General features: G+C 47.1%; 55 protein-coding genes and 1 pseudogene (1 of these 56 running past the window's edge). 44 read left to right on the top strand and 12 right to left on the bottom strand.

Features of this window, described 5'->3' with window-relative positions; all coding sequences use genetic code 11:
- The 13 genes from EGV91_RS06985 to EGV91_RS06930 form a co-directional block, all read left to right on the top strand.
- On the top strand, positions 1–203 hold the 3' portion of the coding sequence (locus EGV91_RS06985; RefSeq protein WP_135502050.1) for an ABC transporter ATP-binding protein. 754 nt of this gene lie to the left of the window's left edge; the window shows 203 of its 957 coding nt (coding positions 755–957); its start codon lies off the left edge, out of view; its stop codon occupies positions 201–203.
- A 94-nt stretch (positions 204–297) separates the two neighbouring features.
- A complete protein-coding gene (locus EGV91_RS06980) occupies positions 298–1,311 on the top strand; it encodes an ABC transporter permease (protein WP_135502048.1) in 1,014 nt (337 codons plus the stop codon).
- Between the two features lie 17 nt (positions 1,312–1,328).
- A complete protein-coding gene (gene nikC, locus EGV91_RS06975; RefSeq protein WP_241666135.1) occupies positions 1,329–2,144 on the top strand; it encodes a nickel transporter permease in 816 nt (271 codons plus the stop codon).
- A 91-nt stretch (positions 2,145–2,235) separates the two neighbouring features.
- Positions 2,236–3,867 carry an ABC transporter substrate-binding protein gene (locus tag EGV91_RS06970; RefSeq protein WP_135502044.1) on the top strand — a complete coding sequence of 544 codons (1,632 nt, stop codon included), beginning with the start codon at positions 2,236–2,238 and terminating at the stop codon, positions 3,865–3,867.
- Positions 3,868–3,973: 106 nt separating this feature from the next.
- Positions 3,974–4,924 (top strand): succinylglutamate desuccinylase/aspartoacylase family protein, encoded by a 951-nt coding sequence (locus EGV91_RS06965; RefSeq protein ID WP_135502042.1) that lies wholly within the window; start codon positions 3,974–3,976, stop codon positions 4,922–4,924.
- A 3-nt stretch (positions 4,925–4,927) separates the two neighbouring features.
- A complete protein-coding gene (locus tag EGV91_RS06960; RefSeq protein ID WP_135502040.1) occupies positions 4,928–6,298 on the top strand; it encodes an amidase in 1,371 nt (456 codons plus the stop codon).
- 42 nt (positions 6,299–6,340) lie between these two features.
- Positions 6,341–7,078, top strand: coding sequence for a creatininase family protein (locus EGV91_RS06955; protein ID WP_158290584.1), 738 nt, complete (start codon positions 6,341–6,343; stop codon positions 7,076–7,078).
- On the top strand, positions 7,075–8,343 hold the full coding sequence (locus EGV91_RS06950) for a hypothetical protein (RefSeq protein ID WP_135502036.1): 1,269 nt from the start codon (positions 7,075–7,077) through the stop codon (positions 8,341–8,343). The genes EGV91_RS06955 and EGV91_RS06950 overlap by 4 nt, the downstream gene beginning before the upstream one ends.
- A 39-nt stretch (positions 8,344–8,382) precedes the next feature.
- A complete protein-coding gene (locus tag EGV91_RS06945; protein ID WP_241666130.1) occupies positions 8,383–9,648 on the top strand; it encodes a M28 family peptidase in 1,266 nt (421 codons plus the stop codon).
- The gene (locus EGV91_RS17360; RefSeq protein WP_241666129.1) at positions 9,567–10,112 is read left to right on the top strand and encodes a hypothetical protein; all 546 of its coding nucleotides are present in this window, start codon (positions 9,567–9,569) and stop codon (positions 10,110–10,112) included. Before EGV91_RS06945 ends, EGV91_RS17360 begins: the two co-directional genes overlap by 82 nt.
- A 219-nt stretch (positions 10,113–10,331) precedes the next feature.
- Complete coding sequence (locus EGV91_RS06940; protein ID WP_135502034.1) at positions 10,332–10,988, top strand: potassium channel family protein; 657 nt, start codon at positions 10,332–10,334, stop codon at positions 10,986–10,988.
- Between the two features lie 140 nt (positions 10,989–11,128).
- Entirely contained in the window at positions 11,129–11,785 is a 657-nt protein-coding gene (locus EGV91_RS06935; RefSeq protein ID WP_135502033.1) for a GntR family transcriptional regulator, read from the top strand.
- Between the two features lie 2 nt (positions 11,786–11,787).
- Positions 11,788–13,134, top strand: a complete 1,347-nt coding sequence (locus EGV91_RS06930; RefSeq protein WP_135502030.1) for an MmgE/PrpD family protein — start codon at positions 11,788–11,790, stop codon at positions 13,132–13,134.
- A gap of 48 nt (positions 13,135–13,182) precedes the next feature.
- On the opposite strand, the gene EGV91_RS06925 is transcribed toward EGV91_RS06930, so the two are convergent.
- Positions 13,183–13,515, bottom strand: a complete 333-nt coding sequence (locus EGV91_RS06925; protein WP_135502028.1) for a hypothetical protein — start codon at positions 13,513–13,515, stop codon at positions 13,183–13,185.
- 122 nt (positions 13,516–13,637) lie between these two features.
- Complete coding sequence (locus EGV91_RS06920; protein ID WP_135502026.1) at positions 13,638–13,994, bottom strand: hypothetical protein; 357 nt, start codon at positions 13,992–13,994, stop codon at positions 13,638–13,640.
- A 142-nt stretch (positions 13,995–14,136) separates the two neighbouring features.
- On the opposite strand from EGV91_RS06920, the gene EGV91_RS06915 reads away from it, so the two are divergent.
- The 10 genes from EGV91_RS06915 (at position 14,137) to EGV91_RS06875 (ending at position 24,153) form a co-directional block, all read left to right on the top strand.
- Entirely contained in the window at positions 14,137–14,373 is a 237-nt protein-coding gene (locus tag EGV91_RS06915; protein WP_135502024.1) for a hypothetical protein, read from the top strand.
- Positions 14,374–14,486: 113 nt separating this feature from the next.
- Positions 14,487–15,983 carry an amidase family protein gene (locus EGV91_RS06910; protein ID WP_135502022.1) on the top strand — a complete coding sequence of 499 codons (1,497 nt, stop codon included), beginning with the start codon at positions 14,487–14,489 and terminating at the stop codon, positions 15,981–15,983.
- 407 nt (positions 15,984–16,390) lie between these two features.
- Positions 16,391–16,837 (top strand): MFS transporter, encoded by a 447-nt coding sequence (locus EGV91_RS17470; RefSeq protein ID WP_277751540.1) that lies wholly within the window; start codon positions 16,391–16,393, stop codon positions 16,835–16,837.
- Complete coding sequence (locus tag EGV91_RS06905) at positions 16,813–17,643, top strand: MFS transporter (protein WP_277751539.1); 831 nt, start codon at positions 16,813–16,815, stop codon at positions 17,641–17,643. Before EGV91_RS17470 ends, EGV91_RS06905 begins: the two co-directional genes overlap by 25 nt.
- Before the next feature lie 52 nt (positions 17,644–17,695).
- A complete protein-coding gene (locus EGV91_RS06900; RefSeq protein WP_135502020.1) occupies positions 17,696–18,664 on the top strand; it encodes an aldo/keto reductase in 969 nt (322 codons plus the stop codon).
- 149 nt (positions 18,665–18,813) lie between these two features.
- Positions 18,814–19,563 (top strand): GntR family transcriptional regulator, encoded by a 750-nt coding sequence (locus EGV91_RS06895; protein ID WP_241666128.1) that lies wholly within the window; start codon positions 18,814–18,816, stop codon positions 19,561–19,563.
- A 217-nt stretch (positions 19,564–19,780) separates the two neighbouring features.
- Positions 19,781–20,881: a tartrate dehydrogenase gene (locus tag EGV91_RS06890; protein WP_135502018.1), complete on the top strand. Its 1,101-nt coding sequence runs from the start codon at positions 19,781–19,783 to the stop codon at positions 20,879–20,881.
- A gap of 168 nt (positions 20,882–21,049) precedes the next feature.
- Entirely contained in the window at positions 21,050–22,252 is a 1,203-nt protein-coding gene (locus EGV91_RS06885; RefSeq protein ID WP_135502016.1) for a CaiB/BaiF CoA transferase family protein, read from the top strand.
- 15 nt (positions 22,253–22,267) lie between these two features.
- Complete coding sequence (locus tag EGV91_RS06880; protein ID WP_135502014.1) at positions 22,268–23,116, top strand: HpcH/HpaI aldolase/citrate lyase family protein; 849 nt, start codon at positions 22,268–22,270, stop codon at positions 23,114–23,116.
- On the top strand, positions 23,113–24,153 hold the full coding sequence (locus EGV91_RS06875; RefSeq protein ID WP_135502012.1) for a LacI family DNA-binding transcriptional regulator: 1,041 nt from the start codon (positions 23,113–23,115) through the stop codon (positions 24,151–24,153). Before EGV91_RS06880 ends, EGV91_RS06875 begins: the two co-directional genes overlap by 4 nt.
- 48 nt (positions 24,154–24,201) lie before the next feature.
- Here EGV91_RS06875 and EGV91_RS06870 read toward each other — a convergent pair whose 3' ends face one another.
- The 3 genes from EGV91_RS06870 to EGV91_RS06860 form a co-directional block, all read right to left on the bottom strand.
- Positions 24,202–24,420, bottom strand: a complete 219-nt coding sequence (locus EGV91_RS06870) for a helix-turn-helix domain-containing protein (RefSeq protein ID WP_135502010.1) — start codon at positions 24,418–24,420, stop codon at positions 24,202–24,204.
- Between the two features lies 1 nt (position 24,421).
- A complete protein-coding gene (locus EGV91_RS06865) occupies positions 24,422–24,901 on the bottom strand; it encodes a DUF2975 domain-containing protein (RefSeq protein WP_135502008.1) in 480 nt (159 codons plus the stop codon).
- Between the two features lie 214 nt (positions 24,902–25,115).
- Positions 25,116–25,643 (bottom strand): DUF6241 domain-containing protein, encoded by a 528-nt coding sequence (locus tag EGV91_RS06860; protein WP_135502006.1) that lies wholly within the window; start codon positions 25,641–25,643, stop codon positions 25,116–25,118.
- Between the two features lie 203 nt (positions 25,644–25,846).
- On the opposite strand from EGV91_RS06860, the gene EGV91_RS06855 reads away from it, so the two are divergent.
- Entirely contained in the window at positions 25,847–26,533 is a 687-nt protein-coding gene (locus EGV91_RS06855; protein ID WP_135502004.1) for a FusB/FusC family EF-G-binding protein, read from the top strand.
- 43 nt (positions 26,534–26,576) lie between these two features.
- On the opposite strand, the gene EGV91_RS06850 is transcribed toward EGV91_RS06855, so the two are convergent.
- Positions 26,577–27,674 (bottom strand): CdaR family transcriptional regulator, encoded by a 1,098-nt coding sequence (locus EGV91_RS06850; protein WP_135502002.1) that lies wholly within the window; start codon positions 27,672–27,674, stop codon positions 26,577–26,579.
- Between the two features lie 143 nt (positions 27,675–27,817).
- On the opposite strand from EGV91_RS06850, the gene EGV91_RS06845 reads away from it, so the two are divergent.
- The 9 genes from EGV91_RS06845 (at position 27,818) to EGV91_RS06805 (ending at position 37,143) form a co-directional block, all read left to right on the top strand.
- Entirely contained in the window at positions 27,818–28,978 is a 1,161-nt protein-coding gene (locus tag EGV91_RS06845; protein ID WP_135502001.1) for a glycerate kinase, read from the top strand.
- Entirely contained in the window at positions 28,975–30,099 is a 1,125-nt protein-coding gene (locus EGV91_RS06840; protein ID WP_135501999.1) for a 2-keto-3-deoxygluconate permease, read from the top strand. Before EGV91_RS06845 ends, EGV91_RS06840 begins: the two co-directional genes overlap by 4 nt.
- A gap of 86 nt (positions 30,100–30,185) precedes the next feature.
- Positions 30,186–31,466 (top strand): nickel-dependent lactate racemase, encoded by a 1,281-nt coding sequence (gene larA / locus EGV91_RS06835; RefSeq protein WP_135501997.1) that lies wholly within the window; start codon positions 30,186–30,188, stop codon positions 31,464–31,466.
- Between the two features lie 22 nt (positions 31,467–31,488).
- Complete coding sequence (gene larE, locus EGV91_RS06830) at positions 31,489–32,322, top strand: ATP-dependent sacrificial sulfur transferase LarE (protein WP_135501995.1); 834 nt, start codon at positions 31,489–31,491, stop codon at positions 32,320–32,322.
- 120 nt (positions 32,323–32,442) lie between these two features.
- Positions 32,443–33,138 carry a nickel pincer cofactor biosynthesis protein LarB gene (larB, locus tag EGV91_RS06825; RefSeq protein ID WP_135501993.1) on the top strand — a complete coding sequence of 232 codons (696 nt, stop codon included), beginning with the start codon at positions 32,443–32,445 and terminating at the stop codon, positions 33,136–33,138.
- A complete protein-coding gene (gene larC, locus EGV91_RS06820) occupies positions 33,119–34,510 on the top strand; it encodes a nickel pincer cofactor biosynthesis protein LarC (RefSeq protein WP_135501991.1) in 1,392 nt (463 codons plus the stop codon). The genes larB and larC overlap by 20 nt, the downstream gene beginning before the upstream one ends.
- Positions 34,511–34,531: 21 nt before the next feature.
- Positions 34,532–35,191 (top strand): HoxN/HupN/NixA family nickel/cobalt transporter, encoded by a 660-nt coding sequence (locus EGV91_RS06815; RefSeq protein ID WP_135501989.1) that lies wholly within the window; start codon positions 34,532–34,534, stop codon positions 35,189–35,191.
- Positions 35,192–35,443: 252 nt separating this feature from the next.
- Positions 35,444–36,352, top strand: a complete 909-nt coding sequence (locus EGV91_RS06810; protein ID WP_135501987.1) for a fumarylacetoacetate hydrolase family protein — start codon at positions 35,444–35,446, stop codon at positions 36,350–36,352.
- On the top strand, positions 36,352–37,143 hold the full coding sequence (locus EGV91_RS06805; protein WP_135501986.1) for an SDR family oxidoreductase: 792 nt from the start codon (positions 36,352–36,354) through the stop codon (positions 37,141–37,143). The genes EGV91_RS06810 and EGV91_RS06805 overlap by 1 nt, the downstream gene beginning before the upstream one ends.
- 106 nt (positions 37,144–37,249) lie before the next feature.
- On the opposite strand, the gene EGV91_RS06800 is transcribed toward EGV91_RS06805, so the two are convergent.
- Entirely contained in the window at positions 37,250–37,678 is a 429-nt protein-coding gene (locus EGV91_RS06800) for a hypothetical protein (protein WP_135501983.1), read from the bottom strand.
- 218 nt (positions 37,679–37,896) lie between these two features.
- On the opposite strand from EGV91_RS06800, the gene EGV91_RS06795 reads away from it, so the two are divergent.
- The 6 genes from EGV91_RS06795 (at position 37,897) to EGV91_RS06770 (ending at position 44,636) form a co-directional block, all read left to right on the top strand.
- Positions 37,897–38,457 carry an HU family DNA-binding protein gene (locus EGV91_RS06795; RefSeq protein WP_135501982.1) on the top strand — a complete coding sequence of 187 codons (561 nt, stop codon included), beginning with the start codon at positions 37,897–37,899 and terminating at the stop codon, positions 38,455–38,457.
- 24 nt (positions 38,458–38,481) lie between these two features.
- Positions 38,482–38,886 carry a (deoxy)nucleoside triphosphate pyrophosphohydrolase gene (locus tag EGV91_RS06790; RefSeq protein ID WP_135501980.1) on the top strand — a complete coding sequence of 135 codons (405 nt, stop codon included), beginning with the start codon at positions 38,482–38,484 and terminating at the stop codon, positions 38,884–38,886.
- 7 nt (positions 38,887–38,893) lie between these two features.
- Complete coding sequence (locus EGV91_RS06785) at positions 38,894–41,785, top strand: DEAD/DEAH box helicase (RefSeq protein WP_135501978.1); 2,892 nt, start codon at positions 38,894–38,896, stop codon at positions 41,783–41,785.
- Between the two features lie 40 nt (positions 41,786–41,825).
- Complete coding sequence (locus EGV91_RS06780) at positions 41,826–42,149, top strand: nucleoside triphosphate pyrophosphohydrolase (protein ID WP_135501976.1); 324 nt, start codon at positions 41,826–41,828, stop codon at positions 42,147–42,149.
- A gap of 34 nt (positions 42,150–42,183) precedes the next feature.
- On the top strand, positions 42,184–43,167 hold the full coding sequence (locus EGV91_RS06775; protein WP_135501975.1) for an HNH endonuclease domain-containing protein: 984 nt from the start codon (positions 42,184–42,186) through the stop codon (positions 43,165–43,167).
- Positions 43,168–43,308: 141 nt separating this feature from the next.
- Positions 43,309–44,636 (top strand): IS3 family transposase gene (locus EGV91_RS06770; protein WP_135501973.1). Its coding sequence is split into 2 segments (ribosomal slippage): positions 43,309–43,687 and positions 43,687–44,636, totalling 1,329 coding nucleotides; the frame shifts between segments, so codons are not numbered across the junction.
- A 76-nt stretch (positions 44,637–44,712) separates the two neighbouring features.
- Here EGV91_RS06770 and EGV91_RS06765 read toward each other — a convergent pair.
- The 5 genes from EGV91_RS06765 to dndB are packed head-to-tail and all read right to left on the bottom strand — an operon-like array spanning position 44,713 to position 50,907.
- Entirely contained in the window at positions 44,713–45,831 is a 1,119-nt protein-coding gene (locus EGV91_RS06765; RefSeq protein WP_135501971.1) for a cysteine desulfurase family protein, read from the bottom strand.
- A 6-nt stretch (positions 45,832–45,837) separates the two neighbouring features.
- Positions 45,838–46,209: a DNA sulfur modification protein DndE gene (gene dndE / locus EGV91_RS06760; RefSeq protein ID WP_135501969.1), complete on the bottom strand. Its 372-nt coding sequence runs from the start codon at positions 46,207–46,209 to the stop codon at positions 45,838–45,840.
- Positions 46,206–48,191: a DNA sulfur modification protein DndD gene (gene dndD, locus EGV91_RS06755; protein ID WP_135501966.1), complete on the bottom strand. Its 1,986-nt coding sequence runs from the start codon at positions 48,189–48,191 to the stop codon at positions 46,206–46,208. The genes dndE and dndD overlap by 4 nt, the downstream gene beginning before the upstream one ends.
- A 23-nt stretch (positions 48,192–48,214) precedes the next feature.
- A complete protein-coding gene (gene dndC / locus EGV91_RS06750) occupies positions 48,215–49,807 on the bottom strand; it encodes a DNA phosphorothioation system sulfurtransferase DndC (protein ID WP_135501964.1) in 1,593 nt (530 codons plus the stop codon).
- The gene (gene dndB / locus EGV91_RS06745) at positions 49,804–50,907 is read right to left on the bottom strand and encodes a DNA sulfur modification protein DndB (RefSeq protein ID WP_135501962.1); all 1,104 of its coding nucleotides are present in this window, start codon (positions 50,905–50,907) and stop codon (positions 49,804–49,806) included. The genes dndC and dndB overlap by 4 nt, the downstream gene beginning before the upstream one ends.
- Before the next feature lie 182 nt (positions 50,908–51,089).
- Between dndB and dptF the strand changes: the two genes are divergently transcribed.
- From dptF to EGV91_RS06720, 5 genes and pseudogenes are all read left to right on the top strand, one after another.
- Positions 51,090–53,459, top strand: coding sequence for a DNA phosphorothioation-dependent restriction protein DptF (gene dptF / locus EGV91_RS06740; RefSeq protein ID WP_135501960.1), 2,370 nt, complete (start codon positions 51,090–51,092; stop codon positions 53,457–53,459).
- Between the two features lie 6 nt (positions 53,460–53,465).
- Positions 53,466–54,884: a DNA phosphorothioation-dependent restriction protein DptG gene (gene dptG / locus EGV91_RS06735; protein ID WP_135501958.1), complete on the top strand. Its 1,419-nt coding sequence runs from the start codon at positions 53,466–53,468 to the stop codon at positions 54,882–54,884.
- A complete protein-coding gene (locus tag EGV91_RS06730; protein ID WP_135501956.1) occupies positions 54,865–55,215 on the top strand; it encodes a hypothetical protein in 351 nt (116 codons plus the stop codon). Before dptG ends, EGV91_RS06730 begins: the two co-directional genes overlap by 20 nt.
- 41 nt (positions 55,216–55,256) lie before the next feature.
- Positions 55,257–55,631, top strand: coding sequence for a hypothetical protein (locus EGV91_RS06725; protein WP_135501954.1), 375 nt, complete (start codon positions 55,257–55,259; stop codon positions 55,629–55,631).
- 35 nt (positions 55,632–55,666) lie between these two features.
- A pseudogene (locus tag EGV91_RS06720) lies at positions 55,667–57,671 on the top strand (DNA phosphorothioation-dependent restriction protein DptH); the annotation flags it as partial.

Here is a 57,671-nt window from a genome sequence, read left to right as displayed (position 1 = left end):
TGCTTTCTGCACTGCCGGTTCCGGATCCGACCCGTATAAGAAGCCGCATCATCCTTCAAGGCGATTTGCCAAGCCCGTCCAATCCGCCGAGTGGCTGTACATTCCACACAAGATGCCCGATGGCGACGAAGGAATGCGCAGAAATTGTGCCGCCGCTGGAAGAAAAAGCACCAGGCCATTTTGCGGCATGCATCCACGTGTAAATCTCTAGCTCTTTTCTGGACAAGGAATGACAGTTTCATCAATTTGCTCGAGGAAATGGTAACAGCTTGAATGGAAATGGAGGGGGACAGCTTAATGGACGCCTTGCGCTTTATCGGTAAACGCTTGCTGCTGATGATTCCGATACTGATCGGCATCAGTATTTTGACTTTCGCTATCTCAAATACCATCCCGGGAGATCCCGCTCGGTTGATCTTAGGCCCGAAAGCTACTCCGGAAGGGCTCGAAGCGCTGCGGGAAGACATGGGGCTGAACGATCCGCTTTATGTCCAGTACGGAAATTACATGGCAGGAATTTTTCAAGGAGACCTTGGGAAAAGTACTTATTCCCAGCGCCCCGTCGTGGAGGATCTGCTCAGATATTCACCTGCCACATTTGAGCTGACGATGTTCGCGATGTTCATCACGCTGGTGGTCGGGATCCCGTTTGGCGTCATCAGCGCCAGCAGGAAAGACAGGATCGCCGACCAGTTCACCCGGGTCTTCGCTTTGATCGGCGTCGCGATGCCTGCATTCTGGCTGGGCTTGCTGCTGCTGCTATTTTTCTATTTGAAACTGGGCGTGCTGCCGGGTTCAGGAAGGCTGGACGGCGGCATGTCGCCTCCGGAATATATAACCGGCATGTATACGATCGATGCGCTGTTGACCGGGAATTGGCCAGTGCTTTATGCAGCGGTCATGCACATGATTCTGCCGGGCATCACACTTGCGGCGGTGACGGTCGGGATGATCACACGGATGACGAGGTCGAGCATGCTTACTGTGCTCCAGAGCGATTATATCCGGACGGCTTTTGCAAAAGGGGCCCCGGAGAACCGGGTGCTTTATGGACATGCGCTTCGCAACGGCATTATGCCGGTCATTACGCTTCTTGGAATGGCATTCGGCCATGCGCTGGGCGGCAGTGTCCTCGTGGAAGCGGTATTTTCGTGGCCCGGCCTCGGCCAATACGCGGTCAACGCCATCAACTACTTGGATTTTCCCGCTGTCATGGGCGTCACTTTGCTTATAGCGGTCATGTTCATCATCGTCAATTTGATTGTTGATACCTTGTATTTTTTCATCGATCCGCGTTTGAAGCATAACTAAGGAGAGTGATCGAGTTGGTGCGAAGAGTAACAAGCAGCCCGTTGACAATGCTCGGGCTCTTCATAGTAGTGATCATCCTGATAGCGGCATTATTTGCGCCGGCCATTGCAACGCACAGCCCGACCGAGGTGGATCTCGTAAGCAAATTGGAGGCGCCGAGTGCAGAGCATTATTTCGGCACCGATGAAGTAGGGAGGGATATTTTCAGCCGCATCATCTACGGCACACGAATTTCGCTTCGCATCGGCCTATTGGTGGTGCTGATCGCGTTCCCAATCGGCACGATTCTCGGTGCGATTGCCGGTTATGCAGGCGGCCGCATCGACCAAGTCATCATGCGGATTACCGATGTCTTTCTATCATTTCCCGGCATTATTTTGGCGATGTCCATTGCGGCCGCACTTGGGCCGTCAATTGAAAACGTTATGCTCGCACTCGCTGCCACCTGGTGGCCGTGGTATACGCGGATTGTCAGGTCATCGGTGATGTCAATCAAGCATTCAGAATTCATCGAGGCTTCCCGGGCGCTCGGGGCGAATCCTTTCCGGATTCTGTTCAAGGAAGTAATCCCGAACTCGATTGCTCCGGCAACCATCCAGGCTTCCCTTGACCTGGGATTTGTCATCTTGTCTGCAGCGGGCCTCAGTTTCATCGGTCTCGGTGCACAGCCGCCTTCCCCTGAATGGGGCGCGATGCTGGCGAATAGCCGCGAAATATTGCGGGAAGCTTGGTGGGCGGCAACTTTCCCGGGCTTGGCAATCTTATTTACCGTACTCGGATTCAACCTGCTCGGCGATGGTCTGAATGACGTCATGGATCCTAAGCAGCGCTAAGCCGCACGTGAATTTATTGAAAGGGGGATAGAGGTTGTCTGCTCATTTCTGTGTACGTAAATCAATCACACTAACTAAAGGGGGAAATACAGTGGAGTTTAAAACTCGATGGCCAAAATTTTTCTTATTCCTTATTATTGCTGTGTTAGTGCTTGCAGGCTGCCAAAATTACAATGAAGAAACAGAAGGAGAAGGTGCAGCATCGCCTGAAGGGACACCCGCCGAATCGAACGAAAACTTTGACGCCGAAGTCTTCAATTTTGCGACCAACCAGGACATACCAGGATTGGATCCGCATGGTTCAGCTGCGAACACTACGTTCCGCGTGATTTACATGACGTACGACCGTTTGGTGACGTATGACGGAACGTCGACAGAGCCTCAGCCGCAGCTCGCAGAAAGCTGGGAAGTGTCAGATGACGGCAAGGAGTATACGTTCAAATTGGTGGAAAATGCGAAATTCCATGACGGTTCGCCGGTGACGGCGGAAGCGGTCCAGTATTCATTCACTCGGGCGATCAATGTCGGAAAATCCGCAGCCGGAATTTTCAGCAAAGTCATTGATGAAAACAGCTTCGAAGTGATTGATGACTATACGATCAAGATTACGTTGAAAGAGCCTTTTGCTCCATTTGTCAGCACATTGGGAACGGCGTTCGGCAATATCATCAACCCGGCCCTGGAAGAAAACCACGGCGATGATTTGGGCGAAAGCTTCCTGTCAGAAGAAGTGATGGGGTCAGGCCCTTACATGCTGGACAGCTGGGATCGCGGCGAAACACTGGTCTTGAAAGCGAATCCGGATTATTGGGGAGAAGCTCCGACGATGGAAACGGTGAATATCCGCTTCATCACGGAAGCATCCACTGCACGTTTGATGCTTGAAAAAGGAGAAATCGACATGATCGACAATACCGTCATTTCTCCTGAAGTTTTGGGGCAGATGGAAGGCACTGAAGGCGTGGAAATTTTGGAAGCGGATGGCTACCAAATTGATTACATGCCGATGAATACGGAAAAAGGCGCGCTTGCCGATGTCCGTGTACGCCAGGCGATAGCTCACAGCATCAATTACGATGCATTGCTGGAAAGCGTCTATCTGGGCAAAGCGGAGCGCATCGTCGGGGCTGTTCCGAAAGGCATGTTCGGCTTTAATTCCGATGCCAAGCTTTACGACTACGATTTGGACAAAGCGAAAGAATTGCTGAAAGAGGCCGGCCATGAAAGCGGGCTGGAACTTGAAATTGCCATTTCCGAAGACAATGAAGTGCGCAGCAACACGGCATTGCTGCTGCAATCCGATTTAGAGAAAGTCGGCGTTACGCTGAACATCAAAACGTACGCTTGGCCGACATTCCTGGATCTCGTCACCACAGGCAAACATGATTTCGGCCTGGTTTCCTGGACGCCGGATTATCCGGATCCGGACTACAATCTATGGTATTTCGCCCATTCATCCAGCAAAGGGCCAGGATTTAACTTGGCGTTCTATGAAAACAGTGAAATCGATGCGCTGCTTGAAGAAGGAAGAACTTCTACAGACGAAGCGCTGCGTGAAAACAACTACATGGAAATCCAGAATCTCATGGCAGAGGAAGTTCCATATATCTTTGTTGCCCAGCCTAAATTGCAGGCTCCTTTAAGAAGCTGGGTCAAAGGCTATGAATTGAATCCGATGAATTCCTGGTATGTACCATTCCACAAGATCACGAAAGAAGAATAGGGCATGAGGGTGGGAGCGGCTGTCGCACAACAGCTGCCTCCCTCTTTTTTAGAAAAATGGCAGGTCCGGAGGGTTCAGAAAATCACATAAGGTGGGGAGTACGGACATGGAGAAAGAATGGAAGGTATTGAATGTATCTGCTGCGAAAGGGGAAAAAGTGAAATCTTACCTTGAATTGCCCTCTATAGAAGAAAAGCTGCCGGTCTTTCTGGTCAACGGTTCTCAGGAAGGCCCGACAGTTCTGGTTATGGGTGGCATCCATGGCTGTGAATATACATCAATCGACGCGGCTCAAAAGATTGGTGCGGCGCTTGACCCTGAAGAGATGAAAGGAAAGGCAATCGTTTTGCCGATTGCAAATCCTGCTGCATTTTATGCCCGCAGCATTTATGTCCACCCAAAAGACCATAAAAACCTGAACCGCATGTTTCCTGGAAATCAACATGGAAGCGATGCGGAAAGGCTCGCTTATTGGCTCAATGAAGCGGTGATGAAGAAGGTCGATTACGTCATTGACCTCCACGGGGGCGATATGATCGAAGCGCTGGTGCCGTTCACTATTTACCACGCAGCTGAAGATCGGAAAGTGCAAGAAACTTCAAAAGGCATGGCATCGTTATTTGAAATCAGCTATGTGATCGGCAGCAGCGGCCAAGTGCCGGGATCCACTTATGGCTGCGCCGCTGAACAGGGCATCCCAGCCATCATTGCAGAGGCCGGGCAACAAGGGATTATGAGTGGACAGGACTCGGAAATGCTGCAGCGGGGCGTCAGCAATGTTTTGGCGTCTTTGGGAATCCTGGCTGATGAAGTTCAGAAAGCTGACTCGGTTTATATCTCTGTTTTTGACTGGTACCGGTCCGATAGACGCGGGCTTTGGTATCCGGTCATCAACGTGGGCGACGAAGTCGCCAAAGGCCAGCTATTGGGAACGCTGGCAGATGAATTCGGCGATACCCTTCAGGAAATCCGCTCGCATACGGATGGCGTCGTGTTATTTTTGGTCAGTTCCCTTGCCATAAATGACGGCGATCCTTTGCTGGCAATAGGAGCGTGAACGATGGAGAATGTGCTGAACCTTTCAATTACCGAGCTTGCCGCTTTGTATCGCCAGAAACAAGTGTCTCCGGTGGAAGTGGTGAAACTGTCCTTTGAACGCCAGGAAAAAATCGGAAAGGCATTGAATGCGTTTATAACGGTGGCTGAAGACTCTGCGCTGCGGCAGGCAAAAAAAGCGGAAGAGGCATTTTTGGCGAACAAGCCAAGCCACCTGCTTGCAGGGATTCCGTATTCCGCAAAAGATTTATTTTATACGGAGGGAATCCGTACTACGTGCGCTTCCCCGATCCTGAAAGATTTTGTGCCGGATTACAGTGCGACTGCGGTCAGTAAGCTGGACGCGGCGGGTGCCATCATGCTTGGAAAAACCAATATGCTTGAATTCGCATATGGAATCGTCCATCCGGATTTCGGCAAGACGAACAATCCGTGGGACCTGTCGAAAACGTCCGGCGGTTCGTCCGGCGGGTCGGCGGCTGCTGTTGCAAGCGGCATCGGCTATTTTTCACTCGGCTCGGACACCGGCGGCTCGATCCGCATTCCCGCCTCCTATTGCGGAGTCGCCGGACTCAAGCCGACACGCGGACTTGTGAGCTTGCACGGGGTCTTTCCGTTAAGCGGGTCGCTCGACCACGCCGGGCCGATTGCCCGCAATGCGCTTGATGCGGCGTTGGTGCTGGAGGTGATTGCGGGCTTTGACCCGCAGGATCCCCATTCATTGACGGGCGGCTCCGGTGAAGTGGACATCAGCAATTTCAGTGCGTTGGATGCTAAACACGTCGGTGTTCTGCCGGAGCGTCTTCTCCGCGGACTCACGCCTGACGTGGCCCGTGTCTACAAGGAAACGCTGCAGCATGTCCGCTCGCTTGGCTGGCATATCGATGAGGTGGAAATTGAAGGATGGGCACGCATGGAGGATATCATCATGGCGGTGCTGCTGCCGGAAGCGGCGCAGATCCATCAGCAATGGCTTGGCCGGAAAGAGGAATACGCAACAATGACGTATCGTCAGATCGAGCAGGGCATGGAGGCGAAAGCGGTTGATTACTTGAACGGCCAGCGGGACCTGAAGCGGTTCACATCAGCCGTCTCAACCCTTTTTAACACATTCGACTTGTTATTGATGCCAACGGTGTCATTTGCAGCCCTTGCGGAAGATCCGGTGATTGGCAGCGAAGAAGATGAAATGCTGTTCACGGGACCTTTCAACATCAGCGGCCATCCGGCAGTATCAGTGAATATGGGGTTTACAGCCGATGGCCTGCCGGTAGGCATGCAGCTGGCCGCGCCGCATTTTCAGGACATTGAATTGCTGCGCGCCGCGCATCAGCTTGAAACGATGCGGAGCGCTCGGATGCCCAGCTTTGATTGAGAAACAGCTCGAATGGCGCAAGAAAAAGAAAGGAAGCGGCTTATGGATATGATGACGATGAATTTGAACAATTTTAAAGAACTTCAGAAAAGCATCAATACGGTGCTGCTGCCGATCGGCATGGTCGAAGCCCATGGCCCTCATTGTGCGCTTGGCACGGATGTGCTGATTCCAAGGGAGTTCGTCAGGCGGCTCGAAGAAGAGGCAGGCGATAGGATTTTGATGGCGCCTGAAGTGGCGTATGGACATTCCTGGGGGCTTGCGCCGTTTGCCGGGACGATTGATGTTCCGGGGGAAGTTTTCGGGAATTATGTTCTTGAAATATGCAAAGGCTTTTACCAGAACGGATTCAGCAACATCATTTTGTTCAACGGCCACGGCGGCAACATTGCGAGCCTCGATCTTGTCACCGAAAAATTGGCGGACATCGGGATACGGACACTGACCATCAATTGGTATATCGATTACCGAGAAGACATCAAAAGGATCACTCCAGACCCGGGCCATGCAGGCGAAGACGAAACGTCGATGGTTTTGGCGATCGATGAGCGGTACGCCTATACGCAAGGCGTCGGCAGGCACGAAATTCCCTTGGCAAAACGCTTCCGTTTTAAAGATGGCGGGGCCACGCTGTATCCGGAAGCCTTTTCTGGCAACGCTGGGGCAGCAACGGCGGACAAAGGGGAAAAGCTCTATGCAATGATGGTGAAGTTGGTGCTCGAAGACATTCGCACATTATGGGATATTGAAATGCAGTACGAAAGGGGAATGGAAAGATGACCTTACGTTGGACTTCAGAACCGGTGGGAGAAGCGATAGTGGATATCGTTTTGAGCCTCAATGAACAAACCTTAAAACTGCACGATACGGAAACGGCGTCAGCCAGCTACAGCAGCGTCAAGCCCACGCTCCGGAACTTTGATGAAATTGGCCGCAAAATCGATGAGGTGGAAAAGGAAATCCAGGGGCTTACCGGCCATCCGGGCAGGTATTTGCGCTCGATGGTCAATGCGTACCGTTACTTTGGGCGCAGCCTTCAAGGCGACGATTTGCCTTATGCAGAGTACATTGCCAACATCCAGGAATTGCCGGCCACGCTGATTCCGGAAGAAACGATGGCTGGGCACCGCGACCTTGTGGAAAAAGGCTTGGGGGAACTCGGCTATAAAGGCAGCCTGCAGGAAAAAGCGCAAAGCTGGCTCGCTGAGACATTGATTGCGCCTGATAAAGTGGTTGAAGTGGCCCAGTCGATGAAAGACAAAGGCAAGGAAGGGACATTGAAGCGGGTCATCGAATTGCCCGAAGGAGACGGATTGGATTACATCAAGCCGATTCAAGGGGTGTTTTGGAGCGGATATTCCAAGTACACCGGCAATTTCCGCGGCAATCTGACATTCAATATTGACCGGCCTTGGACAGAACCTGTGCTGGCGCAGATCATGGCGCATGAAGGCTACCCGGGCCATCAGGCATTTTACTGCCGCTGGGATTACCTGTTTCAGCAAGGCAAGCTGCCAATCGAAGCTTCTTATTACCTGATCAACAGTCCGACGAATGCGTTGTTCGAAGGGGGGCCTGAAAGTGCGCTTCATTTCCTGGGATGGGACCGCGACGAAGAAGAAACCGAAGGCATCACCCTGCAAGCGAAGCAGCATTATAAACTGGCGCGCGATTGGATCGATATGCAGCGAATGGCCATGACCAATGCCTGTTATCTGTTCAATGAAGGGAAGATGAACAAAGAGGAAGCTGTTGCCTATATGATGGACAAAGGGATGCTGGGCCCCATCGAAGCGAATAATTGCTATCGGTTTTTCTCGCATCCCATTCAAAAAACCTATTATCCTTCCTATTATTACGGCCGTTGGATGGTCGGCAAAGGCTATGATTCGGTGGCGAAAGATCAGCGGGCGGAGTTTTTCAAAATCCTTTATGACACGCCGCATACCACCAATACGTTTATCGATGCCGTCAGTGATTTGAGCGGCAGCCGCTTTCAGCCATTTGAACAAGTTAAAACGGCCGCGAAGGATTTTGTCCTGTAACCAAACGAGGCTTATCAACGCCGGAAAAGGAGGTTTTCGATGGTTGTCGAGTTGAATAAAACACACCTGGACTTGAGCGACAAGGTATCAGCAGAGAAATTGATGGCGTTTACGGCAGAAATTGCGAAAGAAGTTCGGCTCTCCGGTTCGCCAGAAGAGCTGCGGGCGTTCCAATACGTAAAGGGGGAGCTTGACGCTCTGGGTCTTGAAACCGCCTTGAGCTTTCATGACGGCTTTATCAGTTTGCCGCTGTCGGCAGAATTGCAGGCGGGCGGCATGGAGTTTCCATGCATCACCCATTCGATGTCCACTTCGACCGGCAATGAGGGCCTCGACGGAGAGCTGCTTTATGTGAAAGAGCTCGCCTCTGGCATGGAAGCAGCCGGAAAAGTGGTGCTGACGGACGGGATAGCGACGCCGGGCGGGGTGCAAATGCTGGAGCAGGCAGGAGCGATTGCCGGAATTTTCATCAACGGATCGATCACCCACGAAATGACCGTGTCCCGGGTCTGGGGCAATCCGACACCGGAGACGAAAAAAGAGTTCCCGAAAATTCCGGTGCTTTCCATCACGGAAAAAGAAGGGGCCCAATTGCTCGGCCAATTGGCCCGATATGGCGAACCACTGAAGGTCTGGCTGAAAACGGAAGTCGATACCGGCTGGCGTAAAATCCCCACGTTACTGGCAGACATCAAAGGTGACATCGAACCGGAAAAATTCGTGTTGTTCAGCAGCCATATCGACTCCTGGCATTATGGCGCAATGGACAACGCCAGCGCCAATGCAGCATTGCTTGAAACGGCACGGATTCTGATGAGCCAGCCAATGCCTTTGCGCCGGACACTGCGCTTGGCGTTTTGGTCCGGCCATTCCCACGGCCGCTATTCAGGATCCGCCTATTATTGTGACAGCCATTGGGAAGAACTGCATGAACATTGCCTGTTGCATGTCTATGCCGATTCTTTGGGCGGGAAAGGGGCGCAAATCCTTGGCGAAAGCAATTGCATGGCCGAGACGCGCGATTACGGAGGCTCGTTCGTCGAGGCGCTGACAGGCGAGGCTTTTATCGGCAAGCGCTTTGGAAGAGGCGGCGACCAATCGTTCTGGGGACCGGGAGTTCCTGCGTTGTTCATGGGTCTTTCCGAACAGCCGCAAACGGACGATGCAGCGTCACGCACCTTAGTGAAGCTGTTCGGCGGCATAAAATCCGGTGGCTTCGGCTGGTGGTGGCACACTGTGAAGATACGCTCGACAAGCTCGACCCTGAAAACCTGCGGCGCGATTGCCAAGTTTACGTGTCACTGATCTACGATGCCTGTTCGCGCAAAGTGATGGCACTCAATCATGCTGCAGGCGCTGCTGAAATTTCTGCGGCATTGGAAGCTTATGCCCTTACGGCGGGAGAGCAGTTGGATTTGTCGAAGGCTTTGGAGCGCGCTGGAAAGCTCCAAGCACTGGGAGCACAGCTCAATAAACTCGCAGATCGGAAAGATTGGCAAGACGGCGAAGCGAAAAAATTCAACCAAGCGATGCTTGCAATCGCCCATGAACTGATTCCGCTCAGTTACGTCAGCGGCGATCTTTTCGAGCAGGATTTGGCGGTGAATCTGCCAGCCGTGCCGTTGCTAAAAGATATCTGGCGGCTGTCGGAAACAAAGCCAGGGAGCCCGGAAGCGTTTGAATGGCAGACCCTGTTGAAAAGGCGGCTCAATAAAGTCGAATTCGCGCTTTTAAAAGCGATTCGAATCGCTGAATCGCTGATCGAATAAGGCGCCCTTGGCTTCGATGCAAAGTTTCACTGGAAGGTACATAGAGAGAGAATGGTGTGCCTTTTCACACGCCATTCTCTCTTTATCTATTGTTCAGGAAAATTCTTTTCCATTCCAACAGAACCCAGCCAAGGGATGCCATTTGACAACAAGGGCTCGCGAGGGTAGATTTTAGCTATCAGAGATGATTGAAGGATAGCGCAGAAAGAGGGAATTAAAGTGAAAAAACAAGTCGTGGTAATTGGCCTTGGCCGTTTTGGCAGCAGTGTGTGCCAAGAGCTTTATAAAATGGGCCATGAAGTGCTGGCGATCGATTCGAATATGGAGAGAGTGGATGCGAACCGCGATCATTCCTCCCATGCCGTTATTGCCAACGCGACGGATGAAAGCGAATTGAAGGCGCTGGGCGTGCGGAATTTCGACAACGCCATTGTTGCCATCGGGGATGATCTTCAGGCGAGCGTGCTGTGCACGTTGATGTTGAAAGAGATTGGCGTTTCGAAGGTATGGGTGAAGGCCCGCGACCTGCAGCACCAGAAAATCCTTGAAAAAGTCGGTGCTGATCGGGTCATCCAGCCGGAGTATGAAATGGGTGTCCGCGTCGCGCACCATATGGATTCGGAAAAAATCATCGACTATATCGATTTGTCGAAGGATTACAGCATCCAGGAATTGACGGCATCGGACAAAATCGCGAACCGCACATTGGCGAAGCTTAATTTGCGGGAGCGATACAAGATTATTATTCTCGCGATCAAACGCGGAGAAGACGTCAATATTGCGCCGGTACCGAATGATGAAGTGCAGGAGAACGACGTCCTTATTGTCATGGGGCATCGGGATGACCTGAAGCGCTTTGAAGAAAAAGGAATTTAACTGAACCACGCAGCCACCGTTCCCATGAACGGTGGTTTTTTATTTGGTATACAAAATTAAGTATTTATTGCTAATAAACAGGTTTAAGTCTATAATTTTCATTAATATGGTATACCAAATGAAGGGGGCAAGAACACGCAATGATCGAAATGACTGATGTGAAGAAGAATTCCGTCTATGAATACCTGTATAACGCCATTCGGACGGGCGAGATTAAGCCGGGGCAGACGCTGACGGAACGGGGATTGGCCGAGAAAATCGGGGTCAGCCGAACACCGGTGCGGGAAGCGATCCGCAAGCTTGAAGAGCAGGGGATCGTTACGCACGAGCCGCATAAAGGCGTTAAGGTCATTACGCTGTCGGTCGGCAAAGTGGCGCAGTTGTATGATGTGCGCGAATTGCTGGAAGGGCTCGCGGCGCGGAAACTGGCAGAACGCCATACGCCGGAAGGAATCAGCGAACTGGCCAGGCTGATCGATAAAGCGGAACAGGAAGCAGTGGCCAACCATGTGCATGAACTGGCGCGCATCAATTCAGAGTTCCACCTGACATTGGCGCGCTTGTCGGGCAATGTCTATCTCGAAGCCATCATGAATATGCTGCAGACGCAGATCGGCTTGATGATGTCCGCGTCGCTGTCGACATCCGGCCGGCCGCTTCAGAATATCAGCGAACATAAGATGCTGATAGACGCGATCCGGTCTGGAGATGGTGAGTTTGCCGAAAGCATCGCCAAGCACCACGTGCGGAATGCGCGCGAACACGCAATGCAAAAATTGACAGAGGGCGGGGAATAGAAATGGTGACAAAACAATTGGTGGAAAATATCCTGAAGACGAAAATGGAAGATATCCCGGAAGAAGTCAATATCCATGGCAAAAAAAGCCTATACAATTGGATGGGCGTGGCAATCGGCGCTGCGCACCATCCATCCGTTGATATGGTGCTCGGCTTGAAAGAAGACATCCAATCGGCGGAACAAGTTTCAATTTTCGGCCGCACGGAAAAAACCGATTTGCTGCTGGCCTCTTTGATCAATGGCATGTCTTCCCATATTTTCGATTACGACGATACCCATCTCGACACGATCCACCATCCGAGCGGACCCGTGGCACCTGTCGTTTTGGCGCTTGCTGAAAAAATGAATTTGTCCGGCAAGCAGGTGCTGCACGCGTTCATCTTGGGATGCGAAGCGGAATTGCGCATTGCCAATGCCGTGTACCCGAGCCATTACCACCTCGGTTACCACATCACCAGTTCGACAGGCGTCTTTGGGGCTGCAACCGCTGCGGGCATTTTGCTGGAGTTGAATGAAGAGCAAATGGCTTGGGCACTTGGCATCGCCGGCACCCAATCGTTTGGCTTGCGCGAAATGTTCGGCACAATGACCAAGCCGTTCCATCCCGGCAAGGCTGCGCAGAATGGGTTGATGGCAGCATTGCTCGCCAAGAAGAACTTTACCAGCTCAACAGAAGTGCTGGAAGCGAAGCGTGGGTTTGCCAATGTCTTGGCGCCCGAACATGATTTAGCGAAAGTGAATGTGGCATGGGGCACCGAATGGGAATTGCTGAAGAACGCGTTCAAGCCATATGCATGCGGCATCGTGCTTCACCCTTCAATCGATGCCTGCATCGCACTCGGCAAACAAGTGAAAGCGGAAGAAGTCGAACGCATCGAGCTGACCGTCAATCCGTATGTTTTGGAGCTGACAGGGAAACCGACGCCGCCGACAGGGCTCGCCGGCAAATTCAGCATTTACCACACCGCCGCGGTGGCTTTCTTAGAAGGCGATGCCGGGGAAGCACAATATTCGGATGCCAGCGTCCACAATCCGGAAGTCGTGGCGTTCCGCAGCAAAATCCATCCGCAGGTTGATGCCACTGTGAAAGAAGAGGAAGTGCAGGCGGTGGCTTACCTGAAGGATGGCAGCACCATCGCGCATACTGTGAAAAACGCCACCGGCAGCATCGAAAACCCGATGGACGACAATGCATTGGAGCGCAAATTCAATCGATTGGTCCACGCCATCATTGGCGGAGGAGCAGCGGAATCTTTGCGGGAACAGATGTACAAACTGGACGAGCTGGAAAATTTGGACGGCTTGATCGCATTGACGAAAGGAAATGCGGAGAGAATATTGAATTGAATCAGCAAAGCCGGTTCTCTGGATGGAGAACCGGCTTTTTAAAGATTGTTAGAAATCGAAACTTGCATAAACAAAATATTCATTAATCACGACGCCTTCTTCATAAAGCGGCAATGTAATTTCTTCGCTCTCTCTATGGAACGTTAATGTTCCGACAGGTTCCGGGAGTTCCTGTGTAATAGTTTCTTCGCGTTTCGACCTATTGATCATATCAACAAGCTCTTTGGTTTCGCGTACGTCGTTTGTTTTATACACAAGTTCACCGTGCTTGATGATTTCCATTCCGCTGTAATCGCCCTTGAGCAAAGGAGGTCCATTGCAGCCAGCTAAAAGAGGAAGAAGGAACAATAGCATTAAAGTATACAAAAACGTCTTTTTCACCCAATCGCTCCCTTATTCTTGTTATCCCCATCATATTCCAATAGAGATCCACAAACAAATGACATTTTCACTTTTACGGACAAAATAAAAAAGGGCTTCCCTTATTCGGAAAACCCTTTTGTTTAAAATGCATATTGGAATAAGCCGTAATACAGAGGACCTAAGAAAAGAGCAGTCGACAGCGCGACGAAAAACGTGCCTGTCGGACCCGCGACTTCTTCGCGCTCATGCTCAAACTGTTTTTTCAGTTTGAAGGCAAAAATGATATCCCAGGCGAGGCCGCCGAAAAAGACGAACTTCCAGACGATCGGTTCGAAAATCTGGTTTTGGGTGACAAAGCCGAACAAGCCGATCCAGGTGATGACAGAAACCACGAGGTCAAACTTGACCGGAAAATTCAACGGCCCGCTGTGGAGGATGAAGCCGACAGTCGCAGTGCCGAGAAAAGCTGCATAGATAAACCAAAAAATTTGTTCCATTCATTAAAACCTACTTTTTTCAGACTCTCCCCATTATAGAAGAGTAACCATGAGATGAAAAGTTTTTTGAGATAACCATTCTTCCGAAAGTTTCCGCAAAGAGGCCGTTATGGGCTATAATCCAAGAAAAGGGGGGAGAGCCATGGGCAACAAGAGCCACGGCCTGAAACATGGCTGGACTTTGATCGCGCATAAATCTTTCACGCTGTTTACGAACGCTAATGCCTATATCGTCGTCGATAGCGATCACGACACTGTCATGCATTTCAAGGTCACAGACTCCGAGCTGGATATGATTTCAGTCAATTGGGGCTTGAATTTCAAGGTGATCCTCGGCTTTAAGACGATCAAGATCATGGAACTCCCGGATGATGAGTAACCTATTGCCTGCTGGAAAGCTTTCCGTTCATGCGGAAGGCTTTTTTTACTCATGGTATGATTTTTACAGAGATTGATAAAAATGCGGCCCAAAGAGCCGGAACGGGGGAAACGATGGATTTACAGACCTATTTAACATTGGATGGCACCGCAATGGCGCAATTGGTGCGCAGCAAGGAAGTGACGCCGGCAGAATTGCTGGCACTTTCCTTTGAACGCCTTGAGCAGCTGGAACCGGAATTGAATGCTTTCACTTCGGTGCGCCAAGAACAAGCTTTTGCAGCATTGGCAAAAAGCCAAGACGGCCTTTTTGGTGGCGTTCCAATGGCGCTTAAAAATATTTCGCAGTCGCTGGCAGGAGAACCGTTGACGGCTGGCTCGAAATTATTGGGGGGATCTGTTGCGCAGCGCGATTCCCATTTCGTTTCCCGGTTGGGAGCAGCGGGGCTATCATTCATCGGCCATACGAATACGCCGGAATTCGGCTTGAAGAATATCAGCGAACCGGAGCTTTACGGTCCATCGCGCAATCCGTGGAACCCGGATTATTCGCCAGGCGGTTCAAGCGGCGGTGCGGCTGCAGCTGTGGCGTCGGGCATTGTGCCGATGGCAGGTGCCAGCGATGGAGGCGGTTCGATCCGCATCCCAGCTTCGTTCACCGGGCTCTTTGGCTTGAAGCCGACACGCGGTCGGACGCCGGTCGGACCGGGGACTGGCCGGCAATGGCAAGGCGCTTCCATCGATTTTGCATTAACACGAACGGTACGTGATAGTTGCGCGCTGCTGGATGTGCTGCAGACGGTTCAACCGGAAGCTGCATTCCAGACGCCTTTATTTCCCGGGAAATACAGCGGACTTTTCAAGCAGCAGCCGGAACGCAAATTGCGAATCGCCGTTGCCGCCGACTCGCCAGTCGGCACGCCCGTTTCGCAGGACGCAAAAGATGCGCTTCAGAAAACGGTCCAATGGCTGCTGCAGCAAGGGCATGAAGTGGAAGAGGCATCCAATGGCATCGACGGCATCCGCTTGATGCAGGATTATTATTTGATGAACAGCGGGGAGATGGCGCTGCTCGCACGCAATCTTGGCCGCATGTCCGGACGCGCATTGGAGGCTGGAGATATGGAAATCGAGTCGTGGCTCCTGAGTGAAGCGGGCAAAAGGGTATCGGCTGCTGATTATTCGGCCAGCCTGGCTTCTTGGGATACGGCCGCTGCTAAAATGGCCGAGCTCCATCAGCGCTACGACTTTTATTTGACGCCTGCCACCGCTTATACCGCACCGAAAATCGGCGAGCTGACGCATACCACTGCGTCGCGAACGGATCTCCTGGCACGTTTTTCGGCGGCGCAGACGATGGATGCGCAGCAGGGCTTGATCTATGAAATGTTTTTGCCGAGCCTCACTTATACGCCGTATACCCAACTCGCGAACTTGACGGGACAGCCGGCAATGTCGGTGCCGGTCCATGTTTCTGATGGCGGCTTGCCGATCGGCGTGCAGTTTATGGCTGCAAAAGGCGAGGACCATCGACTGCTTGCTCTGGCATTGCAGATGGAACAGACAGCTTTGTGGGTCGGACAAAAAGGGAACCCGGTGTTTTCCCGCTAGAGTAGAATGGAGGGTGAGCCGGAAACGTTGTTCTCTTCAATTATGGAAAAGAACAAGGGAAATGTTCGTATTGCAATTCATATCTTAAGCTTTGGAAAAAGTTAAAATTAATATCGATAAAAGTTCTTTCATTTTCAGTTGAAGCAGCCCTAGAGGCTGCTTTTTTTTGCCTTAAAACCGAAAAGGTGAAACGATTAATCAGAATAATTAAACAACTGAATTGACTCCGATTGGGATGTCCGCAATAATGGACGTACACTGACGAAAAGGTGGCTTCGAAAATCTATGGCGCTGTTGAAGCCCGAATGTCCACGCCGGAATACGGCCGTCCAGTGGAGCCAGTCCAAAATAACCGCCGACGAAATAGTGGGATTTCTGCCAGAGCCGGCAAAAAGAGATGAGTCTAAATGAACAAAACCATTCGCGAAGATGCATTATTCGCCATCAATCCGTGGCGCATGCTAACGTGGCTGCTGATTGCCCAGATCATGGTGGCATTTATCGGGAGAAGCCTAGCTCCTCTTGGTGTGCTAATCGGAGAGGATTTGTCGCTGACAAAAGCGCAGATTGGCATGCTTCCTGCAGCCTTGTTCTTGGGGCAATCGGCAATTGCGATTCCCGCAGGGTTCTTAGTGGACCGAATCGGTTCGAAAAAGCTGTTGTTCCTGTTATCGCTATGCCTGGGTGTGTCCTTTATCCTGATGACGCTGACTTCCCTCTATGCGGTGGTCCTGTTCCTGGTGGTGCTGGGCGGTGTCGGCTATGGCGCTATGCATCCGACATCGAATAAAGGCATCATCACTGGTTTTCTGAAAAGCGGGGAACCGCTATGGGCATCAAACAGATGGGCGTGACGCTGGGATCTGCCCTGGCAGCGCTTTTGCTGCTTCCGGCCGCGACTGTTTGGGGATGGCGTCCGGTGCTTTTTGGGGCCTGCCTGCTGCTGATCCTCACGGGTATCCTTGCTTACCGGTTTTATTCCGACCCGCCGGAAGACGATTCGAAAGTGGAATCTGCAGAGGCGCCGGCGCGTTTGCTGGCTTCGATTCTGCAGATGTTCAAGGAAAAGCCGCTGGTGCTGGTCAGCATCGCCGCTATGGGGCTGAGCGGGAGCCAATTGATCTTGAATACATACTTGGTGCTGTTCGCTTATGAATACATCGGCATCGGTCTCGTGTCAGCGGGCATGCTGCTGGTGATTTCAGAAGTGAGCGGCTCGTTCGGCCGCATCGCATGGGGGATGATCAGCGACCATGTTTTTCAAGGAAAGCGGATCATCGTCATGGCCATCATTGCGGCTTTGTCGATAGTCATCTCGCTCGGGATCAGCCAGCTTCCGCCGGGAACGGTGTTTTGGGTGATGGTGCCCATCACCATCGCTTTCGGTTTCTGCATTTCGGGTTTCAACGGAGTCTGGATGAACGCCGCCACCGAGCTGGTTCCAGTGAAGCAGGCTGGAATCGCCAGCGGCTTCAGCCTGATGCTCGGCTCCTGGGGCGTCATTCTTGGGCCGCCGCTGTTCGGTTACATTGTGGATGTGACCGGTTCGTTCACGTTCGGCTGGCTGTTTCTCGCTGCTGTCCTTGCAGTAGTCATTGTCCTGTTGCTGTGGGCGATGGCGATTGTGAAAAGAGAAGGAAAGGCATATACGAAAGGGTAAACCAGTATCGAAATAGAATTCGATTTGATTAATTTAAAATGGAGGAATGTCTATGGAATACCGGACGCTTGGAAAAACGGGCATTAAAGTATCGAGCCTTTGTTTTGGGACGATGTCATTTGGCGGCAACGCCGATGAAGAAACTTCACGGGCGATGTTCAATCGCTGCCGGGAAGCCGGCATCAATTTTTTTGACTCTGCGAATGTCTACAATAAAGGCGCAGCGGAAGAAATCCTGGGAAGGTGCATCGCAGACAGCCGGGATGACTTGGTGTTGACGACGAAAGTGAATGGACCGACTGGCCAAGGCGTCAATGACCGCGGATTGTCGCGCCGCCACATCGTCAAGGAAGTCGAGAAGAGCCTGAAGCGGCTGAATACGGACCGCATTGAATTTTATTTTGTGCATGCGTTCGATCAGGAGACGCCGATCGAGGAGACGCTGCGGGCGATGGATGATCTCCAGCGCCAAGGGAAAATTCTGTATCCGGCTGTCAGCAATTGGGCGGCCTGGCAAATCGCCACGGCACTCGGCATTTCCTATAAAGAAAGCCTGGCGCGCTTTGAATGCGTCCAGCCGATGTACAATCTGGTGAAGCGCCAGGCAGAAGTGGAAATCCTGCCGCTCGCCGCCGCTGAAAACATGGGCGTCATCACATACAGCCCACTTGGCGGCGGTTTGCTTACCGGCAAATACGGCAGCGGCAAAAAGCCGGAGCAGGGTAGGCTCGTTGAACAGAAAAACTACGAAAAGCGCTATGCCGAAGAAGCCTATTACCGCATCGCTGACCGTTTTACGCAGCATGCGGACGAAAAGGGCCACCATCCGGCATCACTCGCTGTGGCCTGGACGATGGCGAATCCGGCGGTCACCGCGCCGATTATCGGCGCACGCAATTTGGAGCAGCTGGAACCATCGCTTGCGGCGCTCGACATCGATATGACACCGGAATGGCGCAAGGAAATTTCCAATCTTTCCATCACTCCGCCGCCGGCAACGGACCGGCTGGAAGAGGTATAAGTTTTGGATTCTGCAAAGAGACGCTCCTGGTTTGTTGGCCGGGAGTTTTTTCTGCGTCCAATCGCCCGGAGCATTCACACTTGCCGTTGTCACAAAATTTCATTGTCGTTATAATAGATGGACATTGCTAATGCCAAGATGGCTTAAAGGTGAATCTGGAATGGTTTGGAGTGAAGCAGCGCATGAATATGGAAGAAGAACTTCAGCTATTCATTCGGAATTTAAACGGAATGGATGAATACCGCCTTCCCCAACGGGCCTACCACACGATTCGGCTCGCCATTCGGGATTTGATCCTGCCGCCGGGCACAGCCCTGCTGGAACGCGAAATCAGTGAAGCCCTGCAGATGAGCCGCACGCCTGTCCGGGAAGCGCTGGTGAGATTGGAACTCGAAGGCGTTTTGCGTCTGGTTCCGCGGAGAGGTTTTATTGTAGCGCCAATCGAGCAGAAAGATTTGAAAGAAGTCTATGAAATCATCACGACGCTGGACAGTTTGGCTATCGAAACAGCAACCGAAAACGCCACTGACGCTGAGCTGGACCATCTGGATGCCATCATCGAGGAACAGCAAGTGGCTTTGCTGAATGAAGATTTGAAACAATGGTCGCTGCTGGATGATTTGTTTCACACGGCGATTATTGACTATGCCCATAATAAACGCCTGAAAGCTGTCATCGACAGCTTTGCGGATCAATCTTACCGGGCAAGGCTGTTTACAATCGAGAAGCGGCCAATTCTGCTGCAATCGATTACTGAACATAAAGCGATTGTTTTCTGCATGCGGGCAAAAGACGGCAAAGCTGCAAGCATGCTGATCGAATCCCACCGAAAACGCGCACAGAAGGAAATTCTCGAAGTGCTTGATGAAATCAATAATACCGAAATCGTCAATAAATAACGGCCTGCCTTTTATAGGAGCAGGCCGTTATTTTATTTCAACAGTCATTTGCGTATACGTTAATTTTAAATTTATTAAAAAATATAAATTTAACAACAATAAATACTTTATTTTTATAAAATTTAAAATATTATTGACATTAACGTATGCATTAAACTAATATACTCTGTAACACATATCAAACGGCCAGCGATGGCGACGACAGGGGGAATTGAAAATGGGCGAAGCGAAAACATTTAGGCTAGCGGTTATTCCGGGCGATGGCATTGGGAAAGAAGTTGTGCGGGAAGGCATGCGCGTACTGGAGCATATGGCGGAAGAATCCGAAGGCAAATTTTCTTTTGAAAGCGATTATTTTCCATGGGGCTGCGAATATTATTTGGAGAACGGCAAAATGATGGACGAAGACGGTTTGGAGCAGATCCGCAATCACGATGCCATTTACTTTGGCGCTGTCGGCTTCCCGGGAGTGCCGGACCACATCAGTTTATGGGGCCTGCGCCTGGCGATCTGCCAAGGATTCGACCAATGGGCGAATATCCGGCCGGTTGAATTTTTGCCGGGGGTGCCGAGAAGGCTGAATCATCCGGATGTCGACAATTTGAATTGGGTGCTGGTGCGCGAGAATTCAGAAGGGGAATATTCCGGGATCGGCGGACGCAATTTTGCCGGGCGGGGCACGGGCAATGAAGTCGCTGTCCAATCGGCGTTGTTCACGGAAAAAGGCTGCGAGCGGATTATCCGTTTTGCATTCGATTTGGCGCGGACGCGCGACCGGAAAAAAGTGACGAGCGTCACGAAGAGCAATGCCCAGCAATACGGCATGGTGCTGTGGGACGAAGTGTTTGCACGCGTCAGCAAAGATTACCCGGATGTCGAAACAGATCAGCGGCTCGTTGATGCGATGGCTGCAGAGTTTGTCTTGCATCCGGAAGAGCTCGAAGTGGTCGTCGCTTCTAATCTGTTTGCTGACATTTTGTCGGATCTCGGCAGCGCGCTCGCCGGAAGCCTTGGCGTCGCTGCAAGCGCCAACTTGAATCCGGAACGGCGGACGCCGAGCATGTTTGAATCGGTCCACGGCTCTGCTCCGGACATCGCTGGGAAAGGCGTCGCCAACCCGATCGGCACGATTGGCAGTGCGGCGCTGATGCTGGACCACCTGGGTTTGGCAGAAGAAGCGGCCCGCTTGAACAACGCCATTGCAGAAACGACAAGGCAAGGCATCCTGACACGCGACCTTGGCGGGACCTATGATACGGTCGAAGTGACAGACGCAATCATTCAGAACTTGGCAAAAGTGAAAGAACAAGCACACTGACTTTTATAAGGAAGAAATGATAATAGCGCAGCCGGTTGAAAGTCAGCCGGCTGCGCTATTTTTAATGGATTTTGAAAGTATTTACATTTTTCTGAATAAAATATATGATAGACGAAAGCTTCTGAAAACGTTTTCAGAAATCACGGCAAAAAATAAGGGGATGGAAAAATGGAGGACAAGAAAAAATTGCCGCTCGAAGGGCTGCGCGTCATTGATGCATCGACGGTGCTGGCAGGTCCGATGCTGGCGACTTACCTCGGCGATTTTGGCGCCGAAGTGATCAAAGTGGAACATCCGGCCGGCGATCCGCTGCGCAATGCCGGCAGCCACAAAGACGGCGAGTCGCTTGAATGGAAGCTGGTTTCGCGCAATAAAAAGCCGATTACGCTGAACTTCAGCACCCCAAAAGGGCAGGAGCTGTTCCACCAATTGGCAGAGACGGCAGATATCGTGATCACCAATTTTAGGCCGCAGACACTTGCGAAATGGAACATCACCTATGAATCGCTAGCAAAAAACAATCCCGGCCTGATTTTGGTGAAAGTGTCGGGCTTCGGCGAAGATGGACCGTATAAAGAGCGTCCGGGATTCGGCACCTTAGCCGAAGCGATGTCGGGTTTTGCGCAGGTCAACGGCTTTCCGGACCGCGGGCCGGTGCTGCCGAGCTTCGCACTCGCCGATTACGCGACGGCGATGATGGGGGCATATGCCACGATGGTGGCCGTCTACGAACGGGATCATTCGGAAGACGGCAAAGGGCAGTCGATCGACTTGCCGATCTACGAGGCGTTGATGGGCATGCTCGGCAACCAGGTGATGGAATACGATCAATTGGGCGTCATTCCGGGAAGAAAAGGCAACCGCACCGGCTGGACAGCGCCGCGGAATTTATACGAAACACAGGACGGTAAATGGCTCGCCATTTCGGGTACGTCGCCGGCGATTGTCGAACGGATTTTCAAAGCGATCGGCCGCGAAGAGCTGCTCGCTGATCCGAAGTTCGCTACGAACCAGGCGCGGCTGCAGCATGCCGATGAACTTGAAGCAATCATTGCGGATTGGATGAAACAGTTTCCGCAGGAAGAAATCCTGGAGCGCTTTATCCGTTTTGAAGCGACGATCGCGCCGGTTTACAACGTAAAGGAAATCATGGAAGATCCGCATTTCATCCATCGCAATAATATTGTCGAAGTGCCCGATGCGCATTTCGGCAAAGTGAAAATGCTCAACGCAGCGCCGAAGCTTTCCCGGACACCGGGGGAAATCCGCCATGCGGGATTGGAACTGGGCTCGTCGAACGAGGCGGTTTATGAAGAATTGGGGTTGACGCCGGCGGAAATCGAAGAGCTGCGCAATGGCGGAATCATTTGATGAGGAGGATGAAAGATGATTTATAGAAGTTTATTGTTTACGCCGGGAACGAAGAAAGAGCGTTTATTGAAATCGATCAATAGCGGGGCCGACGCGCTGCTATGGGATTTGGAAGACGCCGTGCATCCGGACGAAAAAGCCAGCGCGCGCAACACCATCGCGGAGGCGCTCGACGAACTGGCTGAAAAGCCGGCGACGCCGATTTTCTTGCGGATCAATCAATTCGGTACGGAATGGTACCGCGAAGACGCCGCGCTTGCGCAGCATAAATACGTCACAGGCATTATGCTGCCGAAAACGGAAAGTGCCGAACAAGCGGCTGAAACGTGGCAGCGCATGGGCAGCGAAGGCGAGCTGATCGTGCTGATTGAGACTGCGGTGGGCATCGTCCGGCTTGAAGACATCTTCAGCAGCCCTTACATCAGCGGTGTCGCGTTCGGTGCCATCGATTATGCGGTGGATTTGGATTTGACGCTGACCGAACCGGGTTTAGAAGCGCTGTATGCACGCTCACGTATCGTCACCCATGCAAAAGCGGCAGGCATACAGGGCGTCTATGATACGGTTTTTCCGGATGTCCACAACGCCAAAAGCCTGCAGAAACGGGCGGCATCGGTGCGTGCGCTCGGCTTTAATGGCCAGATGGCAATCCATCCGAAGCAGCTCGAAACGATTCACGGAGTCTACAGCCCGTCCCAGGAACAAATCGACTGGGCGGTGAAGGTCTTGTGGCATGCCGACAACGAAGCGAAAGGCGCCGGCGTCTTTATGCTCGACGGCAAAATGGTCGATCGTCCGGTAATCGAGAAAGCCAAACAGATTTACGCAGCTGCCGAGCGGTACGGATTGGTGGCTGGGGCATGACGGACATTCCGGCAAAGCGCAAGCTGACGATCGAAGATGTCGCCAGGCAGGCGGGGGTGTCGATTTCCACCGTTTCCCGCGTGATGAACAACACCGATTACATTGCCGATGCCACGAGGCGGAAGGTGCAGGATGCCATCGATGCGCTCGATTACCGCCCCAATGCACTGGCGCGCGGATTGAAGCAAATGAAGACCGATTCCATCGGGCTGATTTTGTCCGATCTGCAAAATCCGTTTTGGCTGATGGTGCTGGAAGGAATCGAGGATGCCTGCCAGGAAGCGGGCTATAGCTTGCTGATCTTGAATTCACGGGACGATCCGGAGAAAGAAGGCAAGAACATCAAGGAATTTTTGATGCGGCAGCTCGATGGCATCATCATCAATCCGGCATCCGAGGACAATCCGTTATTTGCTGCGCTCGCTGCAGAAGCGTTCCCGCTCGTCTTTTTGAACAGGCGGGTGAAGGGCGTCGAAGTCGACACGGTCGTTGCTGATAATTTCAAAGGGACGATGCTTGCTGTTTCCCACCTCGCGGCGCTCGGGAAAAACCGCATCGCCATTTTCCTGTATCCGGCAAACGGCATCAGCCCCCGGCAAGAGCGGCTCGAAGGCTATAAGCAGGCGTTAGCGGCGCATGGGCTCGAAACAGATCCGGCACTGATCAAAATCGTCGAAACCAAAGAAGATTGCCTGGCCGCGATGAAGCAATTGCTGTCAGGGAGCGGCAAGCCGGATGCCATCCTGTCGACCAATAATCGGCTGACGCTCGAGATCCTTGACGCCCTCGGTACATTGAACATCGCCGTGCCGCAGGATATTGCATTGCTCGGCTACGATGAAACCGAATGGTCGAAGCATTTGAATCCTCCGCTTACCACCATCCGGCAGCCGGCCTATGAAATGGGACGGGAAGCGGCGGAGCGGCTCATCCTGGCAATTGCTGCGAAACGCCGGGGCGAAACCATGCAGCCCGTAACGGTTCAGCTCGAGCCGACGCTCGTCATCCGTGAGTCGTGCGGCGAAATCCTTCAATAAATGGCATCAAAAAGGCCCAACCTCTGCCGGTCGGGCCTTTTCCTGTGTTCATTCGCTTTCTTTGTATTCCAAAATATCGCCGGGCTGGCAATCCAATGCCTTGCAAATGGCTTCCAGCGTGGAAAAGCGTATCGCTTTCGCTTTGCCGTTTTTCAGAATGGAAAGGTTGGCCATCGTGATTCCGACCCGCTCAGACAGCTCGGTTACACTCATTTTTCTCTTGGCCAGCATTACGTCAATATTGATAATTATCGCCATATCATTCACCTCAGACCGTCAAATCATTTTCAGATTTTAACTCGATGGCATTCTGCAGCAGTTTCTGGAGCACCGCTGCGAAAACCGCGATGACCAATGCGCCGAATGTGATGACGAGGCCAAGCCCGCCGAGGCCCGGAGCGTCATCAACTTGTGCCACATACAGAATAATCGGCAGGCACAATACATACAAGCCAGTAATGGCCAGTGCGCAGCGTTTGATGTTCTTCAGGGCTTTGACCGACAGCTCTGAGAAAGCGATATTGCGGTCGATATAGCCGAGCAGCTTCAAGGTCTGGTATAGCGCCACGAAATACGCAACGGCCGTCGCGTAAAGCGCCGCCATGAAGAAGTATTGCACAAAAGGCACCCCATCGATCAATTCGCCGGCGAACTCCGATATCGGAGGCACGACGAATATGCACACCGCCAGAACCGGCAGCGCCATCAAGACGAGTACCGCCTTCAAAAAAAGTGTTTCCCGTTTCATGTAAAGCACCTCGTTTCAAATCATAGTTAAGCGGGGGAACAGCTGCCAGCACATCATCTGCGCGACTGGCCGAATTTCCCCTGCCCTGTCTTTGATTAAATCATACCCCAAAATATATCGTTTATCAATAAATAAATGTTGTTTATAAACAAAATATATTTTTTCACTCAAATAAAAAGCATTTCCTCTCTTTCGGGAAATGCTTCACCTGCGCTTAGTGGCGCATATTGGCGTATTCCTGTTCTTCCTGGTCTGTCATCAGCCGCGTGGCTTTGCCGATGGTTCCGCCGTGCCAGCTCCAGATCGTGTTGTGGACGTCGACCGCATTGGAGAAATTGCCTTCCTGCCAGGCGTTGAGCGTCTCCAGGTAGAATTTCTCGTCCTGGTAGCTGTTGGCCTGCACAATCTCGATCAGCTTCGCCACACTGTCCGCCGTCAAAGGCCGGGAGCCGAATTTAACATCGGCGTAGACTTTATTATGCGTCATTTCGTGAAGGTATAATTGCATTTCGTAATCGCTCATATCGCTGGAAAGCTGGACAGGGCTCTTTGAACTGCCGGTGAACTCTTCCTGCGAAGCAGGGGCAGCTGCCGGCTGCGGTGCAGAATTTCCAGTAGTCCGAATTGGTGCTGGTGCTTCGTCTTCATTGGAAGAGCCGTTCTGAATCAGCAGGAACCCGCCGACAGCGAGCAATGCCAAGACGCCGAGGCTGATGAAAGCCGCTGCTGCTGTTTGTTTCATCGAATCGCTCCTTTAACTGGTGTGTATGCTGTTAATTATGGCCTGTAAATTACTGGATGGCAATAATCTTCCATAAAAAGGACAAGGTTTGCGCAAATGGAAATTGACAGTCAATTCGAGTATGATGAAATGAAAAGGGAGAGCTCCGTCCGATCCTTTGCTTCCTTACAAACTTCATCTTACGCGATAAGGAGTGGCTAATTATGATACATGTCAAAGAAACGACCGATAAAACCGGCGGCGGCTCGGAACGTCCGGAAGCGTTCATCCGCAACGACCAATTCAATTTCATCAAAGACCAGGCCGCAATCCTGGTCACGGGACAGGCGACGGGCAACGACGCCGAGGTATTGAGCGTGCTGCGGCATCTGGCGCACGAGAAAGTCTTCAAGCTATTCCCTGCGCTGACCGAAGAACAGAAGACGGTGCTGGGACCGCTGGCAGCAGTGAAGGAATCGGCGGACGCCGAAGCGTTCCTCGAAGCGCTCGTGCCGTATATCATTCCATTCCCTGCAGCCGCCAGCGAAGCCCTTGCGAAACTGTTCCCGAAAGCGAAAAAGCTCAAAGGGCCGAAGCCTGAAACCGTCGACTTCAGCAAAATGTCGTATTTGGCGTGGACCGAAAGTTCGAACTTGATGTACCTCGTGACCCAGAAAGACGGCCGGCTCGAAGGCGTCTCCGGGACGCTGTCGCGCAGCGGGAAAAAAGGCGTCTGCGCCATCTGCAACCGCCACAGTGAAGTGGGCTTGTTCACCGCCCGCACGAAAAGCTCCGGACAGGACCAATTCGTCAAACGGGGAAATTACATCTGCATGGACAACGCGGTATGCAACCGCAACATCAACACGCTCGAGCGCCTGTCGGATTTCACGGCGCGCCTGCAAAAATAAAGGCGAAAAAAGCTTTCCGAAAAACGGAAAGCTTTTTTGCATTTCAGGACATGGATTTGCGTTCCCATTTCTGGAAAATCCACAGCGCCGCCTGCAAGATCAGCGCGTCTTTGAAATTCTTCGGGTCGTAGCCGGTCTCGTCGACAATTTTTTTCAGGCGGTAGATGAGCGTATTGCGGTGCAGGAACAAATCATCCGCCGTCTTTTGGATGTTGAGATTATTGGCGAAGAACGATTCCAGTGTTTCGGCTTTCGTCTTGTCCAAGTTTTTCAGGACGCGGTGCGCAAAGCGTTCGGCGACCGTTTCGTCCACTTGGTAGAACAGCGATTTCAGCTCGATGTAGGCGAACGACGTCAGCTCTTTGCCTGAACCGCTGATTTCGAGCGTGATTTCGCAGTCTTCGTAGGACTGGCTGAATTTGCGCAGATGGTGATAGGGCAGGCTATACGACATCCGGAACTGGAGGTCGAGTTTTTTCAGCAGCGCATGAAGCGCTTGGACTTGGCCATCGACAGCTTCTGGTTCGACGCCGCTGAGGATGACGACGAGGCGGTTGACGTTGATAAAACTGGCGATTCCGGTGCCGATGGCTTTTTCCACTTGCTGGATCAGGATGCGGTTGGCAGTCTCGCGTTCGGTGAACTGGATGATGACGGACGTAAACGGCGGTTCAAGGCGCAGGCCCAATAGTTCCAGGTTTTCTTCGACGGTAGTGACCGACGGATCTTTTCTCAGCAATTGGTCGATGATCATTTCTTTGGTGCGCTGCTGCCATTCCATCTGGGAGTCGAGGAAAGCTTGGCGGATCATCAGCTCGGTCGTCATCTTCACCAATTCGCCGATGTCTTCGAGCTCTTCCGGGGCTCCGGTGATGCCGATGACGCCGATCAGCTCGCCCATAAAGATGAGCGGCAAGTTGACGCCGGGCTGTGCGCCTTCCCATTCCTGGCCTTCGGCGATTGCCAGCGACTGCCCGGTAGCGAGCACTTGGCGTGCGCCTTCGTGGACCGCGCCGATGCGTGATTTGTCCAGAGCGGCGATGATGCGGCCTTCCGTATTCATAATGTTGACGTTGCGGTGCAGGCGCAGGGAAGTCTCTCGAACAATGTCGTTTGCCATTTTCTGGTTGAGCATTTGCATAATTTATCCACCTTTTGTTTGGTTCGTACAATTTAACGGAATGAAACCGCTTTATCTTTATATGTTATAACCATAGACGAAAGGAGTCAATATTCATATAATTTAGACTAAGTTAGTGGAAGCGCTTTCGGAAGGGGGATTTGATGAAGATCATAATAGCTCCGGATTCATTTAAAGGGAGTTTGACGGCGGTCGAAGCGGCACAGGCAATCGACAAAGGCATCAAGAAAGCCTTTGCGGGTGCCGAAACCGTGCTGCTGCCGATCGGAGACGGCGGTGAAGGGACCATGGAAACATTGGTCGCGGCAACCGGCGGCAGGATACAGAAAGTGACCGTGACCGGGCCGCTGCAAAATCAGGTCGAAGCGGCGTATGGCGTATTGGGCGACGGCAAGACCTGTGTTGTCGAAATGGCTTCGGCGTCAGGCCTTCACCTCGTGCCGGAAGGGCAATTGTCGCCGCTGACAGCGACGACATACGGCACCGGCGAATTGATTCGCAGCGCTCTTGATGCCGGCTTCACGTCATTCATCATCGGACTTGGGGGTTCGGCGACCAATGACGGCGGCGCCGGAATGCTGCAGGCACTTGGCATGCGCTTATTGGACGCTGATGGCCGGGACATCGGTTTCGGCGGGGGCGCATTGAACAAAGTCGAGGCGATCGACCTTGCTTCTTTTGACAAACGCATCTCCCGAAGCCAGTTCACCATCGCCTCGGATGTCCAGAATCCCATGATCGGACCCGAAGGCGCATCGCATGTGTTCGGGCCGCAAAAAGGCGCATCACCGGAAGTGGTCGAAACGCTTGATTGTTACATGGCGCATTGGGCTGACCAGATCTACAAAAAGACCGGCACGTCGCTTCATGGACAGCCGGGCGCAGGCGCAGCAGGCGGCATCGGAGGCGCTTTCCAGGCATTCTTTCCGAGCAAGATGAAGCGCGGCGTTGACGTCGTATTGGATTATATCGGCTTGAACGAAGAATTGGAAAATACGGACCTCGTCCTTACCGGCGAAGGCCAAGTGGACAGCCAGACGACCTTCGGCAAAACGCCGATGGGGGTTGCGGAACGTGCAAAAGACCAAGGGGTGCCAACGATCATCATCGCGGGTTCGGTCGGAAAAGGCGCAGAAGCGCTGCACGATTTCGGTGTCGTCAGCATCCACAGCATCGTTAACGGCCCGATGACGCTGAAACAGGCGATCGAAGGGGCCGCAGAATTGATTGAAAATGCAGCAGAACAGATTGTTCGGGCTTATTTTCACCAAAGCGTTACACAACAGGGGAGGTTATTGGTATGAGAATAAAAGATACGATTGAGAAAGTACCGGGCGGCTTGATGATCGTGCCGTTATTACTGGGTGCGACATTGAACACGATTGACCAGCTTCATTTGCCTTTTGTGCAAACCATTTTGAAAGCACTTGGCGCCGCACCTACGGATGAAGGATTTTACGAGTTCCTGCGCATCGGCGGGTTCTCCCAGGAATTATTCAAAGACGGCGCGCTCGTGCTGATCGCGTTGTTCCTGTTCTCGATCGGCAGCCAGATGAACATGAAAGTCGGTGCCAAAGCACTGAAAAAAGGAGCCATTTTAACGGGCTCCAAATACCTTGGCGGTGTTGTCGTCGGGGTGGCATTCGGATTCTTCTTTGATCCGTGGCATGGCCTTCTCGGCCTCTCGACACTGGCCATCATTGCCGGCATGACAAACAGCAACGGCGGGTTATATGCAGCTTTGACCGGACAATACGGCAACCGTTCGGACGTCGGCGGCTTGTCGATTCTGTCGCTTAATGACGGCCCGTTCTTCACCTTAGTGGCACTTGGCCTGATGGGAACTGCTTTCCCTGTCATCTCCTTTATCGCGGTTCTTTTGCCGCTTGCAATCGGCATGATTTTAGGGAATCTGGATCCAAAAATCCGCGAATTCCTGAAGCCGGGCGAAACGCTGCCGATCCCGTTCTTCGCATTCGCGCTGGGAGCGGGCATGAACTTGGCCAACTTCTTTAATCCGGAAGTACTTGCCGGCGGACTTGCACTTGCGTTCTTGACGTTTTTCGTCACTGCCGGACTTGGCATCCTGGCATTCAAGATTTTCAAAGAGAAAAGCTTTATCGCACCAATCGCGGAATCGTCTACGGCAGGGAATGCTGCGGCCACTCCTGCGGCCATCCTGGCAGCTGCGGCAGTAGCGGTAAGTTCAGGGGCGATGTCAGCGGCGGAATACGCGCAGCTTGAAAGCATCGTTCCGATTGCGACGGCCCAAATTTCCATTTCGACGATCACCACTGCATTGCTGTGCCCGCTCGGGGTTATCCTGATTGACAGATACCAGCGCAAACGGGGCATCGACGGTACGCTTGACGAAGTTGATTCTGACCGCAAGAAAACCAAAACCAAAGAAGTCACAGAACTTTAAGCATAGAATTATCCCCCTATTTTCCGATAGGGGGATAACGTGTTATCTGCACCTGCACCAAATCTGACGAAAAGTGAGGGTTTCCCATGAAAACAGATCTGCTTTACGGAAAAGACGGGCTGGTCCTGGATCTGCCCGACCATGCATTCATCATCGAACCGAAAAACCTGCCGAAAATGGAAGACCATAAAGAAGCGATCCGCCAGGCGCTGCGCAATCCCATCAACTCCCAGCCGCTGCGCGAGTCGGTGAAAGCGACCGATACGGTGTCGATCGTCATTTCCGACATCACGCGGCCGACGCCGAACCACATCCTGGTTCCGGCATTGATTGAAGAACTGAACCACGTGCCGCTTGAGAACTTCGTCGTCATCAACGGAACGGGCACGCATCGCGACCAGACCCGTGAAGAATTCGTCGGCATGCTCGGCGAATGGGTGGTCGATAATATCCGCATCGTCAACAACCATTGCCACGACAAAGAAACGCTTGTCAAGGTTGGCCACAGCCGCTTCGGCTGCGATGTCTACCTCAACAAGGATTATGTCGAATCGGATTTCAAAATCGTCACCGGTTTTATTGAACCCCATTTCTTTGCGGGCTTCTCCGGCGGACCGAAAGGCATGATGCCCGGCATCGCCGGCATCGAAACGATCATGACGTTCCATAACGCCCGGATGATCGGCGACCCGCTCGCGACGTGGGGCAATATGGTCAACAACCCCGTACAGGACATGACACGCGAGATTAACGGCATGTGCAAACCGGATTTCATGCTCAACGTGACATTGAACCGGGAGAAAGACATCACGGCCATTTTTGCCGGCGAGCTTTACGAAGCGCACGACCAAGGCTGTGCGTTTGCCAAAGAGCATGCCATGCTGCGCTGCGACGAGCGTTTTGACGTCGTCATCGCATCCAATTCAGGCTACCCGCTCGACCAGAACCTGTACCAGGCGGTCAAAGGCATGAGTGCGGCCCATAAAATCGTCAAAGAAGGCGGTTCGATCATCATCGCGTCCGAATGTTCGGATGGGCTGCCGGACCACGGCAATTACAAGGGAATCTTCGGCATGGCAAATTCGCCGCAAGAACTGCTTGATATGATCAATAACCCGGAATTCAAAGTGTTCGACCAGTGGCAAGTGCAGAAGCAGGCCGTTATCCAGGTATGGGCGGACGTTTTCGTCTACTCGAAGCTGACCGACGAACAAGTGGAAAGCGCGATGCTCAAGCCGACCCATAATATCGAAGCGACCATCGAGGAACTGAAGAAGAAATACGGCGAGAACATGACGATTGCAGTCCTGCCGCTCGGCCCGTTGACGATTCCATATGTAGAAGAACAAGCGTTGGTACAAAAATAAAACCACAAAGGAGCAATTCCCTATGACTTTAACGACTGAAAAAAACCACAAACTCGGTGACATCTTATCCGGCATGAACCGCGTCATCGTCGCATTCTCAGGCGGCGTCGACAGCACTTTGGTGCTGAAGCGCGCGCAGCAGGTACTTGGAACGGACAACGTCCTCGCTGTTGTCGTCGGTTCGGAACTGTTCCGCAAAGAAGAATTCGCAGGAGCCGTCAAATTGGCGGAAGACATGGGCGCGAACGTGCTGAAAACCGAAATCAAGGAACTGGAAGATGAAGGCGTGGCAGCGAATACGCCGGAAAGCTGGTATTTCAGCAAGAAACTACTATACAGCCATTTGAATGAGCTGGCGCAAGAGCTCGGCTACGACCATGTCCTTGACGGCATGATCATGGACGACCTGGACGATTTCCGCCCAGGCCTGCGCGCCCGCACAGAAGCCGGCGCCCGCAGCGTGCTGCAGGAAGCGGACCTTTACAAGCGCGAAGTGCGTGAATTGTCGAAAGAGCTCGGCCTGCCGGTTTGGGACAAGCCAGCATCGTGCAGCTTGTCTTCCCGCATCCCGTACGGCGAACGCCTCGACAAAGAGAAAATCCGCCAAGTCGACGAAGCGGAGAAATTCATTGCGAAACTCGGCATCGAAATGGTGCGCGTGCGCCATCACGGCAACACGGCACGCATCGAAGTGGCACCTGCCGACATGGCGAAATTGGTCGGCTACCGCGACCGGATCCTGTTGAAACTGACAACGCTCGGCTTCCAATACATCTCCATCGACCTTCGCGGCTACCGCACCGGCAGCATGAACGAAGTGTTGACCGAAGAAGAAATGGCCGATAAAGTAAATTGATAAACAAATAACAGGCGGACCCGGTCTTTTCAGACGGGTTCGTTTCTTTGCAAGACGGACAGCATTCTGGAATAAAAGCCAAGCGCTTTTATTGCCAAGACTAAGACAGCAGGTGAGCACATGGAGAACTTTGAAGACTTAGGATTCAGCAAAGTGGATTACGCCCGCGAAGAGCGGCAGGGCTTTCCGGAAGTCATTTACGGCGAAGGAAAAGCGGTTGAACACATCGAACCGATCATGGGCAAGCTGATCGAACGCCACGGCAAAGTCATGGTGACGCGGGTTGCCAAGGAAAAAGCGGAAATTTTGCTGGAACGCTTTCCGGAAGCGGTGTATGACAGCACGTCGCGCATCCTGCTTTACGGCAAGCCGGTGCTGAATTTCGGCGGCGAAGTGATGGTGCTTGCTGCCGGCACGTCCGATCTGTTCGTGGCGGAAGAAGCAGCGATCACCGCTGAGTGGATGGGCTGCAAAGTGAGCCGGCTCTATGACGTCGGCGTTGCCGGCATCGACCGCCTGCTCGCCTACCGCGACGACATCACCAAAGCGAGCGTCCTTATCGTTGTCGCCGGCATGGAAGGCGCCTTGGCGAGCGTTGTCGGCGGGCTCGTGCAGCGCCCGGTCATTGCGGTACCGACATCGGTAGGCTACGGCACGCATTTCGAAGGCATCACGCCGCTGCTCGCCATGATGAGCTCGTGCGCATCCGGCATGAGCGTCGTCAACATCGACAATGGCTTCGGCGCAGCTTACCAAGCCGCCATGATCATGAAACTAGTGTCTGAGGGGGTCCACCATGAAACTTCTGTATCTTGATTGCCAATCCGGCATTTCCGGCGATATGACGCTGTCGGCGTTGATCGACCTGGGCGCCGACATCCATTACATCAGCGAACACTTGAAAAAAATGCCGCTCGATCCGTTCACGCTCGACGTCAAGCAAGTCGACAAGCGCGGCATTTCGGCGAAGCTATTGGATCTGCAGTTCCAGGATGCAGGCGAAGCGGCGCACAGCCATTCCCACGACCATCCGCATGAACACAGCCATTCACACAGCGAAGCGCATAGCCATTCCCATACGCACGATGACGGGCATGCACATTCCCATGGCGAAACCCATAGCCACTCACATTCACATAGCCATTCCCATGATCACGATCATAGCCACGGCCACGATCATGGCCATGAACATGCACATGACGACGGCCATCATTCGCATTCCCACCGCAAAGCGTCGACGATCCTTGGAATGATTGCGGACAGCGAGCTGCCGGAGCGCGTCAAACAGCGCAGCCTGGCGGTATTCGAAGTCATCGCGCAAGCCGAAGGCAAAATACATGGCATGGACCCGGCAGAAGTGCATTTCCACGAAGTCGGCGCAATGGATTCCATCATCGACATCATCGGCGTATGCCTGGCGCTGGAGAGCCTCGGCGTCGACCGCATCGTGTCGTCGCCTGTACCGACCGGCCACGGCAAAATCATGATCGCCCACGGCTTGTATCCGATTCCGGCACCAGCCACGGCGGAAATCCTGAAAGGCGTTCCGCTCGCCGACTTTCACGTCCGCGGCGAGCTGACCACACCGACCGGAGCGGCATTCCTCAAAGCCCTTGCGGACGACTATGGCCATTTGCCAGCGCTTGCCATCGAGAACATCGGCTACGGCGCGGGCAAAAAGAATTTCGAACACCCGAACGTCATCCGTGCGGTGCTGTTCAATGAAGAAACGGTTGCTGTGCGCGAGAACATCACGATACTTGAATGCCAGCTTGACGACTCGACAGGCGAAACGCTCGGCTACGTCATGGAGAAGCTGCTCGACGCCGGCGCACTCGACGTCTATTACACACCGGTCGCCATGAAGAAAAGCCGTCCCGGCACGCTCATCACCGTCCTTGCGAAGCCGCATCACGCTTTCGTACTGGAAGACATCCTGCTGCGCGAGACGAGCACATTCGGCGTCCGCAAAGCCGATTGGACGCGGCGCATCCTCGACCGCGAATTCAAGGCCGTCGACACCCCTTACGGCAGCATCACCGTCAAAGTGGGCAGCCTGGACGGCGAAGTCATCAAAGTGTCGCCGGAGTTCGAAGAAGTGAAAACCGCCGCAATTGCCCACAATGTGCCGCTGCGCGACGTTTTCCAGGAAGTCCAGCAAGCGGCAGGCGCATTAGCAAAAGTCTAAAGAAGATATGAGGTCATCCCTGTGGAACAACTCAGCTTATTGTCCATCTTAACCATCGGATTCCTGCTCGGCATCAAACACGCGCTCGAGCCGGACCACATCATCGGCGTATCGACGATCGCGAGCCAAAGCAAGAAATTGTGGAAGTCGTCGCTCGTCGGCGTGTTTTGGGGCATCGGCCACACCAGCACGCTATTCGTCGTCGGCATGCTGCTGATCGTCCTGAAAATCAGCATCTCTGACAAATGGGCAATGAGCCTCGAATTTCTCGTCGGCATCATGCTCGTCTATTTCGGCGTAACAGCGATGGCGTCGCACCGGAAAAACGGCCATCACGATACACAAGCAGCTGGCGCAGACGGCAAATTTTCCTATCGCAAGCCGCTGATCATGGGCTTTATCCATGGCCTTGCGGGGAGCGCGGCGATTATTTTGTTGACGCTCGGCACCGTTGACAGCGTTTGGCAGGGAGCGGCCTATATCCTGGTATTCGGCCTCGGCACCATCGTCTCCATGCTGTTTTTCAACACCGTTATCGGAATCCCGTTTGTCCTGAGCAAAAACAAGCGCAGCATCAACAAGCCGCTCATCCAGTTCGCGGGGCTGCTCAGTGCCGCGTTCGGGCTCTATTATATGTACAATCTGGGGGTCAATGAAGGGCTGTTCAGGCTGTGGATTTAAAACCTTGTCTTATTTAAAATCTTCCAGATGAAATGCCTGTTATGGCGGGCAGTTTATCTGGCAGTTGGCCGATCGTTTGCGCAGACTAGATCCGGCTTTGCTATTGCGCGCTGATCCCTCCGATGCCAGACAGGAAGAATGAGTTCCTGTTTGGCAGCAGAGGGATTTTTTTATGAAAACCGAGGCGAGTGTTAAACCGCAGATTGCGATATCGGCTCGCAAGCGAAGGGATATGGAAGGAGGACATTGAAGATGCGTTTGGCAATGATTCAAAACGGACAAGCAGAACAGGCGGCAATCATCAGCGGCGGCAAGGCTGCTGCGGTTGCTGCTGTCAATAAAACCTATAACGAAAACTGGCAGACGAATATTTTCGGGCTGATCGAATCCGGTGAGCTCGATGGGCTGACACGCTGGTTCAACGAAACTGGCAAAGCCGCCATCGAACGCGGCCAACTTCTGGTGGAAGATGCGGAAAGCTTGTCATATGGCCCGCTGTACAGGCGGCCGAGGAAGATTTGGGGCATTGGCCTTAACTACGTTGACCATGCGTCAGACTTGGGTGAAAAAGCGCCAAACACCGAACCGGCTAGCTTCATGAAACCGGATACGTCGATCATCGGCCCAGGAGATACCATCGAAATACCGCTGCAATCGGAACGGACAACGGCGGAAGCGGAACTTGGCGTCATCATCGGCAAAACGTGCCGCGATGTGGAAGAAGGAGACGTCATGCCGTATATAGCGGGCTACACAACAATCATCGACATGACAGCAGAAGACATCCTGCAGAAAAATCCGCGTTACCTGACGCGTGCCAAAAGCTTTGATACGTTTTTCAGCTTCGGCCCGCAATTCGTGACAAAAGACGAAATCGGCGATTTGCATGCGCTGGAAGTCGCAACGGTTATCAACGGAACGGTCCACCGCAAAAACACGATCGACCATATGACGTTCAGTCCGGAATTTCTGGTGTCGTTCCATTCCAAAGTGATGACGCTGCTTCCGGGCGACATCATTTCCACCGGTACGCCGGGAGCGGTCCCCATCCAGGACGGCGATCAAGTGGAATGCCGCATCGAGGGATTCGAGGCGCTCGCCAATCCGTGCGCCGATCTGAAAGCTTCAAAAACAGCTAATAGGAAAGAGGAGGAATTCTAGTGGATTTAGGATTAACAGGTAAATCGGTCATCGTCATGGCTGGCAGCAAAGGCTTAGGCAAAGCAACGGCATTGGAGTTTGCAAGAGAAGGCGCACACGTCGTAATCGGCAGCCGGAACGAAGAAGAATTACAGAAGACCGTTGCTGAAATCAAAGAACAAACCAATAATCCGAACGTTTCCTATCAAATCTGCGACGTCACCAACGTGGAAGACCTCAAAAACCTTGTGGCGTATGCGGCCCAAACAAACGGCGGCGTCGATGTGCTGATCAATAATGCAGGGGGCCCGCCAGCGGGCGGATTCGACCAGTTTACCGATGAGCAATGGCAGAAGGCGTACGAACTGAACCTGCTGAGCTATATCCGTGCGATCCGGGAAGTGCTGCCGTTCATGCGTGAGCAGGGAAGCGGCCACATCCTCAATTTCGCTTCTTCTTCCATCAAACAAAGCCTGGACAACCTGTTATTGTCGAATACATTCCGTGCAGGCATCGTCGGCTTGGCGAAAAGCTTGTCCCAGGAATTCAGCAAAGACAATATCCTCATTAACACGCTCGGCCCCGGCCGAATCGCCACGGACCGCTTGGCGGAGCTCGACCAGATGCGGGCTGACAAACTCGGACAGAACTTCGAAGAACTGAAAAGCGCAACCGAAAAAAGCATTCCGATCGGCCGCTACGGACGCCCTGACGAATTCGCCAAACAAGCGGTATTCCTGTGTTCCGGCGCAAACACTTACGTAACGGGACAGACGTTATTGGTTGATGGCGGGTTGGTTAAGGCACTATAAGCTTTACAAGGTGACGAATAGGTCTAAAGAGGCTTCCGTATTCCGCATAAAAGCGGGACGGCAGCCTTTTTTTTAGTAGAATGCTCTGTAGTTTGAAATTTTTATCCTATCTGATCAGGATTTTCAGTTCTTGAACAGAACATTCCCGAATTGGATAAAGCTTTTTACTATTCTGCTGGTTGTAAATGGAATAGTTATTTCCTTTGACCACAATGCGGAACTTCCAGTGGGGACCGATTGTTTTGGTAAACACAAATTTATCGTCTGGCATCATTTCTCTAACAAAGGGTTCGAGCTCGGTCACGAGGAGCTTATCAAAGAAGCGTACTAGAAGAAAACCTCTGTAAGGCTTTTCCTGATAGCGCTCCAAATTGGGTCTTCGTAAATCAAACCAATTATACTCGTTTTGAGCAGAAGGGGATAAAACAAACAAATTCCCTTTTGTAAAAATAATGCTTCTTGATAATTGACGGAGATCCAAATCATTTTCTAATACGTGTTTGTTTATCATTTGTGAATTTGCTTTAGCTGCCAAATCGTATTCCCCCTTAATAATATTGAGAAATGAAGAAAATGGAAAAATCTTCTTTTAAATATATTAACAGAAAATTCCATTGTGAGTATAAAAATATAAGAATCTTGTTCTTGATATAGAAGCATTCTCTCAATACGTGAATATACTAATAATAAACACTGTATAATAAAGGATAAGAAAAATAATGGCTCAGCCATATGCACAGGAGGAACCACCGCATGAACAAAAAAGAACTGATTCAAGTTATTTCACATAAAACCCAATTGTCCAAAGACCAATCCGCGAAAGCGTTGAACGAAATTTTGTCAGCGCTCACGACCGCGTTAGCAAAAGGCCAGGAAGTGAAGATCAACGATTTCGGCGCGTTCCAAGTCGCGTCAAAGGGCGAGCGCAAGGGCCGCAACCCGCAAACCGGCGAGGAAATCACCATCGCTTCATCCAGATCGCCTCAGTTCAAAGCGGCAAAAGTGCTGAAAGACATCGTCAACCAGCGCGATTTTATCGAGAACTTCGTGTCTGCCGGCAAGGTAACGGAACAGGAAGCAGAGATGTTACGATTTGTGGTGGCAGAAAGCCGCAACGCCAAAGAGGCGAGCGCCAATCCCGACGAACCGGCAATTATCGAAACACAGAAAATCGCCGATGCCGTAAGTTTGGACTTCCGAGAAGCGGAAATCATTGCAAACCGCTTGATCAGCAAACGGATTTTGAACACGGAAGTGTATACGAGCCAAATTGATAGTGTGTTTTTGAGAGGGAATTACCGGAAGTATTTATAGAATGTTGAAAAGCGAGGGATCAGCATGAAGAAAAACATCCATGTCGTTGGAGCGGTCATCACAGACGGAGAAAAAATCCTCTGCGCCCAGCGTGGTACTGAAAAAGCATTGCCGAAGCTATGGGAATTTCCAGGTGGCAAGATTGAAGAAAACGAATCGCCGCAAGAGGCCTTGCGGCGTGAGATAAAAGAAGAAATACATTGTGAAATCGAAATAGGTAAACAAGTAGAACACACTGTTTACGAATATGATTTTGGTATTGTCCATTTAACAACTTTCTACTGCAAATTACTCGAAGGTACGCCGGTATTAACGGAACACATGGCGATTGAATGGCTAAAACCAAACGAGTTGGAGCAAGTAGAATGGGCTCCGGCGGATATTCCAGCGATCGAAAAAATAGCGCGCACGTTTGTTGCGCAAAGGTAGGGACAGTATGAATGTATTGCAAAACTTGCAAGAATCATTATACAAAGGCTTTATCGATCAAACCTTGCAAAGTGGCGAGCGTTTCAAACCAACGCTGCTGGTCAATAATGCTACAGAAAATGTACTGAACACCTTACTTGAAGAACTGGATCACTGCGATTCTTTTTTATTCTCCGTGGCGTTCGTCACAGAAAGTGGCTTAGCCACATTGAAATCGCATTTTTACGACTTGAACCGTAAAGGCATTAAAGGACGCATTTTAACTTCTACCTTTTTAAATTTCAATCAACCGAAGGTCTTTAAAGAACTTTTGAAAATCTCGAACGTTGAAGTGCGTTTGGCCAATAAAAAAGGATTTCATTCAAAAGGATATATCTTCAACCACGACACCCATCATTCTTTAATTGTAGGCAGTTCAAACCTCACGGCGAATGCCCTTAAAGTGAATTATGAATGGAACGTTAAACTCACTTCTCTGGAAAATGGAGAAATAGTGAACCACTTTAACAACCAGTTTGAAGAAGTATGGGCAGACTCAATCCCGCTGACAGAAGAATGGATCCAGTATTACGAAAGTACATATGTACCAATTCCGACTAATCCAGTAACAAGTCTCGTAACCGAATTTCCTGGAATTTATAAACCGAACGCGATCGAAGAAGCGTTAAAAATCAAGCCAAATAAAATGCAGCAGGCTGCGCTTCAAGAAATCCAGTTTGTACGTGAAGCCGGAAACAACAAGGGCTTAGTCATTTCCGCCACAGGAACAGGGAAAACGTACTTGTCGGCATTTGATGTTCGCAGTTTTGCGCCTAAGCGGATGCTGTTTATCGTCCACCGCGAACAAATTTTGCAAAAAGCAAAATCGGATTTTCTTCAAATTCTGGGTGGGGCTGAAGAAGACTTTGGCATTCTTTCAGGATCGTCGCGGCAAACAAACGCGCGTTATTTGTTTGCAACCATTCAGACGATTTCTAAAGAAGAAACGCTGCGCCAGCTCGACCCTGAAACCTTCGATTATATTTTGATCGATGAAGTGCACAAAGCAGGAGCGAAATCGTACCAAAAAGTCATTGACCATTTTAATCCGAAGTTTTTGATGGGCATGACCGCGACTCCGGAACGCACAGACGATTTTAATATTTACGAACTGTTCGATTACAATGTCGCATACGAAATTCGCTTACAAGAAGCATTGGAAGAAGACATGCTGTGTCCGTTCCATTATTTCGGGGTAACAGACATCGAATACGAAGAAGGCGTGATCGATGAATCCACGCTGTTTTCCAAGCTAGTGACAAATGAACGGGTCGATCACATTCTACAAAAAATCAATTATTACGGGCAGTCCGGTAATAACGTACGTGGCTTGATGTTCTGCAGTCGAAAAGACGAAGCGGAAAAATTGTCTCTTGAGTTAAACACAAGAGGATTGCGTACGATTGCATTAACAGGGGATCATTCGCAAGAAGAGCGCGTGCGCAAAGTCGAACGATTGGAAAATGGTTTGCTCGACTATATCTTAACGGTCGATATCTTCAATGAAGGAATCGATATCCCGACCATTAACCAAGTGGTCATGCTGCGCCAAACACAATCGAGCATTATCTTTATCCAGCAGCTCGGCCGGGGTCTTCGCAAGCACGACTCGAAAGAATACGTCACAATTATCGATTTTATCGGGAATTACAAAAACAATTACCTGATCCCTGTCGCCTTGTCTGGCGATCGCTCTCAAAACAAAGACAATATTCGCCGTCACATGAAAGACACCAGTTACATCAAAGGTGTGTCTACGGTGAACTTTGAAGAAATCGCAAAGAATCGCGTTTTTAACGCGATCAAGCGAAGCAATTTAACCGATATGAAGATATTGAGAGATGCGTATATCGAATTAAAAAATCGCCTTGGGGAAGTGCCAAAACTCCAAGACTTCATTACGCATAATTCATTGGATCCGCTTGTCATTGTAGGGAAATACGTGAATTATTATCGGTTCTTGTTGAAATTAAAAGAAATCGAGCCGGTTTTATCAAGTTGTGAAGAACAAGTGATTACGATGTTGTCTCAAGAGATTTTAAACGGCAAGCGCAAGCATGAAGTTTTATTGCTCCAAATGCTGCTGAACGAAGAAACGGTATCGCAAGAAGAGTTTCTTCATCAATTAAACGCACAAGAATGTACGACCAAGGAAGAAACCCTCAAATCGGTCGAACGCATCTTTAACTTGTCGTTTTTTAATCAGTCAATGCAGAAAAAATACGGAAGCCAACCGATTGTCATACGAGAAGCTTCAGCCAACTGGACGTTTAACGCAACAATCACCGAGCGCTTAAAAATCAATCCAGTTTTTAAAGACATGCTCATCGATATCGTAAACAGTGCAGCAGCGCTTAACGAACAATATTCGTGTGAAAAGCCATTAACGCTGTACAAGAAGTACACACGAAAAGACGCGTGCCGGTTATTAAACTGGAACAGTGACGAAAGCTCAACCATCTACGGCTACAAAACAAAGCACGGCACATGCCCGATCTTCGTCACGTATCACAAGCATGATGAAGTCGAATCGAGTGTGGCCTATACCGAAGGCTTTATCAATCCCGAAGTCTTTAAATGGTCGACAAGAAGCAACCGGACTTTGGCGTCCGAAGAAGTGATCAAAATCATCCATGCAAAAGAACAAGGAATTGACTTGCATCTCTTTGTTAAAAAAGACGATGACGAAGGCGGCGACTTCTATTATTTAGGGGAAGTGGCACCAGATAAAACTATGATTGAGCAAAGCACGATGGAGGATAAGAATGGGAAAGAGATTCCTGTAGTGCATATGGGAATGGTTATGGAGAATGGTTTGGAGAGTAAGTTGTATCAGTATATTACGAGTGAGGAAATATAATGCCTTTATTGAGTCAGTGATTTAGAGGAGGATTTTTCTAATGCCTATCTACAACAAATTAGTACGCGATCAAATACCTGATGTAATCACCAAAACAGGTAAAGAATTTTCTACACGTATTTTGCCAGAAGATGAATATATAGTAGAACTGAAAAAGAAACTAAGCGAAGAACTTCAAGAATACAATGATGCAAAAACGGACGAAGAAGCGGTAGAAGAACTTGCGGACATCTTGGAACTGCTCCATGCTGCGGTGAAGATTCACGGTTCTTCTGTTGAAGAATTGGAAGAAGTGCGGAAATCTAAAGCTAAGAAACGCGGAGATTTTGAGCAACGAATTTTTTTGATCGAGGTTGAAGATTAAAAGTACATAAGAAACTTACAGAAGGAGGGGGATTATGGCTGAAGGTTGGAAATTAAACGAAGGCAGTGTAGCTTACGAGGTAGTTTCAGATGATCAATTATGGTCCGTCATAGTCAGAACTCTTTCTTCAAAATCTATAAAAACTACTACTTATAAGTTTGCTTTATTACGAGCAATATTAGAAAATTTATATAAAACAAATTTCCAAATGGATATTACATTTACCCAACTAGCTCAATCTTTTGCAAAGTTGTATTGGAATTTAGTTATTCGTAATGGATATACCCAAGGTCGTAACGCACAAATTGAAAAAGAGTTAAGAGAATTTCAAATAGCATTTAGAATTCCTGAAGGTATATCTTTTGACTCTGTAAATGAAATTCATCAGAAAAAGTTAGTTGAAAAAATCGAAAAGAATATAATTAATAGATACGTCGTAGGAGCTCTCTTCGAAGACACTAATAGAATCGTATATGGATTTTCAAAAAAAGAAAAGAAAATTACTTTATCACATTCTAGTTGGGAATTTTTACTTAAGCATCAAACTTCTATATTTAAACTAGTAAATTACGAATTAGCTAAATTTCTTCAAGATAAAAATCCTTATACGTCTACAGGCATTGTACTTGTGGAAATTGAAAACATCACAAAACGGGAATCTCTGCAACAGTATCAAAAAATGATTTTAACCTATTCGGAAAATAAATGTTTTTATACAGATAATATATTGCCTAACACAATTAGATCAATTGCTGTTGATCATTTTGTTCCGTGGAGTTTCGTACATAGTGATGAACTTTGGAATTTCGTTATTACTTCCCAATCAATAAACTCAAAAAAAGGAAGTAAACTTCCCTCAGAGAAATATTTGAAAAAACTAGATGAACGCAACCAGTATTTTATAGAAGTTGGAGACGTTCATGTTAAAAGTGAAATGGAAAAGTATGAATTTCAAAGGTTTAAAAAGCTATACCAATATGCGGAAATGAATGGATTTGAAAAAGGCTGGGCACCATAAATTAAAAAAAGAGAAAAACCTCAGCAAATGAACTGAACCCCAAATGGTGGACACTTTAAAAAAAGTGACCCCATTTGGGGTTTTTTCTATTTTCAGACCCCGGTATACTAAATTTAGCTAACTTGGACGGGAGAAGATTACATGAGTAAAATCATTTTCAGTGAACACCAACAACGAGTTTTGGAGACGAATCCGAATGTCGCTTCTGTATCCGATCGAGCGATTCAATACACGCCGGCATTCAAAATCCACGCGGTGAAAGAATATCAGACAGGCAAAAGTCCTGCCCAGATTTTTAGTGAAGGTGGGTTTGATTTAACCGTTATCGGATCCAAAAAAGCGACGTCTTCCTTGAATCGTTGGCAGGCGACGTTTAGAACTTATGGCGAAGAAGGCTTCTTCGAGGAGCGCCGTGGAAAAGGCAGTTCCGGCCGCCCTTCCACCAAAGATCTTTCGGCGGAGAAAAAGCTGGAGAAAGCGGAAGCGCGCATCAAATACCTGGAAGCGGAAAATGAGTTGCTAAAAAAGCTCGAGGCGCTCGAGAGGCAGGCGAAGAAACGCATCTGACACCAGCGGAAAAATTCGAAGCGATCAACGCGGTGGTCCGGAAATTCCAACTGAAGAATTTGGTGGAAACCCTTTGCCGCACAGCGGGTGTCAGCCGGAGTGGCTATTACACATGGTTGGAGAAAGTGGAGCAGCATGCCATTCGCGAAGAACAGGACTACCAGGATTACCTCTTGCTCAAAGGCATCTACGATGCGCATCGTGGAAGAATCGGGTATCGCACCTTTTATATGGTCCTCGCGGAACTATTGGAAACACCGATGAACCACAAGAAGATTCAGCGCCTCATGCGCAAATTCAATCTTTTCGCCAAAATACGGCGAGCGAATCCCTATAAGCAAATCGCCAAAGCCACACAGGAGCACGCGGTCTGTCCCAACCTTTTAAACCGTGAGTTTGAACAAGACGAACCCGGGAAGGTGTTCGTGACCGATATCACCTACCTGCCAAACCGTTCGGGGCAAATGGCGTATCTCTCCGCCGTGAAAGATGTCGCCACACGGGAAATCGTCGCCTATGAAGTCACGACGACGCTCACGATGGAAATTGTTTATCTCACATTAAAGAAACTGAAGGAAGCGTTGGATGGAAATGTCCACCCAGAAGCGATGATCCATTCCGATCAAGGCTTCCACTATACTCATCCCGAATACCAACAACGCGTGAAGGAAATGGGATTGAAGCAGTCGATGTCCCGCCGGGGCAACTGTCTCGACAACGCCCCCATTGAATCATTTTTTGGTCACTTTAAAGATGATGTCGATGTTAAACAGGCAACCAGCCTGGCCGAATTGAAGAAGCTGGTGGATGATTACATGGAGCATTACAACGGAACGCGCAAGCAATGGAATCTAAAAAAGATGACTCCGGCACAATACCGAAGTCATCTGATCGCAGCCTAGCTGCAGGGTACCTTTTTTATAAACTGTCCATTAAATGGGGCGCAGTTCAAAAAACAGAGGTTTTTCTCTTTTTGTTTTACAATTCTTTAAAAACATCCAACTCTTCTCTATAAATTTGAAAAGACAACGAAAATCTTATAGTAGAACGAATTTGTTCTAACGAAAGTCCAATAGCTTGGAGCACATGAGAAGGCTTACTCGAACTACAGGCAGAACCAGTCGATGCGGCAATCACAGGAGCTAGCTGTTTTAGCAACAATTCATTATTGATCCCTTTAAATTGGACATTTAATATGCCAGGGATTTTATTCGAAACGTCATTATTAAAAGCAATAACATCCGAAAACTTCTCCTTCAAAATCTTCGTTAAGTAATCTTCATTTTCTTCTAACCGCTTAATATTGTCTGTCATTCTCTCTCTAGCCAACTCAGCTGCTTTTCCAATTCCAATAATGCCAGGTACTGCTAGAGTTCCGCTTCGGAAATTGTTTTCTTGTCCTCCACCGTGATAAAGAGGAGTTAAAGGAGTAAGCATATCGTATTGATCTTTCTTAATGTAAACACAGCCAACGCCTTTAGGGCCATGGAATTTATGGGCAGAACAAGAAAGAAAGCTGATACCGGGAAAATCTTCTAAGTTAATGTCTACTTTGCCAATAACTTGAGTAGCATCAGTATGAAAAAATATATCTTGCTCTAAGCAATAGTCAGAGAGCTCTTTAATATTATTAAGCGACCCTAATTCGTTATTGCCCCAAATTACAGTTGCCAGGATCGTGGAATCTTTAAAAGACCTCTTAAAATCATCTAGACTAACTCTGCCGAACTGATCAACAGGAAGATAGGTTACTTCAAACCCTTTTGTCTCTAAATACCGGCAAGTCTCCAATACAGAAGGATGTTCAGTAGACGTTGTAATAATATGATTGCCTTTATCGGCATAGTAGTCAGCTGCGCCTTTGATAATCATATTATTGCCTTCAGTTGAACCACTGGTGAAAATGATTTCTTTTGAAGATACCCCCAGCAAATCAGCCACGTTTTTTCTGGCTTCTGCCACGGCATTTTTTGAATTCACGGCTTGTGGATAATATTTGCTTGAGGGATTGCCGAATTCTTCAAGTAAATACGGAAGCATAGCGTCATATACTTCTGGATCTACTTTTGTAGTGGCGCTATTGTCTAAGTACAGCATGCAGAATTACACCTCCATGGTTAAAAGCTTCAGAAGGAACTTTTCGTGGTTTCCAGCATACTGGTACTCATTGTCGAGTATGCTGATCCCTCTTTCTAAGTGTGCGTTAAATAAATTAGGGAAATATTCTTCGTCACTGATGTTTCTCATGGCATGCTGGCGAATTAGCGCTTTAAAAACGTAGTCGTTTTCCCCAGTCATGGCATTTCTGTGTATTTCCAAGCCGTTTTTGTCTTCAACTGGAGCCGGCATCGATGGATCGTTTAAAGAAAGCGACACAGCAAGTCTTGATAGCACGTTCCAAGTGAAACCTGTGGCGGCTTGCAGAGCCAGTATTTTTTCTTGGGCGTTAGCTGATGTTTTTAATCTGAAATTCATATTTTGACCTCACGATCTTTAAAGGGAAAATACTCGCTGTGTATTTTAGTGGCATTTTTTGTTACGTCAAAATCCAGCATATATTCTTTTGCGATATGTTCTTTTAAGATGTTGTAATGAGTTTCGTCTATTTCAGTATCCGTAGACAAAATGATAGCTTGTCTTCCGCTATTTGGAATAAATTCTTTTAAAACAGAAGCTTTATGTGTTTTATCCAATCTTCCAAGAAGAGTATCAAAGATAAACGGTACTTTTCTGCCAGAACATTTAAAAATAGACCAAATAATAGAGATTAATAGAATCTGCTTCTCACCAGCAGAAAGAGTAGCTTTCTCGAGGTATTCTTTATCATGATCGAGCAGTTTTACTTCGTATGTTTTTGGATCAATGATGATGGAAGAGACATAATTCTGCTTCCGCAAAATTCTCTTTAGCATGATCGAAGCTTCGAATTGCACTTGCTGCAATTTCTTTTGCAGCTGAATTTCTCTGAAGCGGCGGCTCAGTGCAATGATTTTTTGAGATTCTAAAAACGAGCTTGAAGTCTTTTCGCTGTCTTTCAACAGATGGCGGACTTTTTCCAATCCGATATTTACTTGATTAAGCTGAGAATTGAGATCGGCCAATAAAGTTTCTTCAGCTTTCATATCCTCTGTAATCGCCGCGATGCTGCCTTGAATTTTTTCCATCGACTGAATCATATCGGAGAACTCGTTGGTAGTATCGTTGATCTTTAATTTTTCTCTTAGAACTCGCAATGTTTGAAGTTTCTCGTTATTCTCTGCTATTTTTTCTATATAAACTGAGCGTAGACTTTTATCGGTTTTAATATAGATATTTTCTACAAGGCTGCTCTCCGAGAATGAAGCTCCATGTACTAAGGGGAGGTCTTTCTCGGGTCTAATAGAAGTTAAAAGACCTTCTTTTAAGATGTTTATTGAGGACTCTGAAGCTGGGTGGCCTAGAGAGTCTAATATTTGTTTCAGCTGCTGATTATTAAGTTTTGTATCTAATACTTCTGCAAAGTGGAGAGATTCCTCGCTTGATATTTGTTTTCTCACATCATCAAGTAAATCAAAAGTTAAATGGAAAGGCAGAGAGGAAGCAACAAAATCTCTTATGCTTTCAGTGTTTTGTTTTCTCTCATGCTCCAGAGTATTAATTTCTTTCAGGATTTCTTCTCTGACGGACTTGGCAAGGCCGCCGTTTTTTTCAAAATCATTTTTAAATTGTTTGTATTCATCATTTAAAGTTTCTTGCTGGGACTTTAATAATTGAACTTTATCGGAAGAAATGAATATCCGTTCTTTGAGTTCTTTTTCGCGAATGTTGAGATCGTATAATTCTCTTTCAGCACTTTCCATTTTTTTTAAGTCCACTGACTGATTGGAGTACGTTTCTAAGTCGGTTTCTAAAGTCTCGAATATATCGAGATTAAAAACAACTTTAGAAAGTTTTTTCAAGTAGCTGGAAAGCAGATCTTCATTTACAATTCTAGAAATTTCTTCTCCATCAAACAGGCAAAGATCAAGCAATTGAGGTGGCATGACTTCTTTTAGTTTGGACTGGAAGAATTCTCTTTCTTGGTCTGAAAGGTGGTGGCCGTTTGCCACCAGCTCATAATTTTCTTTTAAGCTATTATTTTTGAATCTCCAATGTCTATACAATAGGTAATCCGTTTTTTCATAACCATCAACTAAGGTGAAGTGCAATTTGATTCTAAAATTATTTTCACCAACTTTTTTTGCTGTGTTATTTAGAATGCTGCTGACTCTTTTAAAGTAGTCTGCGCTGTCATTTTTATAGCCGAATCCAAAGGAGCCGAACAAGCCTACTTTAATGGCATTAAGCAGGGTGGTTTTGCCTGCTCCATTTTCGCCGCCTATCAAAATAACATTGGCATTACTGGTAGTCCTAAGGTCAAAGGTGTTGTTACCTCTATAAGCGCCGATGTTTGTTAATTGAATTTCATTAAGTATCATTTTTTTCGCCTCAACTTCTGTAATCAGAGATGTAAGTAATCTTGTTTTAAAGTCTTCCCAATTTCGTCCATTAATCCACGGCGAACTTTATAACCCGCATAGTCCTTTTCAATTGAAACCAATTTCTTGATGGTATTCATATCAACTTTATATTGTTCAGCAAGAAGTTCTAGATCTGAGATCTGCTCTTTGTCGAATAGCGGGCGATCGTCCATTTCCCAATCTAACGAATATCCCATAATGTCTTGGAATAATTGAGGCAGCGGATCTTCCCAGTCGCCATGATCAAACCAGATTTTGCGAATTTCTTTTAATTCCTCTGTACGGATCAATTCAAAATGAGGATCATCAGGATGCTTTAAATTCTTCTGGACAGTAAGCAGTCTAGAGAGAATTTCTTTGCGCGCTTCTAATGTATAAGGTCCCAAACCTAATTGAGAGTATTTTTTTACCGTTTCCCCATCTAATGTTTCTTCTTCTGAAATGACTAGAATTTGTGGGATTTCGCCTTGGCTAAGATCAATATTGTTTTTTGTAAGATATTCATTCAGTTCGGATTTGTTTACTTGCTCAAACTGCTCGATTGGAACGAATTGTTTAGCACGATTGGATTTCTTTGGTATGAAAACAAATTGCTCACCGTCGCGTTCTTCAATTCTCACGTCGTTATAATAAATTTGGCCGTGTCTTCTATACTTCATTCTCATGGTGCGGACGTCTCGAATGTCAGCAAGCCAGTTTCTGAAGTCCAGTAATGGTTTCATCCAGTCATGTCCACTTTGAATAAATCCGTTTAGCGCTTTATCTTCATTGACTACTGTGCAAACCCAGCAGCCGAAACGGCTGTTGCCACAAGAGCCTGCGCTTTCTTTGGTGGATTTATCTATTACAAGCGGGCACTCGCCGCTATTGGAATCTTGGTAAAGCTGGTGCAAATCATGATTGTCATCGCCCCATGGAGAAGGGTAATTCAATAGATAATCCCAGACATCGTCTAATGTGAAGTGGCGGATAGGCGCATAGACAAAAGCATTGGATAAAGTTGAATGCTTCATGAATGTCTTTCCGTCAACCGTATGTGATCGAATAGAGTTTCCTCTCGTGGCACTTTCATCTTCTCGAACGCCTAATACCATCGTAACTTCTCCGAATGAAGAAACTTTGTCTTTAACAAACTGGTTAGCCGGATCAATTTTCAAGCGGTCCGTACACCATCTGAATTGCTGATTCGGAGAAGGATAGCCTTTGCCGATGATGCTGACCCAAAATGATTGAGACATGATTGGTTTAACTTTATGTGTTTCTATAGGCAATTTTCTAACAAGGGCCTCGTCTTGGATCCTTCTAAGTGTCTGATTGATTGAATTTATTATTAAAGGGGTTTCTACTAAGGTGTCAGAAGAAATGACATATACCTTTTTGTGCAGTTCGTCTTTAGGCAGCTCATCTAAAGCTTCAAATACAAGTTGGACGACGACTGTTGAGTCTTTTCCTCCGCTATAGCCGACAACCCAAGGGCGATCGTCTTCTTTATAAGCCTTTTTAATATATTCTTTTGCTTCATTTATAAAAGATTGTTCTTTATTTAAAAAACTGCTTATGATTCCGGTACTCATTTTGAGGCACCTCCATTGAAGAATTTGTTCTCTAATTGTGTCTCAGCTGATGTTAAAGGCAAATCAAGTAATTGCTTGATCCGATTTGAAGTCAGCAGGATCGTAGAGGAAGTTTTTTGGATTCGGCCGTTCTGATTAAATGATCGATCGAGCCAATCTTCTGTGTTGCTTCGGCTCCAATCGATTTCTGATAATTTCTTGATATACTCTTTCCAGTCATCTTCATGATAATTTTTCAAGTAGTTTCCGAGCATTCCAATTGCTTCAACAAATACACCATGGCCAAGAATGTAATTTGCTCTAAGGTCTCTTGGAGAAAGTTCTTTTTTAAGAACCATGTTCCATTCTACTATGGATTCACAAAGCAGCAGCCAAAATTCCTTTAAAAAAGTTTCCTCTTCAGGAGTAATTTCATCACCTTTAGTTTTTCCTAAAAGTTTTAAATTAGCATTAAATATATGATTAAGAGCTAAAATTTTAGGTGAATTTTTAGATAGAGATACTCGTTCTTTATCTGTATACCGACTTAGAAGTGGGATTGAAGTAATAATATCTTTAGTAATCATCGCTAAACGATCCCGATAATCATATAAAATACCAATTGATGAAGTCGTATTGACTGCGTGTCGATTTAAATCAGAAAATATCTGCTGGGAGTGCTTAAGACCGACATCGTGGAAAAACACGACAGAAATCGTTTCATTGCCTAATTCAGGAGAGATCTTTAAAGCTTCTTCTATAGCAGCTCTGCGATGCTGGCCATCGTTGATCAAAAATCTAGAATCTAAAGAAACTCTTAACTGTCCTAGATCTTGGGAAGCAGGGTTTTTATCGAATGGTAAAAATTCAATTTCCCCGTCAATTGAAGCAGTAATAGAAGAAAAGACATAATCTTTTTGGTTCTCTACTATATAATTTGTCATTTCAGGTATGCGGGATTTATTTAAAATTCGTTGAGCTCTGTGCTCTGGCGGAATTTCTTCTTCGTCAAAAAGAAAAATCTTAGGGATAATCCTCAAAGGGCACATAACAACATAATATTCTTTATTGGCTTGCATTCCTTTTAGGGCTGGAAAAGTATAACTAAAATTAGAATCCATAGACTTTTCTCCTTTTACGTACGTAATATATTCTTAGTATATGCTTCTTTTATTAGATCTTCAATTATTTTCTTTCAGAATACGAACATTTATTCTATACAAAGAAATAGAATAAACCTCCTAGTTATAAGCAGAATTATGTTAAAATTATACTAATGATATAAGACATCGGAGTGATTATTTTGCATAGTCAAAATCAAAATCAATTTTTATTCCAGTTCCTTAGTAATGCGTTGCCAAATGCAACCCAAGCTGCTTTGAAAATGGAGCAACTCATCTATACAGATTCAGCAAGTGCGATCGTAAAGGCGAGGCTTTTTGCAGAAGAAGTTTTAAAAGAAGTTTTTAAAATTGAAGAGATTGATACAACTTATATTTCTTCTCTTTATGACAAAGTTCTTTATATTTCTAACAACGGCTTAATTGTAAAAGAAATTCAACACTCTTTTGATACCATTCGTCGTTCGGGAAATAAAGCGGCCCATGATGGGACGTATGATGATATCACGGTAGCTTTTCAATTACATAAAGATATGTACAAAATTGCCGTATGGTTTTATGAAACTTACACGTCCGAACAAGAAGTGGTACCGACTTACACGCATCCGAAACCGGGCGTAGATCCCCGTTTAATAGAAATGGAAAATATGATGAAAACTATTTTAGAGAAGAGCTTATTGTCTCCAACCGGTTCATCCAACGAAACCAACAAAGGTATAAATACTGAAGAGGAAGTTCCAGTAGAAGAGGGAAATATTGAAACAAGGCATACAAAGAAAGTCGAAGTCGAAGAAAGTTTAGAAGAGGAAATAGAAGAGTACGTTTTGCCTGGCATTGAAGAAACTGTAATCGGAGTGGATGAAGATAGCTCTTTATTAAAAGAAATCTCCCGATTAAAAGATTCTGCAAAAGAGGCCATTGAAAATGCGAATGAGTTTAGCGGATTTAAAGAATATATGCATGTGGACAGAAAAATTCAAAAAGATCTAGAGAGCGCTCTCCAAAATCAAAGTCAGAAAAATGGAGCCAGCTTAATTCTCTTATGCGGAAGTGTTGGAGATGGGAAATCACATTTACTCGCGTATATGAACAAAAAATATCCGGAAATGATGAATGAATATTTTATTCATAATGATGCCACTGAAAGTTTTTCGCCGGAAAAAGATGCGTTGGAAACATTAGAAGAGCTTTTGAATCCATTCTCGGATGAAAATATCGATACAGCAAACCAAAAAGTAATACTAGCTATTAATTTGGGCGTACTGCACAACTTTATAAATTATGAACATCAATCTGCCAGCTTTAATAAGTTGAAAAAATTTGTGGAAAGCAGTAATCTTTTTTCGCAAAATATTGTTACAAACTATGAATTGGACCAGTTCAATCTCTTTAACTTTACAGATTACCATCCTTACGAGCTGACAGCAGAAGGACCGGTCTCAGAATTCTACCAATCTATTCTGCACAAGATTTGCAAGCAAGAAACGAACAACCCTTTTTATATGGCTTCTAAAAGAGATGAGCAAAATAATTATCGGACAATGCTTCATGAAAATTACGATTTTTTAAAAAATGAATTTGTTCAGAAGCAAGTTATTTCCTTAATCATCCAAACTATTGTTAAGAAGAAATTGGTGATTTCTACAAGAGCCTTTTTAAACTTTGTTGCAGATATCTTAATATGCGAAAATCTTGTTCAAATCAAAAAATTAACTGATTTCGAAAAACTTAAAAATGCTCTTCCGACTTTGTTATTCGATAACGCTGATCGTTCTCCAATTTTAAAGAGTCTCAGTTATTTTGATCCTATCCATACTAGAACATCAGTCACAGATCAATTAATTATTGAGTTAAATACTTTAAGCGATTGGAAAACTATTAATGATGAATATATAAAAAATGAAACATCAAGAAATTGGCTGAAAGACTTTGAGACAAATAGCGAGTTAGTACCTAAACTGTTTTCAGAGTACTTTGAAGGATTTATAAGAATTATATTTTTAACAAATTCCAATTTCTCGAAGGTCCTTCAAGATGAAGTATATGAAGCCTATATGCTTTCACTTTTTCATTTCAATACAGGCGATATAAAAAAGATTAAAGCGTTCTATGAGAATTTCAAAAATATTTTATATCAATGGAAAGGTGCGATTGAAAAAGGTTATATCCTCATGAGCCATCCGCTTGATAAATATAAAATAGGGCAAAAATTTACGGTAAAGCCAGTACTTTATCCATTTAAACAGCTAAATGGTTCTATTCTTTACACATTCAAGTCATCTATACCAGTAGGTTATAAAAAAGAGGACTTATCTAAAGAAGCATTATTGGATATTGACTATCCTCTTTATTCACTTCTGGAAAAAGTTTCCGATGGTTACAGACCTAATAAAGGTGATGAAGAAGATGCAATTAAATTTACGGAATTCCTTGAAAAAGTATTGAATTTTGGTGACAAAAATAAAGAGTTACTAGTTAATTTTTCGCATGAAAATAAATATTATAAAATTAAACGCGATGATTTCGGTTCAATAGTTTTTAGAAGGTGGTAGATAATATTGGGAATAATTGATTTAGAAGATTTGAAGGAACGGATTTTTACAAAAAAAAATCACGATATAGGACGGGTGGTTGATGTATTACCATTTCAGTCTACGAAACGAACAACTAACTTAAACACTGAATTTCATAAAATAAGTGGTGACTACGTCAGACATATTACTGAGATTAGAGTGGACGAAATGGCCATATCAAGCGACATACGAGAAAATAAATCGAACATTAATATTCTTAGTGAATATATAGCATCTGAGATTGACTTTGAAGACGATGAAGCGAGACATGACTTCGGAAAATTTATAGATGAATATTTATTTAATCAAAAACGTTTGAATACAATTCATCCTTATCTATTTAATTTTGTTGCAACTGAAGAAAAAATATCAACAGAGGCTGGAAAGTACGCTCGGTTTTTACAAGACGTTCTATTGCAAAAAGATCAAGAAATAAAAAATTTCTTTATTAATAAAGAAACTGATGATATTTTGACGGAATTAATTATTACTAATTTGGATATATTAATGCAGAAAAAGACAGATTATAGTTTTCCAAAAGAAAGATATCAGCCTTTCTTACCTTCCATTTCTCAACTTTACAAAGAAGATTTAAGATTCTTAAGTAAACATAAAGAATATTTTATTCAAACCTTCCCACAACTGACTCATTACTATACTTTTTTATATGCGTGTCAATTATTGTGGAACTTTGAGCAATTTGAAGATGGAGATATGGATAGAATACAGCCTTTTTATTATGCATTTGAATGGGAGTCTATTACTAAAAGAAGAAAAGTAGCAGATCCGCTGAGAGGATATAAATTTATTCAAGGAAGAGCCAAAAATTTATTTCCTCATATTCATACTCTTTCGCAATTGAGTCATAACAAGTGGAATGATAATTATTTTGAAGAAGAACCTTTGCCTGTTATGTCTTACCACAAACTATATAAGAAAGCGACAGAGAAGGGAGAAGATTATTCTTTAGAATTATTGAACGATATGAATGATTTAATAGCTGAATATACTAAATGGAGGGGAATTAGAACGCCAGAAAAAGCAGGAACTTTAGAAAAAGCATTTAAAGCTTACTTTGAATGTGTGAAGGAAGGAACCAGTTCTGAAGTCGCAAGTAAATATGGTAAGAGTATTGAAGATTTAGCGGCTTCAGTATTTTTAAAAAGTAGAGGAGGCATTGGCTATGTTTTAAACTTAAAACATGACTTCACATTATTGCTAGTGGCGGTTTCTGTGAAGGAAGAAAGAATCCCGTTGAATCAGTTATATAAAGAACTGGAAAAGCGGGGCATTGCTTTGGATTATTACTCTCGGCAGGAACTTGTAAAACTTTTAGATTCACATAATATTCTCGACAAAAAAAGTGATAGTGGTGATTCGCAGTATGTCAAACCTATTTTATGAATATATAACTTCTATTCTTATAAAACATTTCGAAAATATAGAATTGAATGCAGGAGACAGGTTTTTCCTGCGATTAGATCAGGCTATTGATGTAGAAAATCTAGTACAAGTTATGAAGGAGCACGATGGAGTTGAGGAATTTTTTTATCAGCATCATTTAGGAGAGGTTTACCAAACTTTTGCACTTCCGTTTGGACAAATTAAACTAGTGATCGCAAATACATCAAAGGATGTTAAACCAGATTTTCTTGTTACACTTAGAAATTTAGTGGGGGAACAAAAAAAGAATTTAAATATACTGTTCTTCTCAGTATTGTTTCTGAGCAACTAGATTCTATTCAAGGAGGCAGCAGTGATCTTCAAAAAGAGAGTATGCCTCTTCACCCTAACTCTATTTTCCAAGATTTAAAAAACAAAATAGAAAAAAGTGAATTAGATAAAACAGAAAAAATTGTACTCATCGACAATTTAAATAAATTGTTAAGAGAACAAGAAGTGCAAAGAATCACTTTTTTTGAATTTGAAGATATTTTTACTACTCTTCGAAAAGGAAAAATTGAAGACGAAGATTATGCTAAATTCGGGTTGTTTAAAGATTCAAATTTGAAAACATTCAATGGAAAAGAACAACAAAAAAGATTAGATTTAAATCGAGATTTTTTGAATTTGTTAAACAAACGCATGATTTTAATTATGAAGAAGATATTCTGCAAAAAAAGTTTTCTCCATATGGAGCTAAACAATTAAAAAATGAAGGATGGGAGGAAATCCCTTTTTCCACTGTGAATAAATTTCATGAGGAATATGTATCTCTTTTAAAAGATATCAAAGTAGTTTATAAAAAATTTGATATACAAGAAGATGTAGAGATATGGGATCGATCTATAACAGAAACTGCATCGGGAAAGAGAAAGAGAAATATAATAATTTTTAATCCTAAGGCCATATCTGATATGGAATTTAGGATTGATTTTGAATTGCAGGGAAGAATCAAAAAAATGGATGTATCTCATCTTACATATGATATAAAAGATGAGAACAAGTTAAGTGTAAATGTTGGAAAGAATTATATTTCTGGAGTAATAACAAATTCTTCAACTCAACCGCTCTTTTTAAAATTAAAATATCAACATGGAAAGAAAACCGCTCTTGGGGCTGAATTTAATATTTTGGTCGTTCCTTTCCAAGCTCATTATCTTAAAGATATTAAGTCATCTTATGCAATCGAGCCCAAAAAAGGATTCATCGCGTTAAACTATGAAGATGGTAAATTGAGCTTTGGTAATGGACCTTCTGAAAAGTTTATAAGTATTGTAAAAAATGATGAAGTCATCCAATTTACAAGTGAAGAAACTATAGTCTTAAGTCCTCAATCTCAAGCATTTAATGATGATGAAAAACTTTTTTTCACTTTGATCTTTGAACACGTTCCACTAAAGATAATGTTGGAAAGCTCACTTCAGTCTTCAGTGCCAATTGTGGGCGCTAAACTATGGGAGCAGATTAGAGAAAAAAGAGAAGACGTAAAATGGTTTAAAGAAAATAATAAATTAGAGCTAGGAAATCGCCAGTATTATATACATCCCGAATACAGGGAATTTATCTATTGGGAAGAACAGTGGATTAAAGATGGTTACCGACACGGGAAGATTCTTGGAGAAGAACTTATACAAGAAGAAATATCATTAAGTGAAAATTTAAATGAGGCATACAGCCGTTACTTGAACGTTTTTAAAATAAAAAACACTATATCTAGCTTCTCAACTATTACTGAGGCTGTTGAAAAAAGGGCTAAAGAATATATAAATGTTTATAATGAGGAAATAGCAAATTTCGCAGAGGGAATGCCAGCCGGGAAAAAGGGTATAGATTTATTTAAACTTGGAACTCTTTCATCTAAAGATATGATTTATTTTACTCCCTTCCATCCGTTGATGGTGGCTTATAAGCTTAAAATGTTTGAGTTGCTTAAACAAGAAGAAGTAGATAGCAGTATCTCGCAAAGATTAAGTGCTGAAGCTTTAATTCCTTATATTTCTGATATAAGCAGTAATGAGTTATATAAATCTGATTACCAGCTGTCAGCAGCCGAATGGATTATGTTTAAATCGGTTAAGAAAGTGACTGTATCGGATGCAAGTCAATATTTAGCAAAACTAGTAACTGATAAATTGGTACAGTTCAGAGAGCATTTTGCTTATTTATTCATTGATAAATCAAATGCACCTCTCAAAATTAACGTAATTAATATTGAGAATGATAAAGAAGTTCTTAAAGGCATATTACAATGGATGCTTAAAGAAATTATAAGCAAGAAGATTAATATAAAGCCATTGGAAGTAAATTTATATAAAACAAGCAGTGAGGATTCAGCTTTCGATGAATTTGTATTTCTTTCCTCAGCTAAAGATTTTGAAGAGAAATACGGAATTAATTTGAGCAAGGTAGAAGGCCTTGAGTCCGAAGATGTATTACGGTTAATAAGAGAGAATTTATTGTTTTATAAAACAGAGAACTTGGCAAAAATGAAATATGCACATATTTCATTTTATAAAATGCATGCTCAACAAGAGTTTGCGATTCAATCTGTTAAAAAGATGAATACGGGAATCTCAATGGAAGGTTTGTATACAAGTATACCTTCTATGAAAGATGAAGAATGGTATAAAAGTGGTTTTGGTATAAAAGGATATCAAGTAGAAGAAGACAATCTGCTTGTTTCAACGGCTTTTTATTTAAATGAGCTCGCTTCTAATTTGGGGAATAATGGTAGTAATAGTTACAAAA

This window comes from Planococcus koreensis (assembly GCF_004761975.1).
Classification (GTDB): Bacteria; Bacillota; Bacilli; order Bacillales_A; family Planococcaceae; genus Planococcus; species Planococcus koreensis.
The sequence above is the reverse complement of the archived record's forward strand: the minus strand, read 5'-3'. Positions and strand labels throughout refer to the sequence as shown.

Excerpts from the sequence above, each read along its gene's own strand:
- EGV91_RS06980 (WP_135502048.1), top strand. The coding sequence starts at position 298 with ATGGACGCCTTGCGCTTTATCGGTAAACGCTTGCTGCTGATGATTCCG.
- EGV91_RS06965 (WP_135502042.1), top strand. The coding sequence starts at position 3,974 with ATGGAGAAAGAATGGAAGGTATTGAATGTATCTGCTGCGAAAGGGGAA.
- EGV91_RS06960 (WP_135502040.1), top strand. The coding sequence starts at position 4,928 with ATGGAGAATGTGCTGAACCTTTCAATTACCGAGCTTGCCGCTTTGTAT.
- EGV91_RS06955 (WP_158290584.1), top strand. The coding sequence starts at position 6,341 with ATGGATATGATGACGATGAATTTGAACAATTTTAAAGAACTTCAGAAA.
- EGV91_RS06950 (WP_135502036.1), top strand. The coding sequence starts at position 7,075 with ATGACCTTACGTTGGACTTCAGAACCGGTGGGAGAAGCGATAGTGGAT.
- EGV91_RS06945 (WP_241666130.1), top strand. The coding sequence starts at position 8,383 with ATGGTTGTCGAGTTGAATAAAACACACCTGGACTTGAGCGACAAGGTA.
- EGV91_RS06935 (WP_135502033.1), top strand. The coding sequence starts at position 11,129 with ATGATCGAAATGACTGATGTGAAGAAGAATTCCGTCTATGAATACCTG.
- EGV91_RS06930 (WP_135502030.1), top strand. The coding sequence starts at position 11,788 with ATGGTGACAAAACAATTGGTGGAAAATATCCTGAAGACGAAAATGGAA.
- EGV91_RS06920 (WP_135502026.1), bottom strand. The coding sequence starts at position 13,994 with ATGGAACAAATTTTTTGGTTTATCTATGCAGCTTTTCTCGGCACTGCG.
- EGV91_RS06915 (WP_135502024.1), top strand. The coding sequence starts at position 14,137 with ATGGGCAACAAGAGCCACGGCCTGAAACATGGCTGGACTTTGATCGCG.
- EGV91_RS06910 (WP_135502022.1), top strand. The coding sequence starts at position 14,487 with ATGGATTTACAGACCTATTTAACATTGGATGGCACCGCAATGGCGCAA.
- EGV91_RS17470 (WP_277751540.1), top strand. The coding sequence starts at position 16,391 with ATGAACAAAACCATTCGCGAAGATGCATTATTCGCCATCAATCCGTGG.
- EGV91_RS06905 (WP_277751539.1), top strand. The coding sequence starts at position 16,813 with ATGGGCATCAAACAGATGGGCGTGACGCTGGGATCTGCCCTGGCAGCG.
- EGV91_RS06900 (WP_135502020.1), top strand. The coding sequence starts at position 17,696 with ATGGAATACCGGACGCTTGGAAAAACGGGCATTAAAGTATCGAGCCTT.
- EGV91_RS06890 (WP_135502018.1), top strand. The coding sequence starts at position 19,781 with ATGGGCGAAGCGAAAACATTTAGGCTAGCGGTTATTCCGGGCGATGGC.
- EGV91_RS06885 (WP_135502016.1), top strand. The coding sequence starts at position 21,050 with ATGGAGGACAAGAAAAAATTGCCGCTCGAAGGGCTGCGCGTCATTGAT.
- EGV91_RS06880 (WP_135502014.1), top strand. The coding sequence starts at position 22,268 with ATGATTTATAGAAGTTTATTGTTTACGCCGGGAACGAAGAAAGAGCGT.
- EGV91_RS06875 (WP_135502012.1), top strand. The coding sequence starts at position 23,113 with ATGACGGACATTCCGGCAAAGCGCAAGCTGACGATCGAAGATGTCGCC.
- EGV91_RS06865 (WP_135502008.1), bottom strand. The coding sequence starts at position 24,901 with ATGAAACGGGAAACACTTTTTTTGAAGGCGGTACTCGTCTTGATGGCG.
- EGV91_RS06860 (WP_135502006.1), bottom strand. The coding sequence starts at position 25,643 with ATGAAACAAACAGCAGCAGCGGCTTTCATCAGCCTCGGCGTCTTGGCA.
- EGV91_RS06855 (WP_135502004.1), top strand. The coding sequence starts at position 25,847 with ATGATACATGTCAAAGAAACGACCGATAAAACCGGCGGCGGCTCGGAA.
- EGV91_RS06850 (WP_135502002.1), bottom strand. The coding sequence starts at position 27,674 with ATGCAAATGCTCAACCAGAAAATGGCAAACGACATTGTTCGAGAGACT.
- EGV91_RS06845 (WP_135502001.1), top strand. The coding sequence starts at position 27,818 with ATGAAGATCATAATAGCTCCGGATTCATTTAAAGGGAGTTTGACGGCG.
- EGV91_RS06840 (WP_135501999.1), top strand. The coding sequence starts at position 28,975 with ATGAGAATAAAAGATACGATTGAGAAAGTACCGGGCGGCTTGATGATC.
- larA (WP_135501997.1), top strand. The coding sequence starts at position 30,186 with ATGAAAACAGATCTGCTTTACGGAAAAGACGGGCTGGTCCTGGATCTG.
- larE (WP_135501995.1), top strand. The coding sequence starts at position 31,489 with ATGACTTTAACGACTGAAAAAAACCACAAACTCGGTGACATCTTATCC.
- larB (WP_135501993.1), top strand. The coding sequence starts at position 32,443 with ATGGAGAACTTTGAAGACTTAGGATTCAGCAAAGTGGATTACGCCCGC.
- larC (WP_135501991.1), top strand. The coding sequence starts at position 33,119 with ATGAAACTTCTGTATCTTGATTGCCAATCCGGCATTTCCGGCGATATG.
- EGV91_RS06810 (WP_135501987.1), top strand. The coding sequence starts at position 35,444 with ATGCGTTTGGCAATGATTCAAAACGGACAAGCAGAACAGGCGGCAATC.
- EGV91_RS06795 (WP_135501982.1), top strand. The coding sequence starts at position 37,897 with ATGAACAAAAAAGAACTGATTCAAGTTATTTCACATAAAACCCAATTG.
- EGV91_RS06790 (WP_135501980.1), top strand. The coding sequence starts at position 38,482 with ATGAAGAAAAACATCCATGTCGTTGGAGCGGTCATCACAGACGGAGAA.
- EGV91_RS06785 (WP_135501978.1), top strand. The coding sequence starts at position 38,894 with ATGAATGTATTGCAAAACTTGCAAGAATCATTATACAAAGGCTTTATC.
- EGV91_RS06780 (WP_135501976.1), top strand. The coding sequence starts at position 41,826 with ATGCCTATCTACAACAAATTAGTACGCGATCAAATACCTGATGTAATC.
- EGV91_RS06775 (WP_135501975.1), top strand. The coding sequence starts at position 42,184 with ATGGCTGAAGGTTGGAAATTAAACGAAGGCAGTGTAGCTTACGAGGTA.
- EGV91_RS06765 (WP_135501971.1), bottom strand. The coding sequence starts at position 45,831 with ATGCTGTACTTAGACAATAGCGCCACTACAAAAGTAGATCCAGAAGTA.
- dndE (WP_135501969.1), bottom strand. The coding sequence starts at position 46,209 with ATGAATTTCAGATTAAAAACATCAGCTAACGCCCAAGAAAAAATACTG.
- dndD (WP_135501966.1), bottom strand. The coding sequence starts at position 48,191 with ATGATACTTAATGAAATTCAATTAACAAACATCGGCGCTTATAGAGGT.
- dndC (WP_135501964.1), bottom strand. The coding sequence starts at position 49,807 with ATGAGTACCGGAATCATAAGCAGTTTTTTAAATAAAGAACAATCTTTT.
- dndB (WP_135501962.1), bottom strand. The coding sequence starts at position 50,907 with ATGGATTCTAATTTTAGTTATACTTTTCCAGCCCTAAAAGGAATGCAA.
- EGV91_RS06730 (WP_135501956.1), top strand. The coding sequence starts at position 54,865 with ATGTCAAACCTATTTTATGAATATATAACTTCTATTCTTATAAAACAT.
- EGV91_RS06725 (WP_135501954.1), top strand. The coding sequence starts at position 55,257 with ATGCCTCTTCACCCTAACTCTATTTTCCAAGATTTAAAAAACAAAATA.